Annotated in this window: 52 protein-coding genes (2 of these 52 cut by a window edge); 39 read left to right on the forward strand and 13 right to left on the reverse strand. The window is 72.2% G+C overall.

Features of this window, described 5'->3' with window-relative positions; genetic code table 11:
* On the reverse strand, positions 1-66 hold the start of the coding sequence (locus tag ACIQOE_RS36780) for an alpha/beta hydrolase-fold protein (RefSeq protein ID WP_351323443.1). Its footprint begins 1,164 nt before the window's first position; only the first 66 of its 1,230 coding nucleotides appear in the window; it begins with the start codon at positions 64-66; its stop codon lies beyond the left edge, outside the window.
* Positions 67-232: 166 nt separating this feature from the next.
* Between ACIQOE_RS36780 and ACIQOE_RS36785 the strand changes: the two genes are divergently transcribed.
* Positions 233-1,084 carry a thioesterase family protein gene (locus ACIQOE_RS36785; RefSeq protein ID WP_401416310.1) on the forward strand — a complete coding sequence of 284 codons (852 nt, stop codon included), beginning with the start codon at positions 233-235 and terminating at the stop codon, positions 1,082-1,084.
* Between the two features lie 205 nt (positions 1,085-1,289).
* Positions 1,290-1,625: a hypothetical protein gene (locus ACIQOE_RS36790; protein WP_401416313.1), complete on the forward strand. Its 336-nt coding sequence runs from the start codon at positions 1,290-1,292 to the stop codon at positions 1,623-1,625.
* Positions 1,626-1,702: 77 nt separating this feature from the next.
* On the opposite strand, the gene ACIQOE_RS36795 is transcribed toward ACIQOE_RS36790, so the two are convergent.
* The gene (locus ACIQOE_RS36795) at positions 1,703-2,332 is read right to left on the reverse strand and encodes a TetR family transcriptional regulator (protein ID WP_351323446.1); all 630 of its coding nucleotides are present in this window, start codon (positions 2,330-2,332) and stop codon (positions 1,703-1,705) included.
* A gap of 122 nt (positions 2,333-2,454) precedes the next feature.
* Here ACIQOE_RS36795 and ACIQOE_RS36800 point away from each other — a divergent pair, with 122 nt between their 5' ends.
* The 3 genes from ACIQOE_RS36800 (at position 2,455) to ACIQOE_RS36810 (ending at position 4,236) form a co-directional block, all read left to right on the forward strand.
* Entirely contained in the window at positions 2,455-2,622 is a 168-nt protein-coding gene (locus tag ACIQOE_RS36800) for a hypothetical protein (protein WP_351323447.1), read from the forward strand.
* A 32-nt stretch (positions 2,623-2,654) separates the two neighbouring features.
* Positions 2,655-2,930 (forward strand): DUF4190 domain-containing protein, encoded by a 276-nt coding sequence (locus ACIQOE_RS36805; protein ID WP_399012862.1) that lies wholly within the window; start codon positions 2,655-2,657, stop codon positions 2,928-2,930.
* A gap of 142 nt (positions 2,931-3,072) precedes the next feature.
* Positions 3,073-4,236: a cysteine desulfurase family protein gene (locus ACIQOE_RS36810; protein ID WP_365558862.1), complete on the forward strand. Its 1,164-nt coding sequence runs from the start codon at positions 3,073-3,075 to the stop codon at positions 4,234-4,236.
* Between the two features lie 63 nt (positions 4,237-4,299).
* Here the strand turns inward: ACIQOE_RS36810 and ACIQOE_RS36815 are convergent, their stop codons facing one another.
* Positions 4,300-4,953 (reverse strand): N-acetylmuramoyl-L-alanine amidase, encoded by a 654-nt coding sequence (locus tag ACIQOE_RS36815; RefSeq protein WP_351932226.1) that lies wholly within the window; start codon positions 4,951-4,953, stop codon positions 4,300-4,302.
* A gap of 60 nt (positions 4,954-5,013) precedes the next feature.
* Between ACIQOE_RS36815 and mnmA the strand changes: the two genes are divergently transcribed.
* A complete protein-coding gene (mnmA, locus tag ACIQOE_RS36820) occupies positions 5,014-6,147 on the forward strand; it encodes a tRNA 2-thiouridine(34) synthase MnmA (protein ID WP_362642312.1) in 1,134 nt (377 codons plus the stop codon).
* 3 nt (positions 6,148-6,150) lie between these two features.
* Here mnmA and ACIQOE_RS36825 read toward each other — a convergent pair whose 3' ends face one another.
* Entirely contained in the window at positions 6,151-6,477 is a 327-nt protein-coding gene (locus ACIQOE_RS36825; RefSeq protein ID WP_365558866.1) for a DUF427 domain-containing protein, read from the reverse strand.
* Positions 6,478-6,527: 50 nt separating this feature from the next.
* Here ACIQOE_RS36825 and ACIQOE_RS36830 point away from each other — a divergent pair, with 50 nt between their 5' ends.
* The 5 genes from ACIQOE_RS36830 to ACIQOE_RS36850 all read left to right on the forward strand — a co-directional run bounded on the left by ACIQOE_RS36830 (position 6,528) and on the right by ACIQOE_RS36850 (position 13,576).
* Complete coding sequence (locus ACIQOE_RS36830) at positions 6,528-7,067, forward strand: TIGR00730 family Rossman fold protein (protein ID WP_351323453.1); 540 nt, start codon at positions 6,528-6,530, stop codon at positions 7,065-7,067.
* A gap of 16 nt (positions 7,068-7,083) precedes the next feature.
* Positions 7,084-7,773 (forward strand): SDR family oxidoreductase, encoded by a 690-nt coding sequence (locus tag ACIQOE_RS36835; RefSeq protein ID WP_362642308.1) that lies wholly within the window; start codon positions 7,084-7,086, stop codon positions 7,771-7,773.
* Positions 7,774-7,920: 147 nt separating this feature from the next.
* Complete coding sequence (locus ACIQOE_RS36840) at positions 7,921-8,922, forward strand: methionine synthase (RefSeq protein ID WP_351323455.1); 1,002 nt, start codon at positions 7,921-7,923, stop codon at positions 8,920-8,922.
* 13 nt (positions 8,923-8,935) lie between these two features.
* Positions 8,936-11,131: an NAD-dependent DNA ligase LigA gene (gene ligA, locus ACIQOE_RS36845; protein ID WP_365558868.1), complete on the forward strand. Its 2,196-nt coding sequence runs from the start codon at positions 8,936-8,938 to the stop codon at positions 11,129-11,131.
* 213 nt (positions 11,132-11,344) lie between these two features.
* Positions 11,345-13,576 (forward strand): bifunctional diguanylate cyclase/phosphodiesterase, encoded by a 2,232-nt coding sequence (locus ACIQOE_RS36850; RefSeq protein WP_362642302.1) that lies wholly within the window; start codon positions 11,345-11,347, stop codon positions 13,574-13,576.
* A gap of 51 nt (positions 13,577-13,627) precedes the next feature.
* Here ACIQOE_RS36850 and ACIQOE_RS36855 read toward each other — a convergent pair whose 3' ends face one another.
* Positions 13,628-14,206, reverse strand: coding sequence for a TetR/AcrR family transcriptional regulator (locus tag ACIQOE_RS36855; RefSeq protein WP_401416320.1), 579 nt, complete (start codon positions 14,204-14,206; stop codon positions 13,628-13,630).
* Between the two features lie 96 nt (positions 14,207-14,302).
* Between ACIQOE_RS36855 and ACIQOE_RS36860 the strand changes: the two genes are divergently transcribed.
* The 5 genes from ACIQOE_RS36860 (at position 14,303) to gatB (ending at position 18,367) form a co-directional block, all read left to right on the forward strand.
* A complete protein-coding gene (locus tag ACIQOE_RS36860) occupies positions 14,303-14,674 on the forward strand; it encodes a DUF4267 domain-containing protein (protein WP_351323458.1) in 372 nt (123 codons plus the stop codon).
* A 128-nt stretch (positions 14,675-14,802) separates the two neighbouring features.
* Complete coding sequence (gene gatC / locus ACIQOE_RS36865; RefSeq protein WP_042167914.1) at positions 14,803-15,099, forward strand: Asp-tRNA(Asn)/Glu-tRNA(Gln) amidotransferase subunit GatC; 297 nt, start codon at positions 14,803-14,805, stop codon at positions 15,097-15,099.
* A gap of 5 nt (positions 15,100-15,104) precedes the next feature.
* Positions 15,105-16,598: an Asp-tRNA(Asn)/Glu-tRNA(Gln) amidotransferase subunit GatA gene (gene gatA, locus ACIQOE_RS36870; RefSeq protein ID WP_351323459.1), complete on the forward strand. Its 1,494-nt coding sequence runs from the start codon at positions 15,105-15,107 to the stop codon at positions 16,596-16,598.
* Positions 16,595-16,837 carry a hypothetical protein gene (locus ACIQOE_RS36875; protein WP_351323461.1) on the forward strand — a complete coding sequence of 81 codons (243 nt, stop codon included), beginning with the start codon at positions 16,595-16,597 and terminating at the stop codon, positions 16,835-16,837. Before gatA ends, ACIQOE_RS36875 begins: the two co-directional genes overlap by 4 nt.
* Positions 16,838-16,852: 15 nt before the next feature.
* Positions 16,853-18,367 (forward strand): Asp-tRNA(Asn)/Glu-tRNA(Gln) amidotransferase subunit GatB, encoded by a 1,515-nt coding sequence (gene gatB / locus ACIQOE_RS36880; protein WP_365558869.1) that lies wholly within the window; start codon positions 16,853-16,855, stop codon positions 18,365-18,367.
* 51 nt (positions 18,368-18,418) lie between these two features.
* Here the strand turns inward: gatB and ACIQOE_RS36885 are convergent, their stop codons facing one another.
* A complete protein-coding gene (locus ACIQOE_RS36885; protein WP_365574923.1) occupies positions 18,419-19,216 on the reverse strand; it encodes a methyltransferase domain-containing protein in 798 nt (265 codons plus the stop codon).
* A 39-nt stretch (positions 19,217-19,255) separates the two neighbouring features.
* On the opposite strand from ACIQOE_RS36885, the gene ACIQOE_RS36890 reads away from it, so the two are divergent.
* The 5 genes from ACIQOE_RS36890 to ACIQOE_RS36910 all read left to right on the forward strand — a co-directional run bounded on the left by ACIQOE_RS36890 (position 19,256) and on the right by ACIQOE_RS36910 (position 24,627).
* A complete protein-coding gene (locus ACIQOE_RS36890; RefSeq protein WP_401416325.1) occupies positions 19,256-19,672 on the forward strand; it encodes a hypothetical protein in 417 nt (138 codons plus the stop codon).
* A 100-nt stretch (positions 19,673-19,772) separates the two neighbouring features.
* A complete protein-coding gene (locus tag ACIQOE_RS36895; RefSeq protein ID WP_351932200.1) occupies positions 19,773-20,348 on the forward strand; it encodes a GNAT family protein in 576 nt (191 codons plus the stop codon).
* A gap of 35 nt (positions 20,349-20,383) precedes the next feature.
* Positions 20,384-20,998 (forward strand): hypothetical protein, encoded by a 615-nt coding sequence (locus ACIQOE_RS36900; protein WP_401416327.1) that lies wholly within the window; start codon positions 20,384-20,386, stop codon positions 20,996-20,998.
* Between the two features lie 198 nt (positions 20,999-21,196).
* Positions 21,197-21,388 (forward strand): hypothetical protein, encoded by a 192-nt coding sequence (locus ACIQOE_RS36905; protein ID WP_351323467.1) that lies wholly within the window; start codon positions 21,197-21,199, stop codon positions 21,386-21,388.
* A 188-nt stretch (positions 21,389-21,576) separates the two neighbouring features.
* Complete coding sequence (locus tag ACIQOE_RS36910; RefSeq protein ID WP_365574917.1) at positions 21,577-24,627, forward strand: AAA family ATPase; 3,051 nt, start codon at positions 21,577-21,579, stop codon at positions 24,625-24,627.
* Here the strand turns inward: ACIQOE_RS36910 and ACIQOE_RS36915 are convergent.
* Both ACIQOE_RS36915 and ACIQOE_RS36920 read right to left on the reverse strand, forming a co-directional pair.
* Positions 24,615-25,769, reverse strand: coding sequence for a PQQ-dependent sugar dehydrogenase (locus tag ACIQOE_RS36915; protein ID WP_365558875.1), 1,155 nt, complete (start codon positions 25,767-25,769; stop codon positions 24,615-24,617). The two genes, ACIQOE_RS36910 and ACIQOE_RS36915, sit on opposite strands and share 13 nt — an antisense overlap.
* A 146-nt stretch (positions 25,770-25,915) precedes the next feature.
* Positions 25,916-26,914, reverse strand: a complete 999-nt coding sequence (locus ACIQOE_RS36920; RefSeq protein WP_401416330.1) for an aldo/keto reductase — start codon at positions 26,912-26,914, stop codon at positions 25,916-25,918.
* A gap of 73 nt (positions 26,915-26,987) precedes the next feature.
* On the opposite strand from ACIQOE_RS36920, the gene ACIQOE_RS36925 reads away from it, so the two are divergent.
* From ACIQOE_RS36925 to serA, 6 genes are all read left to right on the forward strand, one after another.
* Positions 26,988-27,938 carry a 2-hydroxyacid dehydrogenase gene (locus ACIQOE_RS36925; RefSeq protein ID WP_365574914.1) on the forward strand — a complete coding sequence of 317 codons (951 nt, stop codon included), beginning with the start codon at positions 26,988-26,990 and terminating at the stop codon, positions 27,936-27,938.
* Between the two features lie 402 nt (positions 27,939-28,340).
* Positions 28,341-31,379: an EAL domain-containing protein gene (locus tag ACIQOE_RS36930; RefSeq protein WP_365558879.1), complete on the forward strand. Its 3,039-nt coding sequence runs from the start codon at positions 28,341-28,343 to the stop codon at positions 31,377-31,379.
* A 243-nt stretch (positions 31,380-31,622) separates the two neighbouring features.
* Entirely contained in the window at positions 31,623-33,488 is a 1,866-nt protein-coding gene (locus ACIQOE_RS36935) for an acetolactate synthase large subunit (RefSeq protein WP_351323473.1), read from the forward strand.
* 21 nt (positions 33,489-33,509) lie between these two features.
* Positions 33,510-34,034, forward strand: coding sequence for an acetolactate synthase small subunit (gene ilvN, locus ACIQOE_RS36940; RefSeq protein ID WP_123973946.1), 525 nt, complete (start codon positions 33,510-33,512; stop codon positions 34,032-34,034).
* 116 nt (positions 34,035-34,150) lie between these two features.
* Positions 34,151-35,149, forward strand: coding sequence for a ketol-acid reductoisomerase (gene ilvC / locus ACIQOE_RS36945; protein ID WP_351323474.1), 999 nt, complete (start codon positions 34,151-34,153; stop codon positions 35,147-35,149).
* 226 nt (positions 35,150-35,375) lie between these two features.
* Positions 35,376-36,965 carry a phosphoglycerate dehydrogenase gene (serA, locus tag ACIQOE_RS36950; RefSeq protein WP_351323475.1) on the forward strand — a complete coding sequence of 530 codons (1,590 nt, stop codon included), beginning with the start codon at positions 35,376-35,378 and terminating at the stop codon, positions 36,963-36,965.
* Positions 36,966-37,076: 111 nt separating this feature from the next.
* Here the strand turns inward: serA and ACIQOE_RS36955 are convergent, their stop codons facing one another.
* Positions 37,077-38,594, reverse strand: coding sequence for an MFS transporter (locus tag ACIQOE_RS36955; protein WP_399012773.1), 1,518 nt, complete (start codon positions 38,592-38,594; stop codon positions 37,077-37,079).
* A 97-nt stretch (positions 38,595-38,691) separates the two neighbouring features.
* Here ACIQOE_RS36955 and ACIQOE_RS36960 point away from each other — a divergent pair, with 97 nt between their 5' ends.
* A complete protein-coding gene (locus tag ACIQOE_RS36960; protein ID WP_351323477.1) occupies positions 38,692-39,267 on the forward strand; it encodes a TetR/AcrR family transcriptional regulator in 576 nt (191 codons plus the stop codon).
* A 24-nt stretch (positions 39,268-39,291) separates the two neighbouring features.
* Here the strand turns inward: ACIQOE_RS36960 and ACIQOE_RS36965 are convergent, their stop codons facing one another.
* Positions 39,292-40,557, reverse strand: coding sequence for a PucR family transcriptional regulator (locus ACIQOE_RS36965; RefSeq protein WP_401416335.1), 1,266 nt, complete (start codon positions 40,555-40,557; stop codon positions 39,292-39,294).
* A gap of 142 nt (positions 40,558-40,699) precedes the next feature.
* On the opposite strand from ACIQOE_RS36965, the gene ACIQOE_RS36970 reads away from it, so the two are divergent.
* From ACIQOE_RS36970 to ACIQOE_RS36985, 4 genes are all read left to right on the forward strand, one after another.
* The gene (locus ACIQOE_RS36970) at positions 40,700-41,626 is read left to right on the forward strand and encodes a proline dehydrogenase family protein (protein ID WP_351323479.1); all 927 of its coding nucleotides are present in this window, start codon (positions 40,700-40,702) and stop codon (positions 41,624-41,626) included.
* A gap of 61 nt (positions 41,627-41,687) precedes the next feature.
* Entirely contained in the window at positions 41,688-43,319 is a 1,632-nt protein-coding gene (gene pruA, locus ACIQOE_RS36975) for an L-glutamate gamma-semialdehyde dehydrogenase (protein WP_365558883.1), read from the forward strand.
* A 110-nt stretch (positions 43,320-43,429) separates the two neighbouring features.
* Entirely contained in the window at positions 43,430-43,966 is a 537-nt protein-coding gene (locus tag ACIQOE_RS36980) for a GNAT family N-acetyltransferase (RefSeq protein WP_365558884.1), read from the forward strand.
* Between the two features lie 301 nt (positions 43,967-44,267).
* Positions 44,268-44,399: a hypothetical protein gene (locus tag ACIQOE_RS36985; protein ID WP_089098576.1), complete on the forward strand. Its 132-nt coding sequence runs from the start codon at positions 44,268-44,270 to the stop codon at positions 44,397-44,399.
* An 82-nt stretch (positions 44,400-44,481) separates the two neighbouring features.
* Here ACIQOE_RS36985 and ACIQOE_RS36990 read toward each other — a convergent pair whose 3' ends face one another.
* Positions 44,482-46,029 (reverse strand): purple acid phosphatase family protein, encoded by a 1,548-nt coding sequence (locus ACIQOE_RS36990; RefSeq protein WP_399012769.1) that lies wholly within the window; start codon positions 46,027-46,029, stop codon positions 44,482-44,484.
* Positions 46,030-46,160: 131 nt separating this feature from the next.
* On the opposite strand from ACIQOE_RS36990, the gene ACIQOE_RS36995 reads away from it, so the two are divergent.
* Both ACIQOE_RS36995 and ACIQOE_RS37000 read left to right on the forward strand, forming a co-directional pair.
* Positions 46,161-47,204 (forward strand): 3-isopropylmalate dehydrogenase, encoded by a 1,044-nt coding sequence (locus ACIQOE_RS36995; RefSeq protein ID WP_362642269.1) that lies wholly within the window; start codon positions 46,161-46,163, stop codon positions 47,202-47,204.
* A 250-nt stretch (positions 47,205-47,454) separates the two neighbouring features.
* On the forward strand, positions 47,455-48,543 hold the full coding sequence (locus ACIQOE_RS37000) for a branched-chain amino acid aminotransferase (protein WP_362642267.1): 1,089 nt from the start codon (positions 47,455-47,457) through the stop codon (positions 48,541-48,543).
* 82 nt (positions 48,544-48,625) lie between these two features.
* Here ACIQOE_RS37000 and ACIQOE_RS37005 read toward each other — a convergent pair whose 3' ends face one another.
* The gene (locus tag ACIQOE_RS37005) at positions 48,626-50,074 is read right to left on the reverse strand and encodes a cytosine permease (RefSeq protein ID WP_351323485.1); all 1,449 of its coding nucleotides are present in this window, start codon (positions 50,072-50,074) and stop codon (positions 48,626-48,628) included.
* Between the two features lie 155 nt (positions 50,075-50,229).
* Between ACIQOE_RS37005 and ureA the strand changes: the two genes are divergently transcribed.
* The 5 genes from ureA to cimA all read left to right on the forward strand — a co-directional run bounded on the left by ureA (position 50,230) and on the right by cimA (position 56,336).
* Positions 50,230-50,928 carry an urease subunit gamma gene (gene ureA / locus ACIQOE_RS37010; RefSeq protein WP_351323486.1) on the forward strand — a complete coding sequence of 233 codons (699 nt, stop codon included), beginning with the start codon at positions 50,230-50,232 and terminating at the stop codon, positions 50,926-50,928.
* Positions 50,925-52,637, forward strand: a complete 1,713-nt coding sequence (locus ACIQOE_RS37015; RefSeq protein ID WP_401416341.1) for an urease subunit alpha — start codon at positions 50,925-50,927, stop codon at positions 52,635-52,637. The genes ureA and ACIQOE_RS37015 overlap by 4 nt, the downstream gene beginning before the upstream one ends.
* A gap of 51 nt (positions 52,638-52,688) precedes the next feature.
* On the forward strand, positions 52,689-53,726 hold the full coding sequence (locus ACIQOE_RS37020) for an agmatine deiminase family protein (RefSeq protein ID WP_365559013.1): 1,038 nt from the start codon (positions 52,689-52,691) through the stop codon (positions 53,724-53,726).
* An 18-nt stretch (positions 53,727-53,744) separates the two neighbouring features.
* Positions 53,745-54,344 (forward strand): TetR/AcrR family transcriptional regulator, encoded by a 600-nt coding sequence (locus tag ACIQOE_RS37025; protein WP_401416344.1) that lies wholly within the window; start codon positions 53,745-53,747, stop codon positions 54,342-54,344.
* A 381-nt stretch (positions 54,345-54,725) separates the two neighbouring features.
* Positions 54,726-56,336 carry a citramalate synthase gene (gene cimA, locus ACIQOE_RS37030; RefSeq protein ID WP_351323489.1) on the forward strand — a complete coding sequence of 537 codons (1,611 nt, stop codon included), beginning with the start codon at positions 54,726-54,728 and terminating at the stop codon, positions 56,334-56,336.
* 59 nt (positions 56,337-56,395) lie between these two features.
* Here cimA and ACIQOE_RS37035 read toward each other — a convergent pair whose 3' ends face one another.
* Positions 56,396-56,438: the 3' end of a lectin gene (locus ACIQOE_RS37035; protein ID WP_401416347.1), read on the reverse strand. It continues 1,820 nt past the right edge of the window; 43 of the gene's 1,863 nt are visible here — the last part of the coding sequence; its start codon lies beyond the right edge, outside the window; its stop codon occupies positions 56,396-56,398.

Consider the following 56,438-nt stretch of genomic DNA (forward strand, 5'->3'; position numbering starts at 1 on the left):
GAGTATGAGGGCGACCACGGACAGGACGATGGTCGTGTAGAGGAACGGCGTCCCGGTGAGGCTCATGTCCCCATAGAGGGGAATGACGGGCTCCGGGTTACGGACGTGTCCGGACACTTACTCAGAAATTGCCGGAACCTCACCCGGCGGGTGGATCCCTTACCCGCGGAGCGGCTGGTGCGTGCATCACAAAAGCTACCGCTTAGTAATCACCTCTTGTTACTGTTCGGGCATGCCAGAAGCAGCTTCCACGCGGGCCGTGATCGGCGACAGCGAGTTCGACCGCGACACCGCGGTCACCCGGCGCGCGCCCGGGGTCTACGACATCGACCTCTCGGCCGGCTGGACCATCATCAGCGCCGTCAACGGCGGCTACCTGCTGGCCGTCCTCGGCCGGGCCCTCGCGGACACGCTGCCGCATCCGGACCCGTTCACCGTCTCCGCGCACTACCTGACCGCGTCCCAGCCGGGCCCGGCCGTGATCCGCACGGACACCGTCCGCACCGGCCGCACCCTCTCCACCGGCCAGGCCTCGCTCCTCCAGTACGACGCAGAGGGCAACGAGGTGGAACGCATCCGCGTCCTCGCCTCCTACGGCGACCTCGCCGCCCTCCCCGGCGACGTCCGCACCACGGCGACCCCGCCCGCCATCCCGCCCATGGACCAGTGCTTCGGCCCCGAGGACGGACCGGCCCCGGTCGACGGCAGCTCCGCCATCACCGAGCGCCTGATGCTCAAGCTGGACCCGTCGACCCTCGGCTGGGCCCTCGGCGCGCCCTCCGGCAAGGGTGAGATGCGCTCCTGGTTCGGACTCGCGGACGGCCGGGACGCCGACCCCCTCGCCCTGCTCCTGGCGGTCGACGCGCTGCCGCCCACCGCCTTCGAGATCGGCCTCAAGGGCTGGGTCCCCACGGTCGAACTCACCGTCCACGTCCGCCACCGCCCCGCCCCCGGCCCGCTGCGCGTCTCCGTCACCACCCGGAACCTGGCCGGCGGCTTCCTGGAGGAGGACGCCGAGGTCTGGGACAGCGCCGACCGGCTGGTCGCCCAGTCCCGGCAGCTGGCCCGGGTCCGCCTCGGCTGACGGCGGTACCGCAACCCCGTTCCGTCACGGACGCGCACCGGCGGCCGGATCGAGAACCCCGGGAGGGCGCGACCCCGCGGTGTTCCTCGGGCCGCCCTCCGCCCGAGTCACAGCGCCGGGACAGCGCGACCCCAACTGGGGCCCAGGTGCCGCTGGTCGAGTGTCATGCCTCATGACTTCCCGATCCGTCACGGAGCTGTCCGCCATGAAGCGTGCCCCTCTCGTCCCCGCCGTCGCCCTGCTCGCCCTCTCCCTGCTGCTGACCGCGTGCGGCTCGGGCGACTCGTCGTCCGACGGCAGCGGCTCCGGCGGTTCGCGGTCCTGCGCGGCCCCGTCGGGCATGCCGGGCGGCGGCCCCTCCGGCGCCCCCACGGGCGACTCCACCGCCCGGCCCGCCGGCGCCCCCACCGGCCTCCCGAGCGGCACTCCCACCGGCCTGCCGAGCGGGGGACCCGGCGGCGGTCGGGGCGGCGGCTGCGCCGGCGGCCAGGGCGCACCCGGCGCCGGCGGGGCGCCGGCCACGCAGGCGGCGAAGGGCTGACACCCGTACGAGGGCGGCCCGTCCGGCGACCGTCGCGGGCCGCCCGTTCCGCCTGTTCCGCTCGTGCCGGACGGGTGCTAGTCCAGCCAGTGCTGCCGGCCGAGGCTGATCAGGCGCATCCGGCGGGCGGCGGTCTGGGCGACGCGTTCCCGCTCCGCCTCCGAGGGCTCCGGTGACTCCAGGGTCTCCAGGAACAGGGACGCGGTGATGAGCATCTGGTCCACGTAGAGATGGGCCAGCATCAACAGGTCCTCGTCGTTCCACCCGGCGGCCTCCGGGTCCTTGGCCAGCTCGGACTTGACCTCCTCGGCGAACCGGGCCAGCTGGTCCCGGATGGCCTCGCGCACCGGCTGCACGCCGCCGTGCCGCTCCCTGGCGATGAACCGGACGTGCGCCGGGTGCGCGGCCACATGGCCGGCGATGAGCCGCACGGCACGCGTGATGCGCTCCGGGCCGGGCGCGGAGACGGTCGTGCGCACCATGGGGTGCAGGCTGCCGAGCGCCTCGTCGACCAGGGCCACGCCGAGGTCGGCGGTGGAGCGGAAGTGCCGGTAGAAGGCGGTCGGGGCGACGCCGACGGCCCGGGTGACCTCCCGCAATCCCAGGCTGCTCAGGCTCTGTTCCTCCAGCAGCCCCAGCGCCGCATCCAGGAAGGCCTGGCGGGTCTTCTGCTTCTGGGCCTGCCGGATGCCGAGGGTGTGACTCATGTCATCCAGTTAACAACTGTTCTCCGGAATTGAAAAGCCGTCGGAGTTGCTAGACTCAAAGTCAGTGAACAACTGTTACTACAACCGTTCACCCAAATGTAACGGAGGGGGGATCTCATCCCATGCTGTTCCTCGTCGCCGCACTCATGCTGCTCGGCGTGGTGCTGGGCACCGTGGCCCACGCGCCGCTCGACGTCACCGCGGGACTCGCCGCCGTGATCGCCGTCTGGCTGGCCGTCTTCGCGCTCCGCGAGCGCATCGCCCGCCGGCGCCGCACCTCGGCCAACTGACCGTCCACCACGACTTCCAGGAGCTGAGCATGCTGCACCTCACCGCCCCGGCCGCCACCACCGGGCCGCAACCCCGCACCCGCGACGCCGACGGCATGGCCGTGGCGTCCTTCATCCTCGGCCTCCTCGGCCTGCTGGTCCTGAACCTGTTCCTGGGCCCGATCGCGATCGTCCTGTCCCTGGTCTCCCTGTGGCGCGGCACGGCGCGCAAGGGCCGCGCCTACCTGGGCCTGGCCCTCGGAGTGGCGGACCTCGGGGTCCTGGCGATCGCGATGGCGGCGTCGAACACGATCTCCTGGAGCCTGTAGGGACACCGTTCGCGCAAGCGTCCCTCCAGGGGTGCGGGGGACCGCGCGACAGGCCGCGAACCACCGGCACCCGCACACCGGCACAGGCCACCTACGGCGGCTGGGCGACCCTTGTCCCGCCCCCCGTAGAATCGAGCCCACCATGGCCTACCTCGACCACGCCGCCACCACCCCGATGCTCCCGGAAGCGGTGGAAGCGTTCACCGCCGCCCTCCGCGTCACCGGCAACGCGTCCTCCCTGCACGCCTCGGGCCGCCAGGCACGCCGCACGGTCGAGGAATCCAGGGAGACCCTCGCGGCGGCGCTCGGCGCCCGCCCCAGCGAGGTCGTCCTCACCTCCGGCGGCACCGAGGCCGACAACCTCGCGGTCAAGGGCCTGTACTGGTCCCGCCGCGACGCCGACCCGGCCCGCACCCGCGTCCTGTCCAGCCCCGTCGAGCACCACGCCGTCCTCGACGCGGTCGACTGGCTGGGCGAGCACGAGGGCGCGACGGTGGAGTACCTCCCCGTCGACCGCCACGGCCGGGTCCACCCCGAGGCGCTGCACGAGGCGATCGCCCGCAACCCCGACGACGTGGCCCTCGCCACCGTCATGTGGGCCAACAACGAGATCGGCACCGTCCTGCCGGTCCGCGAACTCGCCGACGTGGCGGGTGAGTTCGGCATCCCGCTGCACGCCGACGCGGTCCAGGCCGTCGGCCAGACACCCGTCGACTTCGCCGCCTCCGGCCTCGCCGCGATGACCGTCTCCGGCCACAAGGTCGGCGGCCCCTACGGCATCGGCGCCCTGCTCCTGGGCCGCGAGTACACCCCCGTACCGGTCCTGCACGGCGGCGGCCAGGAGCGGCACGTCCGCTCCGGCACCCTGGACGTCCCCGCGGTCGCCTCCTTCGCGGTCGCCGCCCACCTCGCCGTCGAGCGCCGCGAGTGGTTCGCCCGCGAGATAGGCGCCCTGCGCGACCGGCTGATCGACGCCGTGCGCACCGCCGTGCCCGACGCCGTACTCGGCGGCGACCCGGTGCACCGGCTGCCGGCCAACGCCCACTTCACCTTCCCCGGCTGCGAGGGCGACTCGCTGCTCCTGCTGCTCGACGCCCAGGGCATCGAATGCTCGACGGGCTCCGCGTGCACGGCCGGGGTGGCGCAGCCCAGCCATGTGCTGCTGGCCACCGGGACCGACCCGGACCTGGCCCGCGGCACCCTGCGCTTCTCGCTCGGCCACACCTCCACCGAGGCCGACGTGGAGGCGGTCGCCAAGGCGATCGGCCCGGCGGTGGAACGCGCCCGGCTCGCCGGACTGAGCTGACGGAAGCGGGCTGCCCGGACGGAGCCGACCGCACCGAGCCGGGCCGCGGGCCGGGCAGGCCGGTCAGGACCGTCCGGCGCGCCGTACGAGGCCCATGTAGCGGTCCCAGTCCCAGTGCGTGCCCGGATCGGTGTGGTCCGTCCCCGGCACCTCTACGTGGCCGATCACGTGCTCCCGGTCCATCGCCATGCCGTACCGCCGGCATATCGCCGCCGTCAGCCGCGCCGACGCCGCGTACATCGCGGCGGTGAAGTCCTGCGGGCGGTCCACGAAACCCTCGTGCTCGATGCCGACACTGCGCTCGTTGTACGACCGGTTGCCCGCGTGGAAGGCCACGTCCAGCTCGCGCACCAGCTGGGTGATCCGCCCGTCCTTGCGCACGATGTAGTGCGCCGCCGCCTCGTGCGCCGGATCCTGGAAGACCTTCACCGCGCTCGCGTAGCCGCCCTGGGTGACGTGGATGACCACCCGGTCCACCGGATAGTCGTCCGGCCGGTTCGCCGTCCGGTAGTTCGCGGGTGACGCGGCCACCCAGCGCGCGCCCCTGAAGTCCACCGCGCCCGCCACCCGCGCCTTGCGCACTCCGGGCAGCCGCCAGTACAGCCGCGTCAGTTCGTCCCTGGTCAGCACCGCCGTGCCCGCGGCCGCCGCCGCCCCGCCGATCAGCAGCGCCCGCCGCCCGATCCGCCGGTCCCGATCACCCGTCGTCGCCCCCATGTGATCCCCAACGGATACCCGCGGGCCCCGGTTCCCGCGCCCCCGTACCCTGGAGGGGCTATGACTGAGACCCCGCAGCGCACCCGTCCCCTCCGCGTCCTCGCCGCCATGTCGGGCGGCGTGGACTCCGCCGTCGCCGCCGCCCGCGCCGCGGAAGCCGGCCACGACGTCACCGGCGTCCACCTCGCGCTCTCCGCGAACCCGCAATCCTTCCGCACCGGCGCGCGGGGCTGTTGCACCATCGAGGACTCCCGGGACGCCCGCCGCGCCGCCGACGTCATCGGCATCCCGTTCTACGTCTGGGACCTCGCCGACCGCTTCCGCGAGGACGTCGTGGAGGACTTCGTCGCCGAGTACGAGGCGGGCCGCACCCCCAACCCGTGCCTGCGCTGCAACGAGAAGATCAAGTTCGCGGCCCTGCTCGACAAGGCCCTCGCCCTCGGCTTCGACGCGGTCTGCACCGGGCACTACGCGAAGGTCGTGACGCTCGCCGACGGCTCCCGTGAGCTGCACCGCGCCTCCGACATGGCCAAGGACCAGTCCTACGTCCTCGGCGTCCTGGACGAGCGGCAGCTCGCGCACGCGCTCTTCCCGCTCGGTGACACCCTGACCACCAAGGACGAGATCCGTGCCGAGGCCGAGCGCCGCGGCCTCGCGGTCGCCAAGAAGCCCGACTCCCACGACATCTGCTTCATCGCCGACGGCGACACCCAGGGCTTCCTGGCCCGGCGCCTCGGCAAGGCCGAGGGCGACATCCTCGACGAGTCCGGCACCAAGGTCGGCACCCACGAGGGCGCGTTCGGCTTCACCGTCGGCCAGCGCAAGGGGCTGCGGATCGGCACCCCGGCGCCGGACGGCAAGCCGCGCTACGTCCTGGACATCTCGCCGGTGAACAACACGGTGACGGTCGGCCCCGCCGCCGCCCTGGACGTCAGCGCCCTGACGGCGATCAGGCCGCGCTGGTGCGGCACCGCACCCGCCGGACCGGCCCGCTACACCGCCCAGCTGCGCGCGCACGGCGGCGAGACCGAGGTCGCCGCCGAACTCGTGGACGGCGAGCTGCGCGTCACGTTCACCGAGCCGGTCCGCGGCGTGGCACCGGGCCAGGCGATCGTCCTGTACGACGACTCGCGTGTCGTCGGATCGGCGACGATCGCCTCGACGGTGCGTACCGCCGACGTGGCCCGCGCCTGAGGCTCAGCCGGCGACCTCGACCTCGTAGAAGCAGAGGTGGTCCTTGATCTCGGCGACGTCGGACTTGGGGTCGGGGTAGGCCCACACCAGGTCCGGCGCGTCCGGCAGGGACCAGTAGGACGCGGTGCCCTTGAAGGGGCACACGGTGTGCGTCTCGGACGGCGTGAGGAGGTCCAGGCGGACGTCCTCCGCGGGGATGTAGTACCGCACGGGGCTGCCGGTCTCGCGCAGCACCAGGGGCCGGTCGCTCTCGGCCAGCACGAGGTCGCCGTGCACCACGCGCACGGACCGGTCGCTCTTCTCGATGGTGATCGTGTGTCCAGATGCCATACAGGGATGACAGCGCAAGGAGCCGTGTTGTTCCCGCCTACCCTGGCCCCATGCGAATCTGTGTCTTCCTCTCCGCCGCCGACCTGGACGAGCGCTACACCCGGCCCGCCCGTGACTTCGGGGAACTGATCGGCAAGGGCGGCCACACCCTCGTCTGGGGCGGCTCCGACACCGGGCTGATGAAGGTCGTCGCGGACGGTGTCCACGAGGCCGGCGGCAGGCTGCTGGGCGTCTCCGTGGAGTTCCTGGCGAACAAGGCCCGGCCGGGAGCCGACGAGATGGTGATCGCCGCCGATCTCGCCGAGCGCAAGCGGCTCCTGCTGGAGAAGTCCGACGCCGTGGTGATCATGGTCGGCGGCACCGGCACCCTGGACGAGGCCACCGAGATCCTGGAGCTGAAGAAGCACGGCCGCACGGACAAGCCGGTCGTCCTGCTGAACACCGCCGGCTTCTACGACGGCCTGGAGCAGCAGTTCCGCCGCATGGAGGCCGAGGGATTCCTGCCCCGCCCGCTGGCGGAGCTGATGCACTTCGCCGCCGAACCCGCCGACGCGCTCGCCCACCTCGAGGCGAACCGGCCCGCCGGCTGATGCGAGCATGGCCCTCATGGCAACTCATGTGATCACCGGGGCCGGTTCCGGCATCGGCGCCGCCGTGGCCCGCCGCCTGCACGCGCGCGGGGACGACCTGGTCCTGCACGCGCGCGACGCGGGCCGGGCGAAGGAACTGGCCGCCGAGTTCCCCGGCGCCCGCACCCTGGTGGGCGACCTGGCGGACCCGGACAAGCTCTCCTGGGCCTTCTCCCACCAGACCCTTCCCGACCGCGTCGACACCCTCCTGCACGTCGCCGGCGTGGTCGACCTCGGCCAGATCGGCGAGCTGACCCCGAAGTCCTGGCGCCACCAGCTGAACGTCAACCTGGTGGCACCCGCCGAGCTGACCCGGCACTTCCTGCCCCAGCTGCGCGCCGCCCGCGGCCAGGTGCTGTTCGTCAACTCCGGCGCCGGCCTGAACGCCAACGCGGGCTGGTCGGCGTACGCGGCCTCCAAGCACGGCCTCAAGGCCCTCGCCGACGCCCTGCGCCACGAGGAGCACGGCAACGGCGTCCGGGTCACCTCCGTCTACCCGGGCCGCACGGCGAGCCCGATGCAGGCCAAGGTCCACCAGCAGGAGGGCAAGGAGTACGACCCGGCGCAGTGGATCGACCCGGAGTCGGTGGCGACCGCGATCCTGACGGCCCTGGACCTGCCGAGGGACGCGGAGATCAACGACCTGACCGTCCGCCCCGGCGCCTGACCGGAACACCGCGAGGCCGAGCGCGCCCCGCAAGGGGCGCGGGGCCGTGCTCCTGTGCGGCTGCCGCCGCGCGGGCGCGCCCCCACGGCCCGCACCTGACGACTGACCGCCGCCCCCCCGTCGGCCCACCGAACCTAGGCTTCCCACGTGAACGCAACCCCCTCCTTCGGCCCCGCGACCGGCATCGGCTCGCTCCCCGGCACCGACGCCCGGGAGGCCGCCAAGGCATCGACCGGCAGCTTCGAGGACTTTCCCTTCCTCCCCGAACTGCCCGCCCGCGGCCCCGGCGCCGACATGATCGGACGCACCGCCGGCCTCCTGGTCGAGCTGTACGCGCGCGTGGAGCCCAGCGGCTGGCGGCTCGGCGACCGGCCGGGCCGCGACACCCGGCGGGCCGTCTCCTGGCTCGGCGAGGACCTGGACGCCCTGGAGGAGTTCACCCAGGGCTACGAGGGCCCGCTCAAGGTCCAGGCGGTCGGCCCCTGGACCCTCGCCGCCGCGCTGGAACTGCGCAACGGCGAGGCGGCGCTCTCCGACCCCGGCGCCTGCCGCGACCTGGCCGCCTCCCTCGCCGAGGGACTGCGCCTGCACCTCGCCGAGGTCCGCCGCCGCGTCCCCGGCGCCCGGCTCGTCCTGCAGCTCGACGAACCGTCCCTCACCGCCGTGCTGAGCGGCCGGGTGCGGACCGCGAGCGGCTACCGCACCCACCGGGCCGTGGACCGCCAGGTCGTCGAGTCCACGCTGCGGGACGTCTTCGGCGTCCAGGCGGGCGGCCCGGTGGCCGTCCACTCCTGTGCCCCCGACGTGCCGTTCGCGCTGCTGCGCCGGGCCGGGGCCGCAGCCGTCTCCTTCGACTTCTCGCTCCTCACCGAACGTGACGAGGACGCCATCGGCGAGGCCGTTGAGGGCGGCACCCGGCTGTTCGTCGGTGTCGTACCGGGCACGGACACGGCATTGTCGGACCCTGCCGGTAGCGTCATGGGTGTCAGGACGCTGTGGCGCAGGCTGGGGCTGCAACCGGGACTTCTCGCGGAGGCGGTGACGGTCACCCCGTCGTGCGGGCTCGCGGGCGCTTCCCCCGCGTACGCCCGGCAGGCGCTCGCCCACTGCGTCCGGGCGGCGAGATCACTCGCGGACAACCCAGAGTAACGGGAGGAAAACGGTGGCCGGCGACAAGCAGCAGGCGGAGACGGCAGTGCCCGCCGAGGCACGGGAGAAGCACGCGCGGCTCGCCGAGCAGATCGAGGAGCACCGCTTCCGGTACTACGTGAAGGACGCCCCGGTCGTCAGCGACGCGGAGTTCGACAAGCTCCTCAAGACGCTGGAGGCGCTGGAGGACGAGCACCCCGGGCTGCGCACGCCCGACTCGCCGACCCAGAAGGTCGCGGGCGCGTACGCGACGGAGTTCACGGCGGTCGAGCACCGCGAGCGGATGCTGTCGCTGGACAACACGTTCAACGACGACGACCTCGCCGCCTGGGCCGAGCGGATCCACAAGGAGCTGGGCGACCAGGAGTTCCACTTCCTGTGCGAGCTGAAGGTCGACGGCCTCGCCGTCAACCTCACCTACGAACACGGCCGGCTCACCCGCGCGGCCACCCGCGGCGACGGCCGCACCGGCGAGGACATCACTCCCAACGTCCGTACGATCGCCGAGATCCCGGACCGCCTGCACGGCGACACGGTCCCGGACCTGGTGGAGATCCGCGGCGAGGTCTACTTCCCGATGGAGAAGTTCGCCGAGCTGAACGAACGCCTGGTGGCGGCCGGTGACAAGCCGTTCGCCAACCCGCGCAACGCGGCCGCGGGTTCGCTGCGGCAGAAGGACCCGCGCGTCACCGCCTCCCGCCCGCTGCACATGGTCGTCCACGGCATCGGCGCCCTCGCCGGCTTCGAGGGCATGACCCGGCTCTCCCAGGCCTACGAACTGCTGGGGAACTGGGGCCTGCCCACCTCCCCGCACAACCGGGTCGTCGACGGCCTCGACGGAGTCAGGGAGTTCATCGCCTACTACGGCGAGAACCGGCACTCCGTGGCGCACGAGATCGACGGTGTCGTGGTCAAGCTGGACGAGATCCGGCTCCAGGGACGCCTCGGCTCTACGGCCCGCGCTCCCCGGTGGGCGATCGCCTACAAGTACGCGCCGGAGGAGGTCAACACCAAACTGATCGACATCAAGGTGGGCGTCGGCCGTACCGGGCGGGTCACGCCGTACGCCCAGGTCGAGCCGGTGACCGTGGCCGGCAGCGAGGTGGAGTTCGCCACCCTGCACAACCAGGAGGTCGTCAAGGCCAAGGGCGTGCTCATCGGCGACACCGTGGTGCTGCGCAAGGCCGGTGACGTCATCCCGGAGATCCTCGGCCCGGTCGTGGACCTGCGGGACGGCAGCGAGCGGGAGTTCGTGATGCCGGCCGAGTGCCCCGAGTGCGGCACACCGCTGCGGGCCATGAAGGAGGGCGACATCGACCTCCGCTGCCCCAACGCCCGCGCCTGCCCGGCCCAGTTGAGAGAGCGGGTGTCCTACCTCGCGGGCCGCGAGTGCCTGGACATCGAGCACTTCGGCGGGGTCGCCGCGGCCGCCCTCACCCGGCCGCTGGAGCCCGTCGAACCGCCGCTGGTCGACGAGGGCGACCTCTTCGACCTCACCGTCGAGAAACTGCTGCCCATCAAGGCGTACGTCCTCGACCAGGACAGCGGGCTGCCCAAGCGCGACCCGAAGACGGGCGAGGAGAAGGTCGTCACGGTCTTCGCCAACCAGAAGGGCGAGCCCAAGAAGAACACCCTCGCGCTGCTCCAGAAGATCGAGGAGGCGAAGACCCGCCCGCTCGCCCGCTTCCTCAACGGCTTGTCCATCCGCCACGTCGGACCCGTCGCCGCGCAGGCTCTGGCGCGCGAGTTCCGCTCCATCGACCGTATCGAGCAGGCCACCGAGGAGGAGCTGTCGAACATCGACGGCGTCGGCGGCATCATCGCGACGGCGCTCAAGGAGTGGTTCGCCGAGGAGTGGCACCGCGAGATCATCCGAAAGTGGAAGGCCGCTGGAGTCCCGCTGGAGGACGAGTCCACCGGCGAGGACGAGGGGCCGCGGCCGCTGGAGGGTCTCACCGTCGTCGTGACCGGAACCCTGGAGCAGTTCACCCGGGACGGCGCCAAGGACGCCCTGCAGAGCCGCGGAGCCAAGGTGACCGGCTCGGTGTCGAAGAAGACCTCGTTCGTGGTCGTGGGCGACAACCCCGGCTCGAAGTACGACAAGGCGATGCAGCTGAAGGTTCCCGTCCTGGACGAGGACGGATTTGTCGTACTTTTGGAGCAGGGACCGGACGCCGCGGCCGAAGTCGCCCTTCCGGTCGAGGAGTAGCGGTTGAAGGTCACCCGTTCGGCGCATACCAGATGCATACGGGTGGCCAGGGCGCAATCGGGCAACCGTAGACGACCGCTGCCCGTGGAAGCCTTCTGCGGCCTACTGTTGAGGCGTGCACCTGCCGTGCCCAGCTGCGGTTGGGGCATTGCCGTGCTCCGGCAGGGCACGGACCGCATGGCGTGGGCACCGCCGGCTGTGAGAGGGACGGGAATGGAACCGACCGAGAGCGCCGCCCCGAAGGCGCGGCTGCCGCTGCGCCGCCGGGCGGGCGTGTGGCGGGGGACTCGGCGGACGGTACGGACCGACCGGCGCGTCGGCATGCCGGGGGTGAGCGCCGCTCAGGACGCGCGCGACCCGCTGCCGCTGGCCGCCGTCGAACCGCCGCCCCACCTGCCCGGCCACGAGCACGAACGCCACCTGTCCTGGCCGGCACTGCCCGCCGCGGTCGTCGCGGCCGCCGCGTTCGTCCTGGGCGCCGGCTTCTACCGCGCCTTCACCGACAACCACGCCCTCTTCCCGTCCGGCACGGTCGGCTGGTCGCTGGCCGTGCTCACCGGCATCATCGTCGGCCACCTGGTGCTGCTCGGCCGCGCCCGCTGGTGGGGCGGCACCGGCTCCGGCGCCGCCCTCACCCTCGCCGTCCTCCTGCTCTACGGCTGGGTGCCGGCCGGCATGGTCAGCCTGACCGTCGTCGTCCTGGTCGGCATCGCCCGCCGCCACCGCTGGCGGCAGGGCGTCCTGCACGGCGCCGTGGACATCCTCGGCATCGGCACCGGAGCGCTGGTGCTCGGCATGTGCGGGCGGGTGCCCACCGTCGAGTCGCCCTGGAACCCCGCCGGCTGGAGTGTCGCCACCGCCCCCGAGGTCGTCCTCGTCGCGGTCGCCTACCTCGCGGTCACCCGTGCCCTGCTCTGGTACCTGCACACACCGCGCGGCGGCGGCCTGCCCACCGTCGCCCGCACCGCCCTGATGCGCCAGGGCCTGGTCGCCGTCGCCCTGCTCGGCATCGCCCCGCTGGTCTGCGTGGTCGCCGTCGCCCAGCCGCTGCTGCTGCCGCTGTTCTCCATTCCGCTGGTCGCCCTCGACTCCACCCTGTGGATGGCCCGCGCCCGCGCGGAGGAGCAGCTGCGCGATCCGCTGACCGGACTGCCCAACCGGCAGTGGCTCCTGGAGCGCATCTGGACCGCCCTCGACGACGCCGAACGCATCGGCGCCCGCTCCGCCCTCATGCTGATCGACCTCGACCGGTTCCGTTCGGTCAATGACACGCTCGGTCATCTCGCCGGTGACCGGCTGCTGTTGCAGATAGCCGACCGGCTGCGGGCCGCGCTGCCGCGCGGTGCGGAGGCCGCCCGGCTCGGCGGTGACGAGTTCGCCGTGTTACTGCCGGTCGCCGACTCCACGACGTCCGCGACCCGGGTCGCCCGTGGCCTGGTCTCGGCCCTCTCCTCCCCGCTCGACCTCGACGGACTCACCCTCGTGCTGGAGGCCAGCGCGGGCGTCGCCGTCTTCCCCGACCACGCGCTGGACGCCGAGGGCCTGCTGCGCCGCGCGGACGTGGCGATGTACCAGGCGAAGCGGGACCGTACCGGCGTCGAGGTGTACGAGTCCAAGCGGGACTCCAACACCCCGGACCGGCTGGGGCTGCTGGGCGATCTGCGCCGCGCCCTGGACGCCCACGAGGTACAGCTGCACTACCAGCCGAAGGTGCGCTTCGACGGCCAGGTGGCGGGCCTGGAGGCGCTGGTGCGCTGGGTGCATCCCGAGCGCGGCAAGGTGCCGCCGGACGAGTTCATAGCGATCGCCGAGTCCTCGGGCCTGATGCCCCATCTCACGGAGTACGTCCTGGAGACTGCGCTCGCCCAGGTCGCCCGGTGGCGGGCGCAGGGCCTGCGGGTGCCGGTGGCGGTCAACGTCTCGCCGCGCGACGTCCACACGCCGGGCTTCGCGGGCTCGGTGGCGGCGCGGCTGGCCCGGCACGGGGTGCCGGCGGGCGCGCTGCAACTGGAGATAACCGAGCACGTGCTGCTGGAGGACCCGCAGCGGGCCGCGGACACCCTGGCGGGACTGACCGGGCACGGCGTGAAGATGTCGCTGGACGACTTCGGCACGGGGTACTCCTCGCTGGTGCACCTGCGGCGGCTGCCGGTGAGCGAGCTGAAGATCGACCGCTCCTTCGTGGCCCGGCTGGCCGTGGACAACGAGGACGCGGAGATCGTGCGCTGCACGGTCGACCTCGCGCATTCGCTGGGGCTGCTGGTGGTCGCGGAGGGCGTGGAGGACGACGAGACGTGGGAGCGGCTGCGGGACCTCGGGTGCGACGCGGTCCAGGGCTGGCTGGTCGCCGCGGCGATGCCGCCCGAGGAGACGACGGCGTGGCTGCGGGCCCGCGGGTCCCGGGGCTGGCAGCGGCCGCGGGCCGCGCTGCCGGCGGCCGAATGACGGCGGCGGCCGGCGTCCGGCCGCGGTCCGGCGCAGGCCGATCCGCCGTTCCTACCGCGCGGTGACGTGCCCGATCAGCAGGGCCAGTCTCTTCTCGTGGGCGCCCGCCGGGAGCCGCCCGTCGCGTGTCAGGGTCACCAGGCCGTGCAGGGCCGCCCAGAACGTCTCGGTCAGGAGCCCGGGGTCCTCGCCCGGCCCCGTGACCGGCTCGACGGCCAGCAGGATCTCCGTGAACGCGGCGCGCAGCGCCTCCGGTGCCTCCGGTGCGGCGAACGGCAGGTCCACCCGGTGGGTGAACATCGCGTCGTACAGCGCGGGGCGCCGCCGGGCGAACGACGTGTACGCGGACGCGACCGCAGCCAGTGACCCCGCGCCGTCCCTCGCCGCGGTGCGCGCGGCCCGCAGCTCCGCCGTCAGGTCCGCGCAGCCCTGGACCGCCACCGCCGCCGTGATCGCGTCCTTGCCCCGGAAGTGGCTGTAGAGGACCGGCTGGCTGTACCCGATCTCGGCGGCCAGGCGGCGCGTCGTCACCGCCTCCCACCCTTCCGTCTCGGCGAGTTCCCGGGCGGCCGTGACGATCCGCAGTTCCCGTTCCGCCCGCTCGCGCTTCCGGCGGTCCCGCATCGGCATCTCCATGATGCTAGCAATGCTAGCCAATCTGCCGACGCTCTGATAGCTTCGCTCTCGGACCTAGCAGTGCTAGACAATCTTCCGCAGGGGGCCCGCATGACCGTCACCGCCTACACGCTCGCCGTCGCGCTCGACCTGTTCTGCCTGTTCCTCGGCTACCGGTTCCTGCTCCGGCCGGGACCCGCCGCGGCCGGCTACGGCGTCCCCGCCGACCCGAAGGGCGACGCCTCCGCCTTCCTCGCGGTCAAGGGCCTCAGGGACGGCACCTTCGGCGTCCTCGGCCTCGCGCTGCTCGCCTTCGCCGGGGCCCGCGCGGAGGCCTGGTTCATGCTCTGCGTGGCCCTCGTCCCGCTCTTCGACACGCTGATAGTGCTGCGCCACGGCGGGGCGAAGGCCGTCGCGTACGGGATCCACCTCGCCACCGCGATCGTCGTCCTGATCACCGCGGCGCTGCTGTTCCTCGTGTGAACGACGCGTCCGTCGACAGAGGGTGGGGGCCGCGGTCCGGGGCGCGGGGGGAAACCGTTTCACGGGCACCGGGCCCGGCCCCATAGGATTGCCTCCAAACACACACACTCACCCCAGAGGATCGCTGCATGCCTGGCATCACGCGCGAGGAGGTCGCCCACCTCGCCCGGCTGGCGCGTCTGGAGCTGAAGCCCGAAGAACTCGACCACTTCGCGGGACAGCTCGACGACATCATCGGCGCGGTCGCCCGCGTCAGCGAGGTCGCCGACCAAGACGTACCGCCGACCTCGCACCCGCTGCCGCTGACGAACGTCATGCGCCCGGACGAGGTCCGTCCCTCGCTCACCCCCGCCCAGGCGCTCTCCGGCGCACCGGCCCAGGAGCAGCAGCGTTTCAAGGTGCCGCAGATCCTGGGGGAGGACTGATCCCGATGACCGACATCATCAAGCTCACCGCCGCCGAGACCGCCGCGAGGATCGCCTCCGGCGAGCTCACGGCCGTCGAGGTCACCGAGGCCCACCTCGCCCGGATCGACGCCGTCGACGAGAAGGTGCACGCCTTCCTGCACGTCGACCGTGAGGGCGCGCTCGCCCAGGCGCGTGCTGTCGACGAGAAGAAGGCGAGGGGCGAGAAGCTCGGCCCGCTGGCCGGCGTCCCGCTCGCGCTCAAGGACATCTTCACCACCGAGGGCGTGCCGACCACCGTCGGCTCGAAGATCCTCGAAGGCTGGATCCCGCCGTACGACGCCACCCTCACCAAGCGGCTGAAGGCCGCCGACGTGGTCATCCTCGGCAAGACCAACATGGACGAGTTCGCCATGGGGTCCTCCACCGAGAACAGCGCCTACGGCCCGACGGGCAACCCGTGGGACCTCACCAAGATCCCCGGCGGCTCCGGCGGCGGCTCCTCCGCCGCGCTGGCCGCGCACATGGCACCGCTGGCCATCGGCACCGACACCGGCGGCTCCATCCGCCAGCCGGCCGCCGTCACCGGCACGGTCGGCGTCAAGCCGACGTACGGCGCCGTCTCGCGGTACGGCATGGTCGCGTTCTCCAGCTCGCTGGACCAGGGCGGCCCGTGCGCCCGCACGGTCCTGGACGCCGCCCTCCTGCACGAGGTCATCGCCGGGCACGACCCGATGGACTCCACGTCCATCGACGCGCCCGTCCCGCCGGTCGTGGAGGCCGCCCGCAACGGCAGCGTCCAGGGCATGCGCGTCGGCGTCGTCAAGCAGTTCCGCGGCGAGGGCTACCAGCCCGGCGTCATCCAGCGCTTCGACGAGTCCGTCGAGATGCTCAAGGAGCTGGGCGCCGAGATCGTCGAGCTGGACTGCCCGTCCTTCGACCTGGCGCTCTCCGCGTACTACCTGATCGCGCCCTCCGAGTGCTCGTCCAACCTGGCCCGCTTCGACGGCCTGCGCTACGGCCTGCGGACCGGCGACGACGGCACCCACTCCGCCGAGGAGGTCACCTCCCTCACCCGTGAGGCGGGCTTCGGCGCCGAGGTCAAGCGCCGCATCATGCTCGGCACCTACGCGCTGAGCAGCGGCTACTACGACGCCTACTACGGCTCCGCGCAGAAGGTCCGCACGCTCATCACGCGGGACTTCGAGAAGGCCTTCGAGCAGGTCGACGTGATCGTGTCGCCCACGACGCCGACCACCGCCTTCGCGATCGGCGAGCGCGCCGACGACCCGATGGCGATGTACCTGGCCGACCTGTGCACCATCCCCACCAACCTGGCGGGCAACGCGGCCATGTCGCTGCCCTGCGGTCTCGCCCCGGAGGACAACCTCCCGGTGGGCCTGCAGATCATCGCGCCGGCGCTCCAGGACGACCGCCTTTACAAGGTCGGAGCCGCTGTCGAGGCCGCCTTCGTGGAAAGGTGGGGGCACCCGCTCCTTGAGGAGGCACCGTCGCTGTGAGCAACGCACTGTCCAAGGCCAAGGGCTTCAAGAAGTCGAAGTCCGGTACGTACCTGTCGATGGCCACCACCGTGTTCGGCGCGGTCGGTGTCGCCAAGCAGATCAAGAAGGCCCGCGCCGAGCACGACACGCTCCGGCTCGTCGACGCCACCGTGTCCGCCGTCGCGATCGTCACCGGATTCGCCCTGCTGTACCGCGAGCTGAAGCGGCTGGGCGACGACGACGTCCTGCTGGGCTGAGAGGGAAGTTTCACCGTGACCACCACGACCGACCTGGTGTCGTACGAGGACGCGCTGGCGTCGTACGACCCCGTCATGGGCCTTGAGGTCCATGTCGAACTCGGCACCAAGACCAAGATGTTCTGCGGCTGTTCGACCGAGCTGGGCGCCGAGCCCAACTCGCAGACCTGCCCGACCTGCCTCGGCATGCCCGGCGCGCTCCCGGTCGTCAACGCGATCGGCATCGAGTCGGCCATCAAGATCGGTCTCGCGCTCAACTGCGGGATCGCCGAGTGGTGCCGCTTCGCCCGGAAGAACTACTTCTATCCGGACATGCCGAAGAACTTCCAGACCTCCCAGTACGACGAGCCGATCGCCTTCGACGGCTACCTCGACGTGCAGCTGGAGGACGGCGAGACCTTCCGGGTGCAGATCGAGCGCGCCCACATGGAGGAGGACACCGGCAAGTCCACCCACGTGGGCGGCGCGACCGGCCGTATCCACGGCGCCTCGCACTCGCTCCTGGACTACAACCGGGCCGGCATCCCGCTCATCGAGATCGTCACCAAGCCGATCGAGGGCGCCGGCGAGCGTGCCCCCGAGGTCGCGCGGGCCTACGTCCGTGAGCTGCGCGAGGTCATCAAGGCGCTCGGCGTCTCGGAGGCCCGCATGGAGATGGGCCAGATGCGCTGCGACGTGAACCTGTCGCTGCGCCCGAACGGCACCGAGAAGTTCGGCACCCGCTCCGAGACGAAGAACGTGAACTCGCTGCGGTCCGTGGAGCGCGCGGCCCGCTTCGAGATCATGCGGCACGCGGCCGTGCTGTCCTCGGGCGGCACGATCATCCAGGAGACCCGGCACTTCCACGAGGACACCGGGTCCACGACCTCGGGCCGTGTGAAGGAGGAGGCCGAGGACTACCGGTACTTCCCGGAGCCGGACCTGGTCCCCGTCGCCCCGTCCCGCGCGTGGGTCGAGGAGATCCGCGCCGCGCTGCCGGAGATGCCGCTGGCCCGCCGCAACCGGCTGCTCGCCGAGTGGGGCGTCTCCGCGGTCGAGATGCAGGCCATCATCAACGCCGCCGCGCTGGACCCGATCGTCGCCACCATCGACGCCGGTTCCGACGCGGCCTCCGCCCGCAAGTGGTGGATGGGCGAACTGGCGCGCAGCGCCAACGAGTCGGGCAGGGCGCTGGACGAACTGGCGATCACCCCGGAGCAGGTCGCCCGGGTCACCGCGCTGGTCACCTCCGGCGACCTGAACGACAAGCTGGCCCGCCAGGTCATCGAGGGCGTCCTCGCGGGTGAGGGCACCCCGGACGAGGTCGTCGACAAGCGCGGCCTGAAGGTCGTCTCCGACGACTCGGCGCTCGGCACGGCGGTCGACGAGGCCATCGCCGGCAACCCGGGCATCGCCGACAAGATCCGCGGCGGCAAGGTGGCCGCGGCCGGCGCGCTGGTCGGCGCGGTCATGAAGGCGACCCGCGGCCAGGCCGACGCGGCCCGCGTCAAGGAACTGATCCTGGAGCGGCTCGGCGTCAGCGAGGGCTGAGCGACCGCACGACCGTACGGCCCCGGAGGCGACGCCTCCGGGGCCGTACGGCTATCGGCGGCGGGCGACCACGCGGACGAAGCCGAGGGCCCGGCCCGCGTCGGCGCGCACCATCTCCGCGACCCGGCGGGCCATCGTGCGATGGAACTCCTCCGGGCTCTCCTCGGCGACGATCTCGCACCACAGCAGCCAGTCCCGCCAGCCGTCCGGCTGCCAGTCGGCGGCCTCGACCTCGACGGCGCCGCTGCGCGTCCAGTGCCGGCGCCACCAGCCGGCCGAGTGGAAGCACCAGTAGTCGGGCTCCCACCAGGGCCTCAGGTGCTCCGGCGGCTCGGTCCCGGCGAGTTCCTCGCGGAGCGCCGGCACGACCACGCCGATCCGGCCGCCGGGCCGCAGCAGGCGGGCCAGGGACGGGAGGTAGAGGTCGTCGGTGCCGAAGTACTGGTAGGCGTCGATGCTCACGATCGCGTCGAAGCCGCCCTCGGCGAAGGGCAGGTCGTGGGCCTCGGCGTGCACGGGCTGCACCCGGTCGGCGAATCCGGCCGCGGCGATCCGCCGGGCGTTGTCGTCGGCCTTGATCCACAGGTCGGCGGCGGTGACCTGGGCGTGGAACTCACGGGCCAGGAAGACCGACGTCATGGCCCGGCCGCAGCCGAGGTCGAGCACGCGCGCGCAGGGGCGCAGCGCGTCCAGACCGAGGGCGGGGGCCAGCCATTCCAGCAGCCACAGGGCGTGCGGGCCCATCTGGTTGTCGACCACCCAGCGGGGGTCGTAGGCGTTGCTGAGCGGGTAACGGGGGTGGGTCAGGCGGTCAGCGAGGCGGTCGCCCCCGGTCCTGGTGTCGGACATGGGTGAACGGGCTCCTTGTGATCTTCGTAGTGGAAGGCGATGCGTAGGAGCTCATTCGGACCGTCACACAATGCGCCCGCTTCGGTCGTCGGCGAGGAGCCGGTCGATGCTGACCAGCGGAAGCTAGCAGGTGCCGACGCCGTCCGCAGCGGGTTTGCCGGGGCGCCGGCCGCGGACGGCGAGGACCACCGCGACGACGAGGATGTCCACGAGGACGCCCGCCGGGCCCGCTGGACCGCCCTCGTGACCGGGTTCCTGCTGGCCCTGTCGGGGCTGGCCGCCGCCGCGGCCCGGCTGGGCGGCGGGCTGCCCGCACGGGTGCCGGCCGCCTACGCGCTGGGCTCCGCCGTCTGCGCGGCCGCCGGGGTGCTGGGCGCCCGGGGCCGTACCCGCCGGGCCCTGTGGCTGATGATCCTCGGGGTCATGGTCATGGCCCTCGGTGACCAGTTCGACTGATGGACCGGCGGTCGCTCAGTTGCCGCCGCCGTCCGGACGCCGGGCAGCCCGTGAGAGGCTGGCGTGCCGGCCGAGGACGCGGTGGAAGTGGAGAAGCACGATGTACGCGATACCCCTGGGTGACGACGGCGCCGAACTGCGCCCGCTCGAACCCTGGCACGCCGAGGAGTTCCTGGCCCACCTGGACCGCGGGCGGGAGTTCATCGGACGGTTCATCTCCTTCGGCGGCAAGGAGAAGGACGTGCCCGCCGCACGGGCGATGCTCCAGCGGTACGCCGACATGCGCGCCGCCGACACCGGCTCCCTGCACGGCCTGTGGCTGGACGGCACACTCGTCGGCGGGGTGCTCTTCCTGAACTTCGACGCCGAGCACGGGAACGCCGAGGTCGGCTGCTGGCTGGAGCCCGCCGCCACCGGACGCGGACTCGTCACGCGCGCGATGCGGGTCCTGCTCGACTTCGCGGTCGAGCAGCGCGGCATCCACCGGATCGAGTGGGTCGCCGCCTCGGGCAACGGGCCGAGCCTGAACGTGGCCCGGCGGCTGGGGATGACCCGCGACGGCGTACGCCGGCAGGCACACCCCTATGGTGGCCTGAGGCACGACCTGGAGGTGTGGTCGATCCTCGCCCCGGAATGGCGCGAAGCACGCGCGCGTGCCGCAGAGAACGATCATTAAGACGCCTCTCAGACAGGATCCGTACGGTGCCGGACATGGGAACCAAGACAGCTGACGAGACCGGTGCCACGACGGGTGCCGAAGCCACGACCGACGAGGAGAAGGTGAGCGTCACCAAGAGCGCCGACGACGCGACGGAGGCCGGCACCGAGAGCGCCGGGGACGCGCGGGCCGAGGGCCAGGACGCCGCCCTCGACGCGGAGGACGCGGAGGACGGCGCCGACCTCGCCGAGGACCCGGCCGGGGCCGAGGGACCGTCCGGGGTCGGCCTGGGCGCCGCCGCCGTCGTCTCCGCGGTGCTCGGCCTGGTCTCCCTGACCGGTGGCTGGATCGGTACCGTGGCCGCCGCCCGCGAGACCCTCATCGGCCAGCTCCAGACCTCCTCGAACGCGAGCGTCGCCACCCAGGTCAAGGAGGTCTACGGCGATGCCTGGCAGACCACCGCGCTGTGGGCCGGCGGATTCGCGCTGGTGGCGCTGATCACCGGCGTCGTGGTGATCGCCCGGCCCGCCTTCGGTGCCCCCGGCAGGGTCCAGGCGCCGTGGATCAAGTCCGTCGCGTGGGCGGGTGTCGCGCTCGGCGTGATCGGCCTGCTGCTGGCCGTCCTCAAGTACTCCGACGCGCTCCTCGGCCTGCCCTCCACCGGCTGAGACGCCTCAGGCCCGCAGGGGCCTCAGACCGACCGTGAGCACCTTACGGACGATCTGAGGCCCCTTACGCGTGTCCGGGGTCCTGCGGCCCCCGGAAGATGAGGCACTCTCCCGATGTGCCGCACCCCCCTGGGAGAAGAAGGTGGATCCATCGCCGAAGCGATACCCGATCACCGACTCTCACCAGGGGACACCATCATGTTCGCGTTCGAACTCCACGAGATCCACGCCGCCGAACTGCACCGCAGGGCCGCCGACGCCCGCCTGGCCCGCGAGGCCCTGAGCGCCCGCCGGGCCACCCGCCGCGCGCGGGCTCAGCGCCGGGACGCCGTGCCGGAGGAGATCCATAGCACCGGCCGTGGCCGGCGCGGGATCCCGGGCACGGTGTGACCGGGAGGCCGGGCGGCGCCCGCCGCCCGGCGGCCCAGGACGCGCGGACCGGCGGCCGTACGGGGGTCGGCCGCCGGTCCGCGGGAGTGCCGTCGGGAAGAGAGCTGCCCGACAGCCTGCCGTCGGTTCGTAGGACGAACACACCGGCGCTGTGGAAAACCGCTGCCGTCCCCTCCGAGCCGCGTGCGATGCTCTGGCCCGTGGAAACCAGGTCCGTGAGTCCCGTGTTCGTCGGCCGCAACGACGAACTGAGGACGCTGAACGAAGCGCTGGCCCGTGCCGAGGCCGCCGAGCCGCAGGCGCTGCTGCTCGGCGGCGAGGCCGGCGTCGGCAAGACCCGGCTGGTCGAGGAGTTCGCCGCGGCCGCCTGCCGCCGGGGCGCGGTCGTCGCGCTCGGCGGCTGCGTGGAGATCGGCGGCGACGGACTGCCCTTCGCCCCCTTCTCCACCGCGCTGCGCGCCCTGCGGGCCGCGCTCCCCGACGAACTGGCCGCGGCCGCCGCCGGCCAGGAGGACGAACTGGCCCGGCTGCTCCCGGAGTTCGGCGAGGCCCCGGCCGGCCGCCACGACGAACAGGGCATGGCCCGCCTCTTCGAGCTCACCGCACGGCTGCTGGAACGGGTGGCCGCCGACCGCACGGTGGTCGTCGCCCTGGAGGACCTGCACTGGGCCGACGCCTCCACCCGCCACCTCCTCTCCTATCTGCTGCGCACCCTGCGCACCGGCCGGCTCGTCGTCCTCGCCACCTACCGCGCCGACGACATCCACCGCCGCCACCCGCTGCGCCCGCTGCTCGCCGAACTGGACCGGCTGCGCACCGTCCGCCGCATCGAACTGGCCCGCTTCACCCGCGAGGAGGTCGGCCGGCAGATGGCCGGCATCCTCGCCGCCGAACCCGACCCCGCCCAGGTCGACGAGATCTTCGAGCGCTCCGACGGCAACGCCTTCTTCGTCGAGGAACTCGCCGTCGCCTGGGCCGAGGGCTGCTGCACCGGGCTCACCGACTCCCTGCGCGACCTGCTGCTGGTGCGGGTGGAGGCACTGTCCGAGAGCGCCCAGCGGGTCGCCCGGACCGTCGCCGAGGGCGGCTCGACCGTCGAGTACCCGCTCCTCGCCGCCGTCGCCCGGCTCGCCGAGGACGACCTGATCGAAGCACTGCGGGCCGCCGTCGGCGCCAACATCCTCACCGCCGCGCCCGGCGGCGACGGCTACCGTTTCCGGCACTCCCTGGTCCGCGAGGCCGTCGCCGACGACCTCCTCCCCGGCGAACGCTCCCGGCTCAACCGGCGCTACGCCGAGGCCCTGGAGTCCGATCCGGCCCTGGTGGCGGCCGACGCGCGCGTGACCCGGCTGGCCAACTACTGGTACCAGGCCCACGACCCCGCCAAGGCCCTGCCCGCCGTCCTCGCCGCCTCCGTCGTGGCTCGCCGCCGGCACGCCTACAGCGAGCAACTGGGGCTCCTGGAGCGCGCGATGGAACTGTGGGACTCCGCACCCGAGGAGACCCGTGCCGCACTGCGCCCCGTCGACTGCACCGACGTCTACCCTCTGTGCGGCTGCGATCCGGCCACCGCACCGCTGCGGTATCTCGACCTGATGGCCGAGGCGGCGGTCGCGGGCCGCTTCTGCGGGGAACGCGAACGCGCCCTGAAGATCACCAAGAGGGCGCTGCGGATCATCGAGGAGGAAGGCGATCCGCTGCGCGCCGCCTGGTTCTGGGTGCAGCGGTCCCGGCTGGTCCAGGACCTGGCCAGAGGAGACGGCCGGCAGGAACTCGGCACCGCCCAGGACCTGGTGCGCGGCCTGCCGCCCTCCGAGGTGCACGCCGACGTGCTGGCCAACGTCGCCAACTGGTGCATGCTCCACGAACCCGGCCCCGAGGCCTTCGCCGCCGCCGAACGGGCCGTGGAGTACGCGCGGATGGTCGGCGCCCGGGAGATCGAGCTGAACGCCCGCGTGACCCTGGGCTCCCTCATGGTCGACGCGGGCGACGTCGAGAACGGGCTGGCGGAACTGCGCCGGGTCAAGGAGAACGCCATCGGGGAGGGCGCGGCCGGCGTCGCGGGCCGCGCCTACGTGAACCTGCCCTCCGAACTGGACTCGGTCGGCCGCAGCGCGGAGGCGGTGCCGCTCCTGCGCGAGGGCCTCGCCTTCGCCCGCAGGCACGGCCTGCTGGACTCCGAGGTGTGGATCTGGGGCAACCTCTCCGACTCGCTGTACGCGCTCGGCCGGTGGGACGAGGCCGCCGAGGCGGCGGCCGGCGCCCTCGGCTCCGCGGCCAGCGCCAAGCCCCGCGGCGCCGGCGCCCTGCGCCTCGCCCACATCGCCCTCGCCCGCGGGGAGGCCGCCGAGGCCGCCCGCCAGCTGGCCATCGCCCACGAGCACTACGGCACCCACGACCCGATGCCGCAGGCGCTGCTGCCCGTCGCCCGGATCGCCGTCGGCGTCGCCGCCGCCGAAGGCCGCTACCTCGACGCCCGCGCCGAGCTGGACCGCGCCCTGGAAGCCGGCTTCCCGCCGGGCACCCAGCGCTACGGCTGGCCCCTGCTGCTGGCCGCCGCCGCTGCCGAGGCCGACGCTCGGACGCTGCCCGCGGTGGCCGACGGCCGCACCGCGTTCCTCGACCGGCTCGCCGAGGCCGTCCGCAAGCTCACCACCGGGGCACCCCTGTGGCTGGCGTACGAACGCTGGACCCGGGCCGAACTGCACCGCGCCCGGGGCACCGACACCGCCGCGCTCTGGTCCGACGTCGTCACCGACTTCGAACGCCTGGAGCGCCCCTACGACCTCGCGCGGGTCCGCCGCCGCCTCGCCCAGGTCCTGCTGGCGGAGGCGGCGGGCGACGACCAGCGCGACCGCGCCACGGAACTGCTCCGGCTGGCCGGTGCGGTCGCCGGTCACCTGGGCGCCCGCCCGCTCGCCGAGGACGTCGCCCTGCTCGCCCAGCGGGCCCGCCTCACCCTCACCGCCGGCGCCCCGCGCCCGGCCCTGGACCCCGCCGAGAGCCTCGGCCTGACCAACCGGGAGCGGGACGTGCTGCGGCTGGTCTCCGCGGGCCGCACCAACCGCCAGATAGCCGAGGAGCTGTTCATCTCCCCGAAGACGGCCAGCGTCCACGTCTCCAACATCCTGGGCAAGCTCGGCGTCTCGGGCCGCGGCGAGGCCGCCGCGGTGGCCCACCGCCTGGAGCTGTTCCCGCCCGAGCGCGCCGACCGCACCGCCGCCGGTCAGCGCACCTGAACCTCCAGGATCCGGTCGTCACCCGGCTTCGGCGTGCCCCGCCCGTCGGTGTTGCTGGTCACCAGCCACACCTTGTCGCCGCCCGCCGCCACGACCGTGCGCAGCCGGCCGTAGGTGCCCTGGAGGAAGGCCTGCGGCTCGGCGCCCGCGACGGTCCCCTTCAGCGGGATCCGCCACAGCCGCTGCCCCTTGAGGCCGGCCATCCAGATCACGCCGTCGACATAGGCGATGCCGCTGGGGGAGGCGTCGTCGGTGTGCCACTGGGCGATCGGGTTCACGTACGCGGCGTCGGAGGAGCGGCCCTCCGCCTTCGGCCAGCCGTAGTCGCCGCCGGGCTTGACGGCGTTCAGTTCGTCCCAGGTGTCCTGGCCGAACTCCGAGGCGAACAGCCGCTCGTGGTCGTCCCAGGCCAGGCCCTGCACGTTGCGGTGGCCGTAGGTGTAGACGGGGGAGCCGGGGAAGGGGTTGCCGGGGGCCGGGTCGCCCTCCGGGGTGAGCCGCAGGATCTTGCCGCCCAGGGAGTCCTTGTCCTGGGCGAGGCCGCGCTGCCCGCTCTCGCCGGTGCCTGCGTAGAGCATGCCGTCCGGGCCGAAGGCGATCCGCCCGCCGTTGTGGATGAACCCCTTGGGGATGCCCTTGAAGATCGTGTCCGGGGCGCCGAGCTGCTCCCCGGCCGGCCTGCCGCGGTCCCAGAGCAGGCGCACGATCCGGTTGTCGGAGGCCGAGGTGAAGTAGGCGTAGATCATGTGGTCCGAGGCGAAACCGGGGGAGAGGGCGATGCCCAGCAGACCGCCCTCGCCGGCCGCGGACACCCCGGAGACGGCGCCCAGTTCGGTCTTCTTCCCGGTCTTCTCGTCGACCTTGCTGATCGTCCCGTCGTCACGGTCGGAGACCAGCAGCCCCGCCCCGTCCGGCAGCGGCGCCAGTCCCCAGGGCGACGTGAGGCCGCCGGCGACGGTCCGCAGCACCCTGGCCGACCCCTTGGCCGGCGCGGCCGGCCCGCTCGCCCCGGCGGACCCGGACCCGGACGCGGAGGCGCTCGCGGACGGGGACGGGGTCTTCACCCAGGGCGGCGGAGCGTCACCGCCGCCACCGGAGGAACACCCGGCCACCAGCAGGAACCCTGCCAACACGGCGGGCACAGCACGACGTTGCACGATCACAGTCCCTTCACCATGCCCGACCCCCGCACGACCGACGGTAGTGCAGCGCCCCCTCAGCGGCGCGGGAACCGCGCGATCAGCCACGACGCCGCGGCACGGACCACCGGCCGGCCACAGCACGGGTGCTAGTCCCAGGACCCTTGTGCCGCGGGCAGCGCGCCCAGCTCGGCGACGTCCTCGGCGGTCAGCCGCAGGCCGGCCGACCCGGCGTTCTCCGTCACCCACCGGCACTGCTTGGTCCCGGGAACCGGTATGACGTGCCGCCCCCGGTCCCGGACCCACGCCAGCGCCACCTGAGCCGCGGTGACCTCGGGACCGTGCCGCCGGGCGACCCGCCGCAGCCCGGCCACGATGGGCTGGTTGGCGGCCATCATCTCCGCCGTGAAGCGCGGGTGCCGGGCCCGTACGTCGTCGGGTTCGAAGCCCCCGCCGGGGGTGAGCGTGCCGGTGAGGAAGCCGTTGCCCAGCGGCATCGCCGCCAGGAACCCCACCCCCCGCGCCTCGCACCACGGCAGCAGGGCCTCCAGCGCCTCCGGCGACCACACCGACAGCTCCGCCTGCACCGCGCTCACCGGGAACACCTGCTGCACCCGCTGCAACTGGCGCAGGGTCGCGTCATGCAGCCGCGCGCCGGACCTGCGCCCTCCGCGCGCCCCCAGGGCGCACAGCCCCAGCGCGCGCACCTTTCCCGCCCGCACCAGTTCCGCCATCGCGCCCCAGGTCTCCTCGACGGGGATCTCGGGATCGGCGCGGTGCAGCTGATAGAGGTCGATGACGTCGGTCTGGAGCCGCCGCAGCGACGCGTCACAGGCGCGTCTGACGTACCCGGGCCTGCCGTTCGCCACGATGTGCTGGTCGCCGACCAGCAGACCCACCTTGGTCGACACGAAGGCCTCGGCGCGCCGCTGCCTGAGTATCCGCCCGAGCAGCAGCTCATTGGTGAACGGCCCGTACATGTCGGCGGTGTCAAGGAGCGTGACGCCCAGGTCAAGGGCCCGGTGCACCGCCCGCGCCGATTCGTCACCGCGCTGCCGTGACCCGTTGTAGGCCCAGCTCATCGGCATGCACCCGAGTCCGACGGTCCCCACAGCCAGCGCCCCCGCACCGATCGTCCTGCGCTCCACCAGCCCGTGAACCTCCTTCTAGTGCCCCCAACCTAACCTCTGGGTCCTGGCGGTCCTGACATAGCCTCCTGGCATGACCCAAGACGCATGGCTCCCCATCCCGCTGAAGGAGTTCCAGCACCTCCCCGACGGGCTCAATTACCTGTTCTGGGACGGGGAGCAGGACTTTCCCGGTGATCCCGCCGACTGCGCCGTCTACGTCGTCCCCTATATGAAGCCGCAGGCGGTGCGCGCCCGCCCGCTGGACGAGATGCGCGGCCTGCGTCTCGTCCAGACCCTCACCGCCGGCGTCGACGACATGATCGCGGCCCTCGACCTGATCGTCCCCGGCGTGGCGCTGTGCAACGCGCGCGGCGTGCACGACGCGAGCACCGCCGAACTCGCGCTGACGCTCACCCTCGCGTCCCTGCGCGGGGTGCCGGGGTTCGTCCGCGCCCAGCAGCAGGAGCGCTGGGAGGGCGGCTTCCACCCCGCGCTCGCCGACAAGAGCGTCCTGATCGTCGGCTACGGCGCCATCGGCGCGGCCGTCGAAGACCGGCTCGTGCCCTTCGAAGTCGCGCGGGTGGCGCGCGTCGCGCGCTCCGGGCGCGCTTCGGCGCGCGGTCCCGTGCATCCGCTCACCGAACTGCCACGTCTGCTTCCGGAAGCCGACGTCGTCATCCTCTCCACACCCCTCACGGACACCACCCGTGGCCTGGTCGACGCCGGGTTCCTGGCCCGGATGAAGGACGGCGCGCTGCTCGTGAACGTCGCGCGCGGGGCCGTCGTCGACACCGAGGCGCTCCTGCCCGAGCTGCGCAGCGGCCGCCTCACCGCCGCCCTGGACGTCACCGATCCCGAGCCGCTGCCGGCCGGACACCCCCTGTGGCAGGCGCCCGGCGTGCTGATCAGCCCACACGTCGGCGGCCCCACCTCGGCCTTCCTGCCGCGCGCGAAGCGGGTCGTCGTCGACCAGTTGACCCGCTTCGTGAACCGGGAGCCGCTGCGGAACGTGATCCTTACGACGGGATCCGCCGACAACTGACAATCGCAGCAAGACGCGTGTAATCCGCTTCCCGTACGGTACGCGACCTTCCGGGCGCGGTGCGTGCGCGCATAGCCGCTGGTCGTCACGGAGCGTAGAGAAGCTATGTCCCTGAGTGACGAGACTGGTGTATCGTCCCGACAGGGGCTGCGCCGCGCACCGTTCGGCGCCGGGGACGGACATTTCAGATTCGTGAGGGGGGCGACGGGCGATGCACGGCCTATGGACGAACGATCCGACGCGGCGGAGCCGCCGGCGGCGACCCTGGCGCACAGCTGCGCGCAGACGCGGCCACCACACCTGCCATCACCACCACCGAAGGCACAGCGCACGCCGGAGGAATGCCCACCCGGCGCACCGGGACCCGAGGGACCCGGGCTCGGCACGGACCGGGAGGGTCCGGTGACGGCGCCGACGCCCGTGCCGACCACTCTCCCCGGAGCGCTGCGGGCACAGCCTCCGACGGAGAAGCCGCGTTCCCGGCCGCCGGTCACCGGCAGCGGGACCGGCGTGGTCCGCCAACTCGTCCTGGCCCTGATCTGCGCGGGATACGCCGTCGGTTCCGCGTTCGACTGGGGCTCGAACCAGATCGCCCTGTTCATGGGCGACTTCGGTCTGACCGCGGCCGCCGGCACCGCCGCGGTGTCCTGCTTCTTCTACGCCCGCTCGTCACGGGTCCGCTTTCGACCCGCCTGGCTGCTGTTCGCCCTCTCCTCGGCGATGGCGGCCCTCGGCAACGCGGTCTGGGGATGGTACGAGGTCGTGCTCCAGCGGCCGGTGCCCAGCCCCAGTTACGCCGACCTGTTCTTCCTGTGCTTCGCGCCGCCCGCCATCGTCGGTCTGCTGGTGCTGGCCAAGCGGCCGATGACCAGGGCCGGCTGGATCTGCCTGGCGCTGGACGCCTGGCTGATCGGCGGCTCCCTGCTCACCCTGTCGTGGAGCCTCGCGCTCGCCCAGGCCGCCCGGCTCGACGGGCCCAGCGTCGCGCACACCGCGCTCTCGCTGGCTTACCCGCTGCTGGACATCGCCCTGGTCAGCATGGTGCTCGCACTGCACTTCCGGCGCTCGCCGGGCAACCGCACCGCGGTGAACACCGCGATCGGCGCGCTCGCCCTGACCGTGATGTGCGACGCCCTGTTCACCTCACCGCTGCTGCACAGCAGTTACCGCTCCGGCCAGCTGCTGGACGCGGGCTGGTTCGCCGGCTCGCTGCTGCTGGCGTACGCCCCCTGGGCCCCGCCCCGGCCGGCGCCGGAACCCGAGGCGCACGCGCGCGTGGTCCACGAACACGTGCCCGGCGGCCGGACCGCACCACCCCGGCCGGCCACCGCGCCGGGCGGCGAGCACGGCCGGTACTCCTCGGGCCGCCCGCTGACCGGTTCGCTGGCCGCGCTCACGCCCTACCTGGCCGCGGCCGTGTGCACACTGGGCATCCTCTACAACGTGCTCAACGGCCGCAGCCCGGACCATGTCGTCCTGATCACCGCCGGCTGCGTGGTCCTCGCGCTCGTCGTGCGCCAGGGCATCATGCTGCTCGACAACATCACCCTCACCCAGGAACTGGCCCATCAGGAGAACCACTTCCGCTCCCTGGTGCAGGGCTCCAGCGACGTCATCATGATCGCCGCGCCCAACGGCATCCTGCGGTACGTCTCCCCGGCCGCCGCCGGGGTCTACGGACGCCCGGCCGACGAACTGGTCGGCTCCGAACTGGGCAACCTCATCCACCCCGAGGACCTGGGCTGTGTGGTGCACGAGGTCCGCCGGTTCCTCGCCACCGGGCCCCACGAGGAGTCCACCACCCGTATCGAGTGCCGTTTCCGGTCCGGCGACGGCGGCTGGCTCAACGTCGAGTCCACCGTCAACCGGCACCACGGCGGCCTCATCTTCAACAGCCGTGACGTCACCGAACGGGTCCGCCTGCAGGCGCAGCTCCAGCACAACGCCGAGCACGACCCGCTCACCGACCTGCCCAACCGGGCCCTGTTCACCCGGCGGGTGCAGCAGGCCCTGTCCGGCCGCCGTTCCTCCGACCGGGGCCCCGCCCTGCGGAACACGGCGGTGCTCTTCATCGACCTGGACGGCTTCAAGGCCGTCAACGACACGATCGGTCACCAGGCCGGCGACGAACTGCTCGTCCAGGCCGCGCGACGGCTCCAGGACGCGGTCCGCCACGGCGACACCGCCTCCCGGCTGGGCGGCGACGAGTTCGCGGCGCTGATCGTCGGGGACGGCACCCGTGACCGCAGTGCCCGGGAGCGGCACATCCTGGAGCTCGCCGACCGCCTCAGGATGACCCTCTCGCAGCCGTACGTCATTGACGGCAACGATGTCCGTGTCAACGCGTCCATCGGCGTCGCCTTCGCCGAACCCGGCCTCGGCGCCGGCGAGCTGCTGCGCAACGCCGACCTGGCGATGTACCGCGCCAAGTCGGCGGGCAAGGGCCGCGTCGAGCTGTACAGGCCGCAGATGCAGCAGGACGTCGTACGCAAGGCGGAGCTGGCCACCCGGCTGCGGGCCGCTCTGCACGACGGCGAGTTCGCGCTGCTGCACCAGCCCGTGGTCTGCCTGGAGACCGGCCGGATCGACTCGGTCTCGGCCCAGGCGCGCTGGCGCTCCTCCCAGGGCGTGCTGTTCACGCCCGCCGAGTTCCTGCGGGTCGCCGAGGACAGCGACAAGACCTCGGAGCTGGACCGCTGGATCCTCCAGGAGGCGGTCGAGCAGGCCGCCGAGCGGGCGGCCAACGGCCTCGTGGTGCCGGTCGCCGTCCGGACCTCCGCCCGGCGGCTGCTCGACCGGTCCTCGCCGCTGGGTTCCGTGGAGGCCCTGCTGACCCGGTACGGGCTGCCGTCCGGAGCGCTGATCCTGGAGCTGTCCGACACCGACCCGAGGGTTCCGCTGGACGACCTGGAGCGGCGGCTGACGGTGCTCAGCCGGCACGGTGTCCGGATCGCCCTGGACGGCTTCGGCAGCGGGTACGCGGCGATCACCGCGCTCCGCAAGCTCCCCGTCGACCTGCTCAAACTCGACCGCAGTCTGGTCGAGGGGGTCGTCGAGTCGCCGCGGCTGCACAAGATCACCAGCGGGCTGCTGCGGATCGCCGGTGATCTCGGGCTCCAGTCGGTGGCCGAGGGCGTGGACCTGCCCGAGCAGGTCAGCGCGTTGCGGGCGATGGGATGCACGCACGGGACGGGCATGGCCTTCGCCGGGCCGGTGGACGAGTACCGGCTGCGCCGGGCGCTGGGTTCCGGCCACTATCCGGTGCCGCACGCGGCGGCCGAGCCGGCGTTCGCGGGCGCGGGCGGCGGCGAACGGACCATGGAGAGGGGCGCGGGGGTGTACACCGGTGGTGTGCCCGCGGTCGCCGGTGGGGTGGCCGCCGTGTTCGGAGGCGGCAGTGCCCTTCGCTCACATAATGAGACTCCCGTCCCACCCACTTGACACGTGGTGCGCGTCAGAGGGAGGGTCAGTTCCATGCGCACCCGAATTCTCGTACTTGGACAGCGCGTCGGCTGAGCTGGGACCCACCGGAGAAGGATCCGGAATCCCCAGCGACCACACCGGCGCGCTCCCCTCGCTTGCCTTACGGCACGAGGGGTTTTTTGTTGCACCAGCACCACACGTACGGCGGCAGAAATCCGTACGAAACTCGCAAAAACCCTCAGCATCGAGAAGAGAATGCCGATGACCGAGCAGAGCGCCGCGGCCCACCATCCGCAGCCGCGGCCCCGTTCCGGAGGACAGCAGGCCCCGACCGTCGAGCACGTCTCGGGTGCCAAGTCCCTCATCCGCTCGCTTGAGGAGGTCGGCGCTGACACGGTATTCGGCATCCCCGGCGGTGCGATCCTGCCGGCCTACGACCCGCTGATGGACTCCACCCGGGTGCGCCACGTCCTGTGCCGGCACGAGCAGGGCGCCGGTCACGCGGCCACCGGCTACGCGCAGGCCACCGGGAAGGTCGGCGTCTGCATGGCGACGAGCGGCCCGGGAGCGACGAACCTGGTCACCCCGATCGCGGACGCCCACATGGACTCGGTGCCGCTCGTGGCGATCACCGGGCAGGTCGCGTCGTCCTCGATCGGTACGGACGCCTTCCAGGAGGCGGACATCGTCGGCATCACCATGCCGATCACCAAGCACAACTTCCTGGTCACCAAGGCCGAGGACATCCCGCGGACCATCGCCCAGGCGTTCCACATCGCCTCCACCGGCCGGCCCGGCCCGGTGCTGGTGGACATCGCCAAGGACGCCCTCCAGGCGAAGACCACCTTCTCCTGGCCGCCGGTCATGGACCTGCCGGGCTACCGTCCGGTGACCAAGCCGCACGCCAAGCAGATCCGCGAGGCCGCCAAGCTGATCACCTCCGCGAAGCGGCCCGTCCTGTACGTCGGCGGCGGCGTCATCAAGGCCGGCGCCACCGCCGAGCTGAAGGTCCTCGCCGAACTCACCGGAGCGCCCGTCACCACCACCCTGATGGCGCTCGGCGCGTTCCCCGACAGCCACCCGCTGCACGTGGGAATGCCGGGCATGCACGGTGCGGTCACCGCCGTCACCGCGCTGCAGAAGGCCGACCTGATCGTCGCCCTCGGAGCCCGCTTCGACGACCGTGTCACCGGCAAGCTGGACAGCTTCGCCCCGCACGCGAAGATCGTCCACGCCGACATCGACCCCGCGGAGATCGGCAAGAACCGCGCCGCCGACGTGCCGATCGTCGGTGACGCCCGCGAGGTCATCGCCGACCTGATCCAGGCGGTGCAGAAGGAGCACGGCGAGGGCCAGCCGGGCGAGGCCGCCACGTCGCGGTACGCGGCCTGGTGGAAGGACCTCAACCGCTGGCGCGAGACCTACCCGCTGGGCTACGACCTGCCAGACAACGGCTCGCTCTCCCCGCAGCAGGTCATCGAGCGGGTCGGGCAGCTCGCCCCGGAAGGCACGATCTTCGCGGCGGGCGTCGGCCAGCACCAGATGTGGGCCGCGCACTACGTGCAGTACGAGCGGCCCGCCACCTGGCTGAACTCCGGCGGCGCGGGAACCATGGGCTACGCCGTCCCGGCCGCCATGGGCGCCAAGGCCGGACAGCCCGGGCAGACCGTCTGGGCGATCGACGGCGACGGCTGCTTCCAGATGACCAACCAGGAACTGACCACCTGCGCCCTGAACAACATCCCGATCAAGGTCGCCATCATCAACAACGGCGCGCTCGGGATGGTCCGCCAGTGGCAGACCCTCTTCTACAACCAGCGGTACTCCAACACCGTGCTGCACTCGGGGCCCGACGACGTCAACCCGGACGCCCGCGGCACCCGCGTCCCCGACTTCGTGAAGCTGTCGGAGGCCATGGGCTGCTACGCCATCCGCTGCGAGTCCCCGGACGACCTCGACAAGGTCATCGAAGAGGCCAACTCGGTCAACGACCGGCCGGTCGTCGTCGACTTCATCGTCCACGAGGACGCGATGGTGTGGCCGATGGTCGCCGCCGGCACCTCCAACGACGAGATCCTGGCCGCCCGGGACGTCCGCCCCGACTTCGGCGACAACGAAGACGACTGAACGAGAGAGACGTAAAAGACCATGTCCAAGCACACGCTCTCCGTTCTGGTGGAGAACAAGCCGGGCATCCTCGCCCGCATCGCCGCGCTGTTCTCCCGGCGGGGCTTCAACATCGACTCGCTGGCCGTGGGTGTCACCGAGCACCCCGACATCTCCCGCATCACGATCGTGGTGAGTGTCGAGGCCCTGCCGCTGGAGCAGGTGACCAAGCAGCTCAACAAGCTCGTCGAAGTCCTCAAGATCGTCGAGCTGGAACCGGGTTCCGCCGTTCAGCGGGAACTCGTTCTGGTGAAGGTGCGCGCCGACAACGAGACGCGCTCCCAGATCGTCGAGATCGTCCAGCTGTTCCGCGCCAAGACCGTCGACGTCTCCCCGGAGGCCGTCACCGTCGAGGCCACCGGCAGCAGCGAGAAGCTGACCGCCATGCTCAAGATGCTGGAGCCGTTCGGCATCAAGGAGCTGGTGCAGTCCGGCACCATCGCGATCGGCCGCGGGGCCCGCTCGATCACCGACCGGTCGCTGCGCGCGCTGGACCGATCTGCGTAAGTCTGGACACGGGCAGCCGGCCGCCGGCCGCCCGTATGCCGAGACCCCGCAACTTCCCTTCCACCCGCCGTCATACGGTGGGACGCACCATCCGCACACCAAGGAGAGAACCCAAAGTGGCCGAGCTGTTCTACGACGCCGACGCCGACCTGTCCATCATCCAGGGCCGCAAGGTCGCGGTCATCGGCTACGGCAGCCAGGGCCACGCCCACGCCCTGTCGCTGCGCGACTCCGGTGTCGACGTGCGTGTCGGTCTGCACGAGGGCTCCAAGTCCAAGGCGAAGGCCGAGGAGCAGGGCCTGCGCGTGGTGACCCCGTCCGAGGCCGCCGCCGAGGCCGACGTCATCATGATCCTGGTCCCGGACCCGATCCAGGCCCAGGTCTACGAGGAGTCCATCGCCCCGAACCTGAAGGACGGCGACGCGCTGTTCTTCGGCCACGGCCTGAACATCCGCTACGGCTTCATCAAGCCCCCGGCCGGCGTCGACGTCTGCATGGTCGCCCCGAAGGGCCCGGGCCACCTGGTGCGCCGTCAGTACGAGGAGGGCCGCGGCGTGCCCTGCATCGTGGCCGTCGAGCAGGACGCCACGGGCAACGGCTTCGCGCTGGCCCTGTCGTACGCGAAGGGCATCGGCGGCACCCGCGCCGGCGTCATCAAGACGACCTTCACCGAGGAGACCGAGACCGACCTGTTCGGTGAGCAGGCCGTCCTGTGCGGTGGTACCTCCGCCCTGGTGAAGGCCGGTTTCGAGACCCTGGTCGAGGCCGGCTACCAGCCGGAGATCGCCTACTTCGAGTGCCTGCACGAGCTGAAGCTCATCGTCGACCTGATGTACGAGGGCGGCCTGGAGAAGATGCGCTGGTCGGTCTCCGAGACCGCCGAGTGGGGCGACTACGTCACCGGCCCGCGGATCATCACCGACGCCACCAAGGCCGAGATGAAGAAGGTCCTCGCGGAGATCCAGGACGGCACCTTCGCCCGCAACTGGATGGACGAGTACCACGGCGGTCTGAAGAAGTACAACGAGTACAAGAAGCAGGACTCCGAGCACCTGCTGGAGACCACCGGCAAGCAGCTGCGCAAGCTGATGTCCTGGGTCGACGAAGAGGCGTGAGCCGCAGGTGACGGGGCCGGAGCGGCAAGCTCCGGCCCCGTTGTCCAGCTCGTCGAATCTCGGACGGGTGATCCTTCCGCCAAGGCGCAGGACGACCGGCACCACGCCACTACACTGCCGTACTACATACGCGTCAGGCCCACAGCGTCGTGCGTCTCCGCGGTAGCCCCCTCCACCGCCAGCGGCCGTCGGGACGGCCGTCCGCATTGGACATGTGAGGACTCACGTGAGCTCGAAACCTGTCGTACTCATCGCTGAAGAGCTGTCGCCCGCCACCGTCGACGCGCTGGGCCCGGACTTCGAGATCCGGCACACGAACGGAGCAGACCGAGCCGAGCTGCTCCCGGCCATCGCCGACGTGGACGCGATCCTGATCCGCTCCGCCACCAAGGTCGACGCCGAGGCGATCGCCGCCGCCAAGAAGCTGAAGGTCGTCGCACGAGCCGGCGTCGGCCTGGACAACGTCGACGTCTCCGCCGCCACCAAGGCCGGCGTGATGGTCGTCAACGCGCCGACCTCCAACATCGTGACCGCCGCCGAGCTGGCCTGCGGTCTGCTGATCTCCACCGCCCGCAACATCTCGCAGGCCAACTCGGCGCTGAAGAACGGCGAGTGGAAGCGCAGCAAGTACACCGGCGTGGAGCTCGCCGAGAAGACCCTCGGTGTCGTCGGCCTCGGCCGCATCGGCGCCCTGGTCGCCCAGCGGATGTCCGCCTTCGGCATGAAGGTCGTGGCGTACGACCCCTACGTCCAGCCTGCGCGGGCCGCGCAGATGGGTGTCAAGGTGCTGTCGCTGGACGAGCTGCTCGAGGTCTCCGACTTCATCACCGTGCACCTGCCGAAGACCCCGGAGACGGTCGGTCTGATCGGCGACGAGGCGCTGCGCAAGGTCAAGCCGTCGGTGCGGATCGTCAACGCCGCGCGCGGCGGCATCGTCGACGAGGAGGCGCTGTACGCGGCGCTCAAGGAGGGCCGGGTCGCCGGCGCCGGCCTCGACGTGTACACGAAGGAACCGTGCACCGACTCCCCGCTCTTCGAGCTGGACCAGGTCGTCTGCACCCCGCACCTCGGCGCCTCCACCGACGAGGCCCAGGAGAAGGCCGGCATCGCGGTCGCCAGGTCGGTCCGGCTGGCCCTCGCGGGCGAGCTGGTCCCGGACGCGGTGAACGTGCAGGGCGGGGTCATCGCCGAGGACGTCAAGCCCGGTCTGCCGCTGGCCGAGCGGCTCGGCCGGATCTTCACCGCGCTCGCCGGCGAGGTCGCCGTCCGCCTGGACGTCGAGGTCTACGGCGAGATCACCCAGCACGACGTGAAGGTGCTGGAGCTGTCCGCGCTCAAGGGTGTCTTCGAGGACGTCGTCGCCGAGACCGTCTCCTACGTCAACGCCCCGCTGTTCGCGCAGGAGCGCGGTGTCGAGGTGCGCCTGACCACCAGCTCGGAGTCGGCCGACCACCGCAACGTCGTCACCGTGCGCGGCACCCTCGGCAGCGGCGAGGAGGTCTCGGTCTCCGGCACGCTGGCCGGCCCGAAGAACCTCCAGAAGATCGTCGCGGTCGGCGACTTCGACGTCGACCTCGCCATCGCGGACCACCTGCTGGTGCTGCGGTACGAGGACCGTCCGGGCGTCGTCGGCACCGTCGGCCGCATCCTCGGCGAGGCGGGCATCAACATCGCCGGCATGCAGGTCGCGCGGTCGATCGCGGGCGGCGAGGCGCTGGCCGTGCTGACCGTCGACGACACGGTGACCTCCGGTGTGCTGGCCGAGGTGGAGGCCGAGATCGGGGCGACCTCCGCGCGTTCGGTCAACCTGGTCTGACGCCTTTCCGGCCCGCCCGTCCGACCCGGTCGGCCGGGCGGGCCGGGTCCGTACGTCCTCGAACGCCGGACGGGCCGGGAAACCGGCCCGTCCGGCGTTTCGCGTGTCCGCCTACCGGCCGATCCTGCGCAGCGTCATGCCCGCCCCGGCCGCCGCCAGCACCAGCAGCACCGCCCCGGCGATCGCCGCCCCCTGCATCCCGCCGGTGAACGCCTCCCGCGCGGTGCGCAGCAGGGTCTCTCCCGCAGGCCCCGGCAGGCGGCCGGCCGCGGCCAGCGCGCCGCCCAGCGTCTCGCGGGCCTCGGCCGGGGCCGTGGCCGGCATCTCGTGGCGGTAGACCGCCGTGCCGATCGACCCCAGGAGCGCCATCCCGAGCGCCCCGCCGAACTCGGCGCTGGTCTCCAGCAGCGAGGAGGCCGTGCCCGCCCGTTCCACCGGCGCGCTGGTCATGGCGAGGTCGGTCAGCTGGGACATGATCGCGACCAGCCCGCAGGCGAGGACGCCGGCCCCGGTCAGCACCAGCCACAGCGAGTCGGTGCCGACGAGGGCGAGCAGGACGAACCCGGCCGCCATGGCCGCGAAGCCGCCGGCGACGACGGAACCGCGGTCGGCGCCCCGCTGGACCAGGTGTGCCGTGAGCGGACCGGCGACCCCGATGAAGACCGAGGGCAGCAGGCTCCACAGCGCCGCCTCCAGCGGGCTCTTGCCGAGCACCGCCTGCAGGTACTGCGTGGTGAAGACGGCCGAGCCCATCATGGCGAGCGAGGCGACCAGGTTCAGGACCAGCGCCGGGGTGAAGCCGCGGCCGCGCAGCAGGGCCGGCGGGATCAGCGGGGAGGTGCCGGTGCGCTGGCGGCGGGCGAAGAGCACGGCGAAGAGCAGGCCGGCGGCGACCGAGACGACGTACGCCGGGTGCCAGCCCTCGGAGGGGATCTCCTTCACGCCGTAGACCACCGGGAGCACGGCGGCCAGCGAGAGCGGGACGCTCAGCCAGTCGAAGCGGCCGGGGGAGGGGTTCTTGGACTCGGGGAGCAGGACCGGGCCGAGCACCAGCAGCAGCACCATCGCGGGCAGGTTGACCAGGAACACCGAGCCCCACCAGAAGTGCTCGACGAGGATCCCGCTCATCACCGAGCCGAGGGCGATGCCGCCGGTCATCACGCCGGACCACAGGCCGATCGCCTTCGCGCGCTGGCCGGGGTCGGTGAACATCGTGCGCAGCAGGGCCATCGTGGACGGCATCAGGGTGGCGCCGCCGATGCCGAGGACCGCGCGGGCGGCGATCAGGGTCGCGGCGCTGTCGGCGTAGGCGGCGAGGAGCGAGGCGCCGCCGAAGGCCGTCGCGCCGATCAGCAGCAGCCGGCGGCGGCCGATGCGGTCGCCCAGCGCGCCCATGGTCATCAGCAGACCGGCCAGCACGAAGCCGTAGACGTCCAGGATCCACAGCTGCTGGGTGCCGCTCGGGCGGAGGTCGGCGCTGATCGCCGGGAGAGCGAAGTACAGGACCGAGACGTCCATGGAGACAAGGAGCAGCGGCAGCATCAGGACGCCCAGTGCGGTCCATTCACGGCGCCCCGCAAGGGGGTTGGTCCCGGATGTGCTCGTGGTCGTGCTCGTCGGGTTCGTCATGCCAAGGAATGTACGGGCGTCTTAAACGCTTGTCTAGAACGAATGTATAAGTCACTCGTCTAGGACGGCTGTATGGATCCGGGGGTAGGGTGGCCGCATGGGACACCGTGAGGATCTGCTGGAAGGCGCCAAGCGCTGCCTGCTGGAGAAGGGGTTCGCGCGGACGACGGCGCGCGACATCGTCAAGGAGTCGGGGACCAACCTCGCCTCGATCGGCTACCACTACGGCTCCAAGGACGCGCTGCTCGCACAGGCCTACATCGCGCTGGTGGAGGAGATGTCCTTCGAGGGCGGCGACGGCGGACTCACCGGCGCGCCCGGCTCGCTGGAGCGGTTCCGCGAGGTGTGGTCGAACATCGCGGACAGCATGCGCGAACCCGGTTCGATGTGGCGGCTCGGCATGGAGATCATGCTGATGGGCGACCAGATGCCCGAGGTCCGCGACCAGTTGGCGCGGTCCCAGCGGGAGGGCGGCCGCGGGCTGACCGCGCTGCTGATGGGCGTCCCCGAGGAACAGGTCTCCGACGAGACCGCCGACACCCTCGGCCAGTTCTACATGACCCTGATGACCGGCCTCATCGCGCGCTGGACCTTCGACCCGAAGACCGCACCCGACGGCGACACCCTCAGCGCGGGCCTGCACCAGATCATCGAGGCCGCGCACCGGAACTGAGCCCGCGCCCCGGCGGAGGGCGCCTCAGCCGAGCCGTGCCCGCTTCAGTGCCATGTGCAGCAGCAGCCGGTCCTCGCCGTCGTCCAGGTCGAGGCCGGTGAGCTGCTCGACGCGGGACAGGCGGTAGTACAGGGTCTGGCGGTGGATGCCGAGGGCTCCTGCCGTGCGGCCCGCCTGGCCCGCGCAGTCCAGGTAGGCCTCGGCGGTGCGGGCGAGTTCGCGGTGGGCCGGGGAGAGCAGGACGGCCACCGCCGGGTCGTGCGAGGCCTCCGGCGGCAGCGCCGTCAGCAGCCGGTACGGGCCGACGTGCGCCCACTCGGCGACCGGCCCCAGCCGGGGTTCGGCCAGCGCCGCGCGGGTCGCGGCGGCGGCCTCCTGCCAGACCGTGCCCAGCTCGGCGAGGCCGGTTCGGGCCTCGCCCACCCCCGCGGCCAGGCCCGCGGCGGCGGCCGCCGTACGCGCACCGGCCCGGCGGGCCGCGGCCGGCCTGGCCTCCTCCGCCTCCTTGAGCAGGCGCGCGGCGGCCGTCAGGGCCGGGGTGGCCGCGTCCGTGCTGCGCAGCCGGACCAGGACGGCGAGGCTGTGGCCCGTCGCTCCCCACGGCAGCGTGCACAGCGCGGTGGCGTGCGGAACCGCGCGCGGGGACGGGGCGTTGTCCGGGTCGGCGGAGGGCCACGGGGCGACGCAGACCATCGTGTGCGGGCCGTCCGCGCGGACGCCGAGCGCGGTGCGGAACTCGGCCACCGCCATGTCCCGCTGCCAGCCGTGCTCCGCGACCAGCACCGCCCGCAGCTCCCGGCCCAGGCCCGCCCCCGCCTGTGCCTCGTCGGCGAGCAGCGCGCCGATCCGTCCCGCCACCTCCATGGCGGCCGCCAGCTGGGCGTCCGTCGGACCCGGGTCGTCGTCCAGCAGCCAGACGTAACCGAGCACCACACCCCGATGGCGTACCGGCAGGCAGATCCTTCCCCGGTACACGCCGGCCTCCGGCGTCGGCGGGATGCGGACCGGGCCGGTCGCCCGGGTGATGCCGAAGCCCTCGAACCAGGCACGGACCGCCGCCGTGGAGCGCCTGGTCAGGATCGAACGGGTCCTGACCGGGTCCAGCGCCGACGGATCGAGGTCGCCCTCGCTGTCGTACGCCCCGAAGGCGAGCAGCTCGAAGTCGCGGTTCTCCAGGGTCGCCGGGACGCCCAGCAGCTCGGAGATCTCGTCGACCGGCTCCTGGTAGTCACCCTTGAATTCCGACGTCACCCGGGCATTCTCCCGCAATTCCCGAGCGCCTTCATACATCTGTCTGAGATCCGCGGCACGGATGCGTGACAGCTGTCGATGGCTCACGATCGGAGAGATCCCTAACTTTCACGGTGGTTCTCCGTGCCGTATCCACCCCGTCGGATCGCGGCCGTTCTGGCATGTGTTGTGGAGGTGCCCCGTGCTGGGTCCCGTGATTCTCGCCGCGTCGCGCAGCGACCGGATGCGACGTCTGATCTCGGCCGCGCCGGTGACGAAGCAGGTCGTCGACCGCTTCATCCCCGGTGAGTCGGTCGACGACATCGTCCCGATCATCGAGCAGCTGACCGGCCGCGGTCTGGAGCTGACGATGGACGTCGTCGGCGAGGACATCACCACCCCGGAGCAGGCCACCGCCGCCCGGGACGCCTACCTGGCGCTGATCGACCGGCTGCGCGAGCTGGGTCTCGGCGAGCGCGTCGAGATGTCCGTGAAGCTCTCCATGTTCGGCCAGGCGCTGGACGGAGGCCACGAACTGGCCCTCGCCAACGTCCGCCCGGTCGTCGAGGCCGCCGCCGCCATCGGGACGACCGTCACCCTGGACGCCGAGGACCACACCACCCTCGACTCGATGTTCGCCATCCACGAGGAGCTGCGGAAGGACTTCCCGCAGACCGGCTGCGTCATCCAGGCCTACCTGTTCCGCACCGAGGCCGACGCCCGCCGCCTCGCCGCGGCCGGCAGCCGGGTCCGGCTCGTCAAGGGCGCCTACAAGGAGCCCGCCGAGGTCGCCTACCAGCAGAAGCACGAGATCGACAAGGCGTACGTGCGGATCCTCGGGACTCTCATGGAGGGCGAGGGGTACCCGATGGTCGGCTCCCACGACCCGCGCCTGATCTCCATAGCCCAGGAACTCGCCAGGCGCGCCGGGCGCAAGCCGGACGAGTACGAGTTCCAGATGCTCTACGGCATCCGCGGCGACGAGCACCTGCGGCTGGCCGCGGAGGGCCACCGGATGCGGGTCTACACCGCCTACGGCACCGACTGGTACGGCTACTTCATGCGCCGGCTCGCGGAGAAGCCGGCCAACCTCCGCTTCTTCCTCCGCTCCATGCTCAGCAAGGGCTGAGCCGGCCCCTCCCGCCCGCCACCTCGCAACACCCGCTCACGTACAAGGAGTTACGGATCTCATGGACGCTGTGACCCAGGTCCCCACCCCCGTCAACGAGCCGGTGCACGGCTACGCCCCCGGCTCTCCCGAGCGCGCCCGCCTGGAGGCGAAGCTCAAGGAGCTGGCCGAGAACCCGATCGAGCTGCCGATGACCATCGGCGGCGAGAAGCGGCTCGGCGGCGGCGAGCAGTTCCAGGTCGTCCAGCCGCACAACCACAAGGCCGTCATCGGCACCGGCCGGCACGCCACCCGGCAGGACGCGCAGGACGCCGTCGACGCGGCCCTCGCCGCCGCCCCGGCCTGGCGCGCGATGTCCTTCGACGACCGCGCCGCGATCATCCTGCGCGCCGCCGAACTGCTCTCCGGCCCGTGGCGCGAGACCATCGCCGCCTCCACGATGCTCGGCCAGTCCAAGACGGCCCAGCAGGCCGAGATCGACAGCCCCTGCGAGCTGGTCGACTTCTGGCGGTTCAACGTCCACTACGCCCGCCAGATCCTCGCCGAGCAGCCGCCGGCCAACTCCCCGGGCGTCTGGAACCGCATGGACCACCGCCCGCTGGAGGGCTTCGTCTACGCGATCACGCCGTTCAACTTCTCGGCGATCGCGGCCAACCTGCCGACCGCCCCCGCCCTCATGGGCAACGTGGTCGTCTGGAAGCCCTCGCCCACCCAGACCCACGCGGCCGTCCTGCTGATGCAGCTGCTGGAGGAGGCCGGACTGCCCAAGGGCGTCATCAACCTCGTCACCGGCGACGGCATCGAGGTCTCCGAGGTCGCCCTGGTCCACCGCGACCTGGCCGGCATCCACTTCACCGGCTCCACCAAGACCTTCCAGCACCTGTGGAAGACGGTCGGCAACAACATCGAGAACTACCGCACCTACCCGCGTCTGGTCGGCGAGACCGGCGGCAAGGACTTCGTGGTCGCCCACCCGTCGGCCGACCGCGCGGTCCTCAAGACCGCGCTGACCCGCGGCGCCTTCGAGTACCAGGGCCAGAAGTGCTCGGCGACCTCCCGCGCCTACATCCCGGCGTCCATCTGGAACTCCGGCTTCAAGGAGGAGTTCGCCGCCGAGGTCGAGTACCTCACCATGGGTGACGTCACCGACCTGTCGAACTTCATCGGCGCCGTGATCGACGACCGCGCGTTCGCCAAGAACAAGGCCGCGATCGACCGTGCCAAGGAGGACCCGACCTGCACGATCGTCGCGGGCGGCTCCTACGACGACTCGGTCGGCTACTTCGTCCGCCCGACCGTCGTCGAGTGCTCCGACCCGGAGAACGAGGTCTTCCGCACCGAGTACTTCGGCCCGTTCCTCGCCGTGCACGTCTACGAGGACGACAGCTACGACGAGATGCTGACCCAGATGGAGTCGGTGTCCGAGTACGCGCTGACCGGCTCGGTCGTCGCGGGCGACCGCGCGGCCGCCGCGTACACGATGGAGAAGCTGCGCTACGCGGCGGGCAACTTCTACATCAACGACAAGTCGACCGGCGCCGTCGTCGGCCAGCAGCCCTTCGGCGGCGGCCGCGCCTCCGGCACCAACGACAAGGCCGGCGCCCCGCAGAACCTGCTGCGCTGGACGCTGACCCGCGCGATCAAGGAGACGCTGGTCGCCCCGACCGACTACTCCTACCCGCACATGGGCTGACCCTCCGCCCGCCCCAGCGACGGGCCGGGAAGCCTGACCCACGAGCAGGCTTCCCGGCCCGTTCCCATGAGACCGCCTCCCGCCCGCCGGCCGGTGCCGATACTGGGCTCATGTCTCTCCGTCTCGCGCACACCGCAGACCTGGACCCCGCCGACCTCGACGCCGTGCACACCCTGCTGCACGGCGCGTTCGGCGACGACCTCACCGACGCCGACTGGGAGCACGGCCTCGGCGGCGTGCACGCCCTCGTGCACGACGAGACCGGACTCGCCGCGCACGGCTCGGTGGTCATGCGCCGGGCCCGGCACCGCGGCGCCTGGCTGCGGGTCGGCTACGTCGAGGCCGTCGCGGTACGGGCCGACGTCCGCCGCCGCGGCCTCGGCGGCCAGGTGATGGCGGCTCTGGAGCGGTACGTCGAGCGCGCCTACGACCTCGGTGCGCTCGGCGCGAGCGACGACGGCGCCCAGCTCTACAGCGCCCGCGGCTGGCAGTGCTGGCCCGGCAGGATCGCCGCCCTCTCGCCGGACCGGGGGATCGTGCGCCTGGCGGAGGAGGAGGGCTGCCTCTTCGTGCGGCCCGGTCTCGCCGGCGTCCTCGACCCCGCCCACGAGCTGGTCTTCGACTGGCGCGACGGGGACGTCCTCTAGCCCGTCTGCCACACCTGTCACGCCTGTCACACCCCTTGTTTCGGCTGGCGAAAGCCCAGTTCACAGCCGTGTGACGCGGTCCGCCGTCTCAGATAGTAGGAAGTCCGAGTAATTGTGCAGACAGAAGCGGGCCGCTCCCTTACTTTTGTAGGAGCCGAACGTCTCGCTCGATCAAGCGAATGGCGGTCGTGAGCCGGGCCCCGTGCAGGCAACCCCTGCGGCACCGCGCTCCCCGCCCCTTCCGGCGTCTCGCAACCCCCCATTGCCGTACTCCGTGTGATTGCCGAAGGAGTCGATTCCCATGGCCGAGACGACCGTCCGCCGCCGCGTCCGCCACGTGTCCCGCACCAGCGAGTCCGAGCGCAAGAACGCCGCCGCCGCCCTCCAGCGCGCCCTCGACCGCCGCGACAACGGCGGCGAGACCGGCCACTGAGCCCACCCGCACCGCCTCTTGAGCGGGAGCCGCGCCCGCACGGGGTGCGGCGCGGCCGGGACCGCCGCGCCGTACCCCTGGGTCAGCCGCCCCGCCGTATCTCGAAGTGGTCGATCCGCGCACCGCTGTGCGCCAGCGCCGACACCCTGAGCCTCGCAGCGGTGCCCGCCTCCGCCTCGACCTTGAGGAAGGAGAAGCCGGTGTACCGCACCCGCGACCACTCCACCGTCTCCGCCACGTTGTGCTGCCCCTTGGCCCAGTGGAAGCTGCTCACCGCGCCGTGCCGGGTGACGTGCCCCTCGTAGCTGTCCTCGACGCCGGAGGGGAACGCGTACAGGTCCCGCCCGCCGCCGCCCGCCGTGACGTACACGATCCCGTCCCGCGCCGGGTCGGTCGTACCGCCGACCGGGACCTCGCGGCCGACCGCGCCGTCCCGCACCGCGTCGGTGCGCTCGTAGACGTGGTTGTGCCCGTTGATCACCAGATCGACCTGGTACCTGGCGAACAGCGGCAGCCAGGCGTCCCGGATCCCGCCGTCGGAGGCGTGCGAGGACGTCGAGTACGCGCAGTGGTGGAAGAAGACGACCACGAAGTCCACGCCCGGCTCGGCCCGCAGCTCCTTCAGCCTCCGTTCCAGCCACGCCGTCTGCCGGCCGCCGCTGTAGCCGAGGTTGGCCGGGATCTCGTACGAGACGTCGTTGGCGTCCAGCGCGACGAAGCCGACGTTGCCGTAGGTGAAGGAGTACACGCCCGGCGCCCCGTGCGGGTCGAAGCCGTTGTCGGGCAGGGCGAAGCGGGCGTACTGGCCGCCGTAGCCGTCGGGGGAGTACCAGGCCTCCATGTCGTGGTTGCCGGTCGTCACCATCCACGGGACGGAGCGGGCCACCGGGTCGTTCTGCAGCAGGAACCGGTCCCACTCGCGGGCGTCGTAGCCGTCCGAGGTGCGGCCGGTCCCGTTGCCGTCCGCGTAGCAGATGTCCCCCGCGTGCAGATGGAAGGCCGGGTCCTGCTTCAGCAGCGCGTCGTCGGCGGACTTCCCGGCCCGGCTGACGCCCTGGTCGCCGAAGGCCGTGAACACGAACCGCTCCGGGCGCGCGGGCGCGGTGCGGAAGGAGGCGATCGTGGCGCGGTGCTCCGGGGCGGCCGGGTCCCAGCCGTCGTGGCCGACGCCGTAGTAGTAGGTCGTGCCCGGGGCGAGGCCGTCCAGGGCCGCGTGGACGTAGTACTGCTCGACCACCGGGCGCACGCCCTGCACCCCGGGCGTGCGCAGGTGCCGGACCTCGGCGGTGACGCGCCGGCCCAGGTCGTCCGGGCGCGTCCCGATCCGCACGAACGGCCCGCGCACCGCGGACGGCACCTGCCAGGAGATCCGCATCCGCGTCCGCGGGTCGGCGCCGAAGGCGAGATGACGGCCGAACGGCGCGACCGCCGAGCCGCGGACCGCCGAGGTGGCCGGCGCCGGGCTCGCCGACCTGCTCCGGCAGCCGGCGACCAGGCCGCCGCCGGCCAGCGCGCCCGCCGTCACCAGCGTGCGGCGGCTCACCAGCCGCCCGCGCAGGTACTCGTACTGCTCGGCCATGCTCATCCGGGCGGCGAGCCGTGGCGGAATGCCGAAGTCGGGGACGTCCATGGGAGGAAACATGCCCAGCAAAGGCCAACACCGGGTGCACGTACGGGTGAACGCCGGGCGACGGAACGACGCGGATGTCCGCATGGCGGACAACGTGTGTCATCCCATGGGACGCGGAGTAGGGTGCCGACATGTCTCGCAGCATCGATCTCGCAGTGATCCCCGGTGACGGCATCGGGCAGGAAGTCGTGGCCGAAGGCCTCAAGGTCCTCTCCGCCGTCCTCCCGGAGGACGTGAAGCTGGAGACCAAGGAGTACGACTTCGGTGCCAAGCGGTACCACGCCACCGGTGAGACCCTCACCGAAGCCGACCTCGACGCGCTGAAGAAGCACGACGTCATCCTGCTGGGTGCGATCGGCGACCCGAGCGTCCCCTCCGGCGTCCTGGAGCGCGGTTTCCTGCTGAAGCTCCGCTTCGCCTTCGACCACCACGTCAACCTGCGTCCGTCGAAGCTCCTGCCGGGTGTCGCCACCCCGCTGGCCGGCGAGCCGCAGATCGACTTCGTCGTGGTCCGCGAGGGCACCGAGGGGCCGTACACCGGCAACGGCGGCACCATCCGCAAGGGCACCGAGCACGAGGTCGCCACCGAGGTGTCGGTCAACACGGCCTACGGCGTGGAGCGTGTCGTGCGGGACGCCTTCGCCCGCGCCCAGGCCCGCCCGCGCAAGAAGCTCACGCTGGTCCACAAGAACAACGTCCTGACCTTCGCCGGGCACCTGTGGACGAACGTCTTCAACCAGGTGGCCGCGGAGTACCCCGAGGTCACCACGGACTACATCCACGTGGACGCGGCGACCATCTACCTGGTCACCGACCCGGCCCGCTTCGACGTGATCGTCACCGACAACCTCTTCGGCGACATCATCACCGACCTCGCCGCGGCCGTCTCCGGCGGCATCGGCGTCGCGGCGAGCGGCAACATCAACCCCTCCCGCGACTTCCCCTCGATGTTCGAGCCGGTGCACGGTTCCGCGCCGGACATCGCGGGCCAGGGCAAGGCAGACCCCACGGCCACCGTGCTCTCCGTCGCCCTGCTGCTGCGCCACCTCGGCTACGACGCGGAGGCCGCCCGCGTCGAGGAGGCGGTCACCGCCGACCTCACCGAGCGCCAGGGCAAGCCCGCCCGCTCCACCTCGGAGATCGGCGACGCCCTCGCCGTACGCGTAGCCGGCTGACCCGCCGCGCTGCCGAACCACTTCGAAGCCGCCGGGTCGCATCAGCGCCCGGCGGCTTCCCCATGCCTGCCGCCGGGTGCCACCATCGACCCCGGGTCCGCATTCACCCCGATTCCTTCCGCCCCGGCCCCCGCGCGATAATCGAACGCGGAGCCGCGGTGTGAGGGAATGCTCGGACGTCCTACCAGTGGACACCGGCGTACGGGCGTGAGCGCGGCCCATCACTACAACCGGTGAAGGATTACCACTCATGACGACGCCCACGATCGAGCTCAAGCCGTCCGCGCACCCGCTCGCCGCCGCCGAGCGCGAGGCGATCCTCGCCAGCCCCGGTTTCGGCCGCCACTTCACCGACCACATGGTGACGATCAAGTGGACCGAGGGCCGCGGCTGGCACGACGGGCAGCTCGTTCCGTACGCGCCGATCCCCCTCGACCCGGCGACCAACGTCCTGCACTACGCCCAGGAGATCTTCGAGGGCCTGAAGGCCTACCGCCGCCCCGACGGCTCGGTCGCCACCTTCCGCCCCGACCAGAACGCCAAGCGCTTCCAGCGCTCCGCCCGCCGGCTCGCCATGCCCGAGCTGCCGGTGGAGACCTTCGTCGAGGCCTGCGACCTGCTCGTCCAGCAGGACAAGGACTGGGTCCCGGCACACGGCGGCGAGGAGTCCCTCTACCTGCGCCCCTTCATGATCGCCACCGAGGTCGGCCTGGGCGTCAAGCCGGCCAACGAGTACCTCTTCCTGGTCATCGCCTCCCCGGCGGGCGCCTACTTCCCCGGCGGCGTCCGGCCGGTCTCCATCTGGGCCTCCGAGGACCGCGTCCGCGCCGTCCCCGGCGGCATGGGCGACGCCAAGACCGGCGGCAACTACGCGGCCTCCCTGCTCGCCCAGGCCGAGGCCGCCGCACAGGGCTGCGACCAGGTCTGCTACCTCGACGCGGTCGAGCACAAGTGGGTCGAGGAACTCGGCGGCATGAACCTGTACTTCGTGTACGGCGACAAGATCGTCACGCCGACCCTGAGCGGCTCCATCCTCGAAGGCGTCACCCGTGACTCCCTGCTCACCGTCGCGCGTGACCTCGGCTACGAGTCCGAGGAGGCCCGGGTCTCCATCGACCAGTGGCAGCGCGACGCGGAGAACGGCACCCTCACCGAGGTCTTCGCCTGCGGCACGGCGGCCGTCATCACCCCGGTCGGCACGGTCAAGCGCGACGGCGCCGAGTGGCTCCAGTCCGGCGGCGAGCCGGGCGAGGTGACCATGAGGCTCCGTGAGGCGCTGCTGGACATCCAGCGCGGCAAGGTCGCGGACAAGCACGGCTGGATGCACGAACTGGGCTGACCGCCGCCCCCTGGAACGCCTGTCGCCTCCCCCTGCGGACCGTAGGGGGAGGCGACAGGCGTTCCAGGGCGGGGGAGCGTCCTCACACGCCGGAGGGGCTGGGCTCCGGTGCGGTGCGGCCCTCGTCCTCGGGCGCCGGGAGGGACGGCTCTCCCGGGCGGGACGGCAGCAGCAGGTACAGCGCACCGCCCACCAGGCCCGACAGCAGGAAGCTGCAGTCCACGCCGCCGGTCAGCGACAGCAGCGGCCCCTCGTACGACGGCAGCGAGACCGCCAGCAGGCCCACTCCCGCGCCGACGGCCCAGGAGACCGTGGCCCGGACGTTCCAGCCGGCCCGGTACCAGTAGATCCCGCCGTGCGAGCGGCGGTTGAAGACCTGGAGCGCGTCCGCGTCGTAGATCCCGCGGCACCGGCGGAAGCCGATGAGGGTGATGACCGCCCAGGGGGTGCCGATCGCCGTCAGCAGGAGCACGAACGACGTCATCGCGGACTGCGCGTTCCAGGCGTAGTGGCCGACGAAGACGCAGGCCGTGGCCACGATCGCGACCGTGTAGGTGGCGCGGGCGCGGGACGCGCGGGGCAGGATCGCGTCCAGGTCCAGGCCCATCGAGTACAGCATCAGGCCCGCGTTGCCGACCGACCCCGCGGAGGCGGAGAGCAGCAGCGGGACCAGGTACCAGGTGGGCGAGGCGGAGACCAGCGGGCCCGCGTAGTCGGTCGCCGAGCGGGCCGCGTACGCGGTGAACGTGCCGAACAGCTGCGGCACCAGCAGGCCCAGGACCAGGCCCAGCCAGGTGCCGTGCAGGACCCGGCGGGCGGAGTGGCGGACCGGGGAGATGTAGCGCGTGTAGTCGCCGAGGAGGGTGATGAAGGCGACCGGCCCGGACAGTCCCGCCGCGACCGCCGCCAGACACCAGGTCGGCCAGAACCCGCCCAGCAGGTAGCCGCCCGCGTCCGGCAGCGGCGAGGTGGCGAAGTGCGGGGCGTACGCGAAGATCCCGAGGATCAGCAGGGCGGTCATGCCGACGGCGAGCACCCGTGACATGGCGAGCAGGACCCGGTAGCCGTAGACCGCGCCGGCCACCGTGGCCGCCGCGAGCACCCCGTAGACCACCGCGTAGGACACCCCGTCCGCGGGCAGCCCGAACAGCCGGTTCAGCACGCCCACCATCACGTCGCCGCCGATCCACACGGTCAGCGCGGTGTAGCCGAGGGCCAGCAGCAGGCCCACCACCGAGCCGACCAGCCGCCCGCGCACCCCGAACTGGGCGCCGGAGGAGGTGGAGAGGTTGGTGCCGGTGCGCAGGGAGACCAGCGCCAGCGGGGCCGTGAACAGCGTGCCGACCACCGTGCCCGCCACGATCGCGCTCACCGACGCCCACCAGCCGAGCCCGAAGGACGGCGGCAGCCAGCCGAAGATGATCACGCCGAGGCAGAGGTTGGAGCCGAGCAGGATCGAGACCAGGTCCTTGGGACCGCTGGTGCGTTCCGCGTCCGGGATGGTGTCGACTCCGCGCTGTTCTATCGGCATGGCTGGGTCTCCTTCGACGGCCGCCTGAAAGTTAGAGCGACGTTCAATGTGGGTGACCGGGCGGTTGATGTCAATGGTTCCCTTCTCGTAATACGGCATTTAGAGTGTTGTTCTAAGTCGAGCAAGCCAAGAGGAAGCGAAGGAGGTGCCGGGACGTGCGACTGACCCCCACGGAACGTGACCGGCTGCTGCTCTTCGGAGCCGCCGAGCTGGCCCGTGCCCGCCGTGCCCGGGGCCTCAGGCTCAACGTGCCGGAGGCCACCGCGCTGATCGCGGACACCGTCTGCGAGGCCGCCCGGGACGGCAGGAGGCTCGCCGAGGCCATCGAGGCGGCCCGATCCGTCCTCGGCCCGGCCGACGTGCTGCCCGGTGTCGCCGACGTCGTCACCGAGGTGCACGTCGAGGCCGTCTTCGACGACGGCTCGCGGCTCGCGGTGGTCACCGACCCGATCGGCGGCGGCCTGCTGGGCGAGGACGGGCCCGGCGCCCTGCTGCCGGGGCCAGAGCACGCCGACCCGGAGGCGGTTCTCCGGCTGAGCGTGACCAACACCGCGACCGTCCCGGTCTCCGTCACCTCCCACTTCCACTTCTTCGAGGCCAACCCGCGCCTCGACTTCGACCGCGCAGCCGCCTACGGCCTGCGGCTCGCCGTGCCCGCCGGGTCCTCCGTCCGCTTCGGACCGGGGGAGTCGCTGGAGGTCGGCCTGGTGCCGATCGGCGGCGCCCGCGTCGCCATCGGCTTCGCCGGCCTGGTCGACGGCCCGCTGGACGCGCCCGGCGCCCGCGAGGAGGCGCTGCGCCGCGCCGCCGCCTGCGGCTACCTGGGCATCCACGACGAGGAGGCAGGACGATGAGCCGTCCCGGAGGACACCCGGCCGAGGCCCGCCGCCTCACGCCCCACGAGTACGCGGCCACCCACGGCCCCCGGGCCGGCGACCGGATCCGCCTCGGCGACTCCGGTCTTGTGATCCGCGTCGAGGACGACTCCCAGCGCTACGGCGACGAGTTCCTGGCCGGCTTCGGCAAGACCGCCCGCGACGGACTGCACCTGAAGGCGGCCGCGGTCCGCGAGACCTGCGACGTCGTGATCAGCAACGTCGTCGTCATCGACGCCGTGCAGGGCGTCCGGAAGGTGTCGATCGGCATCCGCGAGGGGCGGATCTGCGCGATCGGCCGGGCCGGCAACCCCGACACCCTCGACGGCGTCGACGTCGTGGTCGGCACCGGCACCTCGATCGTCTCCGGCGAGGGGCTGATCGCCACCGCGGGCGCCGTCGACACCCACGTCCACCTGCTGTCGCCGCGGATCATGGAGGCCTCGCTGGCCTCCGGCGTCACCACGATCATCGGGCAGGAGTTCGGCCCGGTGTGGGGCGTCGGCGTCAACTCGCCCTGGGCGCTGAAGCACGCGTTCAACGCCTTCGACGCCTGGCCGGTCAACATCGGCTTCCTCGGCCGGGGTTCGTCCTCGCACGCGGCCCCGCTGATCGAGGCGCTCGCCGAGGGCGGTGCCTCCGGTTTCAAGGTCCACGAGGACATGGGCGCCCACACCCGCGCCCTGGACACGGCCCTGCGGGTCGCCGAGGAGCACGACGTCCAGGTCGCGCTGCACAGCGACGGACTGAACGAGTGCCTGTCGGTCGAGGACACCCTGAGGGTCCTCGAAGGCCGCACCATCCACGCCTTCCACATCGAGGGCTGCGGCGGCGGACACGTGCCGAACGTCCTGAAGATGGCCGGTGTCCCCAACGTCATCGGCTCCTCCACCAACCCCACCCTGCCCTTCGGCCGGGACGCGGTCGCCGAGCACTACGGGATGATCGTCTCCGTCCACGACCTGAAGACCGACCTGCCCGGCGACGCCGCCATGGCCCGCGACCGCATCCGCGCCGGGACCATGGGCGCCGAGGACGTGCTGCACGACCTGGGCGCGATCGGCATCACCTCGTCCGACGCGCAGGGCATGGGCCGGGCCGGGGAGACCGTCCGCCGCACCTTCGCGATGGCCGGCAAGATGAAGGCCGAACTCGGCGCCCCGGACGACGGCCACGACAACGAGCGCGTGCTGCGGTACATGGCCAAGCTGACCATCAACCCGGCGATCGCCCACGGCCTCGCCCACGAGGTCGGCTCCATCGAGGTCGGCAAGCTGGCCGACATCGTGCTGTGGTCGCCCGAGTACTTCGGGGCCAAGCCGCAGCTGGTCCTGAAGTCCGGCTTCCCGGCCTACGGCGTGACCGGCGACCCGAACGCGGCCACCGACACCTGCGAACCCCTCGTCCTGGGACCGCAGTTCGGAGCGCACGGGGCGACCCCCGCCGACATCTCGGTGGCCTTCGTGGCGCAGGCCGCCCTCGACCAGGGCAACGACACCATGCCCACCCGGCGCCGCCGGGTCGCGGTCCGCGGCACCCGCGGCATCGGACCGGCCGACCTGCGGCTCAACTCCCGTACCGGAGCGGTCGACGTGGACCAGCGCACGGGCCTGGTCACCCTCGACGGCGAGCCGCTGCGCTCGGAGCCCGCCGACTCCGTCGCCCTCAACCGCCTCTACTTCCTCTAGACGTCATCCCGGACGTCACGGCCTGTGAAGGACCCCCGCATGGACCCGCGCATGAACACGCCCGCCGCCGACGGCTTCCGGATGCCCGCCGAGTGGACCCCGCACGAGCGCACCTGGATGGCGTGGCCCGGCCCCAACCCCACCTTCGAGGACCCGGACGACCTCCGGGCCTCCCGGGCGGCGTGGGCCGCGGTGGCCCGCGCGATCCTGCGCTTCGAGCCGGTGACGGTGGTCTGCGGCCCCGGCCAGTCGGCGGACGCCCAGGCGGTGCTCGGTCCGGGCGTCGACACCGTCGAGCGCGAGCTGGACGACGCCTGGATGCGGGACATCGGACCCACGTTCCTCAGCAACGGCCGTGAACTGGCCGCCGTGGACTGGACGTTCAACGGCTGGGGCGCGCAGCACTGGGCCCGCTGGGAGCACGACGCGAAGATCGCCGCCTACGTCTCGGACCTCGCGGGCGCGAAGACCTACGCCTCGAAGCTGGTGAACGAGGGCGGTGCGATCCACGTCGACGGCGAGGGCACCGTCCTGCTGACCGAGACCGTGCAGCTCGGCCCGGAGCGGAACCCGGACTGGACCCGCGAGCAGGTCGAGGCCGAGATCCACGCGATGCTCGGCACCCGCAAGGCGATCTGGCTGCCCCGCGGTCTCACCGGCGACTACCCGCCCTACGGTTTCGGCACCCTCGGACACGTCGACATCGTCGCCGCCTTCGCCCGCCCCGGCGTGGTCGTCGCCCACCACCAGCCGGACCCGGCGCACCCCGACCACGAGGTGACCCGCGAGGTGATCGGCCTGCTCAGGTCCCAGACCGACGCGCGCGGCCGGGCGCTGGAGGTCGTCGAGGTCCCGGCGCCGACCGTGCTGGAGGCCGACGGCCACTGGGCCGACTACTCCTACATCAACCACTACCTCTGCAACCGCGGGGTCGTGCTCTGCGGCTTCGACGACCCGCGCGACGAGGTGGCGGCCGGGATCTTCCGCCGTCTCTTCCCCGAGCGGACGGTGACCCTGGTGGACGCCCGTACGATCTTCTCCGGCGGTGGCGGTATCCACTGCATCACCCAGCAGCAGCCGAAGATCTAGGACGACGAGGAGCAGCACATGGCCGGTGGGCGCAGACAGGCCCCGCCCCGCGAGGACGTGCTCGCCGCCGCCATGGACATGATCGCCGACCGCGGTCTGGAGAAACTCACCATGGCCGCGCTCGGCCACGAGGTCGGCATGAGCAGCGGCCACCTCCTCTACTACTTCCGCTCCAAGGACGAACTGCTGCTGCAGACCCTGGAGTGGAGCGAGGGCCGGCTGGGCGCCGAGCGGGGCCGGCTGCTCACCCGCCGGGGCACCGCCCGGGAGCGCCTGGACGCCTACGTCGACCTGTACGTCCCCACGGGCCACCGCGACCCGCACTGGACGCTCTGGCTGGAGGTCTGGAACCGCTCGCAGAACGCCGACGAGGCGGCCCGCGACCGGCAGGCCGCCATCGAGGGCGCCTGGCACCGCGACCTGGTGGCGCTGCTGGCCGAGGGCATCTCGCGGGGCGAGTTCCGGGCCGTCGACCCCGACCGCTTCGCCGCGCGCCTGCGCTCGCTGCTCGACGGCTTCTCCATCCACGTGGCGATCGGGCTGCGCGGCACGGACCGGGACCAGGTCCTCGCTCACGTGGGCGAGTTCCTCGCGGCGGATCTCCTCGCGAGCGCGTGAGCCCGTCCGGTGGCGCGGGTCACAGGGCGCGGGACGCGGAGCCCCGCGCGGGACGGGCGCGGTCTCATGAGGCGTCCGCCGTGACGACCGCATCCTGAGACGGTCGGTGAGCGGGCGGCGGGTTGTGCCAGACTTCCCCCGTGCTCTCGTTCGCCATGATTATGGGCAGCAGGCGCGCCGGTCCGCAGTGACCACCACGTACGACCAGGTACGGGTGGCCATCGTCGTCCTCGACCCGCGCGCAGACCTCTCGCACCCGCGAGGGGTTTTTTCGTTTTCCGGCCCACCTTCAGCCGGAGAGCGAGCGCGAGGGACCATGGAGGGACGGTGGAGCCGGTCATTCCGGTACGACCGAGATTCGACATCAGGAGCCTAGGGACCATGACCGAGACGGCAACCAACGAGCTGGACGACTCGTTCCACGTCTTCGACACCACGCTGCGCGACGGTGCGCAGCGCGAGGGCATCAACCTCACCGTCGCGGACAAACTGGCCATCGCACGGCACCTGGACGACTTCGGCGTGGGCTTCATCGAGGGCGGCTGGCCCGGCGCCAACCCCCGGGACACCGAGTTCTTCGCCCGTGCCCGGCAGGAGATCGACTTCAAGCACGCCCAGCTGGTCGCCTTCGGCGCCACCCGCAGGGCCGGTGCCAAGGCGGCCGACGACCCGCAGGTCAGGGCGCTGCTGGAGGCCGGGGCGCCGGTCATCACGCTGGTCGCCAAGTCGCACGACCGCCATGTCGAGCTGGCGCTGCGCACCACGCTCGACGAGAACCTGGAGATGGTCCGCGACACCGTGTCCTTCCTCAAGGACCAGGGCCGCCGCGTCTTCGTCGACTGCGAGCACTTCTTCGACGGCTACCGCGCCAACCCCGAGTACGCGAAGGCGGTCGTCCGCGCCGCCTCGGAGGCCGGCGCCGACGTCGTCATCCTCTGCGACACCAACGGCGGCATGCTCCCCGCCCAGGTCCACGCCGTGGTCGCCACCGTCCTGGCCGACACCGGTGCCCGGCTCGGCATCCACGCCCAGGACGACACCGGCTGCGCGGTCGCCAACACCCTGGCCGCCGTCGACGCCGGCGCCACGCACGTGCAGTGCACGGCCAACGGCTACGGCGAGCGCGTCGGCAACGCCAACCTCTTCCCGGTGGTCGCCGCCCTGGAGCTGAAGTACGGCCAGAAGGTCCTCCCGGACGGCAAGCTGCGCGAGATGACCCGGATCTCGCACGCCATCGCCGAGGTCGTCAACCTCACGCCCTCCACGCACCAGCCCTACGTCGGCGTCTCGGCCTTCGCCCACAAGGCCGGCCTGCACGCCTCCGCCATCAAGGTCGACCCGGACCTGTACCAGCACATCGACCCCGAGCTGGTCGGCAACACCATGCGGATGCTGGTCTCCGACATGGCCGGACGCGCCTCCGTCGAGCTCAAGGGCAAGGAACTCGGCATCGACCTCGGCGGCGACCGCGAACTGGTCGGCCGGGTGGTGGAGCGGGTCAAGGAGTACGAGCTCAAGGGCTACACCTTCGAGGCCGCCGACGCCTCCTTCGAGCTGCTGCTGCGCGCCGAGGTCGAGGGCAGGCGGCGCAGCTACTTCCGCGTCGAGTCCTGGCGGGCCATCGTCGAGGACCGCCCCGACGGCACCCACGCCAACGAGGCCACCGTCAAGCTCTGGGCCAAGAGCGAGCGGATCGTCGCCACGGCGGAGGGCAACGGCCCGGTCAACGCCCTCGACCGCGCCCTGCGCGTCGCCCTCGAGAAGATCTACCCCCAGCTGGCCAAGCTCGACCTGGTCGACTACAAGGTCCGCATCCTGGAGGGCAAGCACGGCACCCAGTCCACGACCAGGGTCCTGATCTCCACCTCCGACGGCACCGGCGAGTGGTCGACGGTCGGCGTGGCGGAGAACGTCATCGCCGCCTCCTGGCAGGCCCTGGAGGACGCGTACACGTACGGCCTGCTGCGGGCGGGCGTGGAGCCGGCCGAGTAGCCACGGAAAAGCCGGGGGCTGGGCTCACAGCCCCCGGCTCGCTCCGCCGCACCGCCTCGCTACTGCAGGTGCCACTTCTGGTTGGCGGCTCCGGTGCACGTC

It is taken from the genome of Streptomyces sp. NPDC091282 (assembly GCF_044757385.1).
Lineage (GTDB): Bacteria > Actinomycetota > Actinomycetes > Streptomycetales > Streptomycetaceae > Streptomyces > Streptomyces gramineus.

Bases quoted from the DNA above. Each gene is read 5' to 3' on its own strand.
- ACIQOE_RS36785 (WP_401416310.1), top strand. From the start codon at position 233: ATGCCAGAAGCAGCTTCCACGCGGGCCGTGATCGGCGACAGCGAGTTC.
- ACIQOE_RS36790 (WP_401416313.1), top strand. From the start codon at position 1,290: ATGAAGCGTGCCCCTCTCGTCCCCGCCGTCGCCCTGCTCGCCCTCTCC.
- ACIQOE_RS36795 (WP_351323446.1), bottom strand. From the start codon at position 2,332: ATGAGTCACACCCTCGGCATCCGGCAGGCCCAGAAGCAGAAGACCCGC.
- ACIQOE_RS36800 (WP_351323447.1), top strand. From the start codon at position 2,455: ATGCTGTTCCTCGTCGCCGCACTCATGCTGCTCGGCGTGGTGCTGGGC.
- ACIQOE_RS36810 (WP_365558862.1), top strand. From the start codon at position 3,073: ATGGCCTACCTCGACCACGCCGCCACCACCCCGATGCTCCCGGAAGCG.
- ACIQOE_RS36815 (WP_351932226.1), bottom strand. From the start codon at position 4,953: ATGGGGGCGACGACGGGTGATCGGGACCGGCGGATCGGGCGGCGGGCG.
- mnmA (WP_362642312.1), top strand. From the start codon at position 5,014: ATGACTGAGACCCCGCAGCGCACCCGTCCCCTCCGCGTCCTCGCCGCC.
- ACIQOE_RS36825 (WP_365558866.1), bottom strand. From the start codon at position 6,477: ATGGCATCTGGACACACGATCACCATCGAGAAGAGCGACCGGTCCGTG.
- ACIQOE_RS36830 (WP_351323453.1), top strand. From the start codon at position 6,528: ATGCGAATCTGTGTCTTCCTCTCCGCCGCCGACCTGGACGAGCGCTAC.
- ACIQOE_RS36835 (WP_362642308.1), top strand. From the start codon at position 7,084: ATGGCAACTCATGTGATCACCGGGGCCGGTTCCGGCATCGGCGCCGCC.
- ACIQOE_RS36850 (WP_362642302.1), top strand. From the start codon at position 11,345: ATGGAACCGACCGAGAGCGCCGCCCCGAAGGCGCGGCTGCCGCTGCGC.
- ACIQOE_RS36855 (WP_401416320.1), bottom strand. From the start codon at position 14,206: ATGCCGATGCGGGACCGCCGGAAGCGCGAGCGGGCGGAACGGGAACTG.
- ACIQOE_RS36860 (WP_351323458.1), top strand. From the start codon at position 14,303: ATGACCGTCACCGCCTACACGCTCGCCGTCGCGCTCGACCTGTTCTGC.
- gatC (WP_042167914.1), top strand. From the start codon at position 14,803: ATGCCTGGCATCACGCGCGAGGAGGTCGCCCACCTCGCCCGGCTGGCG.
- gatA (WP_351323459.1), top strand. From the start codon at position 15,105: ATGACCGACATCATCAAGCTCACCGCCGCCGAGACCGCCGCGAGGATC.
- ACIQOE_RS36885 (WP_365574923.1), bottom strand. From the start codon at position 19,216: ATGTCCGACACCAGGACCGGGGGCGACCGCCTCGCTGACCGCCTGACC.
- ACIQOE_RS36890 (WP_401416325.1), top strand. From the start codon at position 19,256: ATGCGTAGGAGCTCATTCGGACCGTCACACAATGCGCCCGCTTCGGTC.
- ACIQOE_RS36895 (WP_351932200.1), top strand. From the start codon at position 19,773: ATGTACGCGATACCCCTGGGTGACGACGGCGCCGAACTGCGCCCGCTC.
- ACIQOE_RS36900 (WP_401416327.1), top strand. From the start codon at position 20,384: ATGGGAACCAAGACAGCTGACGAGACCGGTGCCACGACGGGTGCCGAA.
- ACIQOE_RS36905 (WP_351323467.1), top strand. From the start codon at position 21,197: ATGTTCGCGTTCGAACTCCACGAGATCCACGCCGCCGAACTGCACCGC.
- ACIQOE_RS36910 (WP_365574917.1), top strand. From the start codon at position 21,577: ATGCTCTGGCCCGTGGAAACCAGGTCCGTGAGTCCCGTGTTCGTCGGC.
- ACIQOE_RS36925 (WP_365574914.1), top strand. From the start codon at position 26,988: ATGACCCAAGACGCATGGCTCCCCATCCCGCTGAAGGAGTTCCAGCAC.
- ACIQOE_RS36935 (WP_351323473.1), top strand. From the start codon at position 31,623: ATGACCGAGCAGAGCGCCGCGGCCCACCATCCGCAGCCGCGGCCCCGT.
- ilvN (WP_123973946.1), top strand. From the start codon at position 33,510: ATGTCCAAGCACACGCTCTCCGTTCTGGTGGAGAACAAGCCGGGCATC.
- ACIQOE_RS36955 (WP_399012773.1), bottom strand. From the start codon at position 38,594: ATGACGAACCCGACGAGCACGACCACGAGCACATCCGGGACCAACCCC.
- ACIQOE_RS36960 (WP_351323477.1), top strand. From the start codon at position 38,692: ATGGGACACCGTGAGGATCTGCTGGAAGGCGCCAAGCGCTGCCTGCTG.
- ACIQOE_RS36965 (WP_401416335.1), bottom strand. From the start codon at position 40,557: ATGTATGAAGGCGCTCGGGAATTGCGGGAGAATGCCCGGGTGACGTCG.
- pruA (WP_365558883.1), top strand. From the start codon at position 41,688: ATGGACGCTGTGACCCAGGTCCCCACCCCCGTCAACGAGCCGGTGCAC.
- ACIQOE_RS36980 (WP_365558884.1), top strand. From the start codon at position 43,430: ATGTCTCTCCGTCTCGCGCACACCGCAGACCTGGACCCCGCCGACCTC.
- ACIQOE_RS36985 (WP_089098576.1), top strand. From the start codon at position 44,268: ATGGCCGAGACGACCGTCCGCCGCCGCGTCCGCCACGTGTCCCGCACC.
- ACIQOE_RS36990 (WP_399012769.1), bottom strand. From the start codon at position 46,029: ATGGACGTCCCCGACTTCGGCATTCCGCCACGGCTCGCCGCCCGGATG.
- ACIQOE_RS36995 (WP_362642269.1), top strand. From the start codon at position 46,161: ATGTCTCGCAGCATCGATCTCGCAGTGATCCCCGGTGACGGCATCGGG.
- ACIQOE_RS37000 (WP_362642267.1), top strand. From the start codon at position 47,455: ATGACGACGCCCACGATCGAGCTCAAGCCGTCCGCGCACCCGCTCGCC.
- ACIQOE_RS37005 (WP_351323485.1), bottom strand. From the start codon at position 50,074: ATGCCGATAGAACAGCGCGGAGTCGACACCATCCCGGACGCGGAACGC.
- ACIQOE_RS37015 (WP_401416341.1), top strand. From the start codon at position 50,925: ATGAGCCGTCCCGGAGGACACCCGGCCGAGGCCCGCCGCCTCACGCCC.
- ACIQOE_RS37020 (WP_365559013.1), top strand. From the start codon at position 52,689: ATGAACACGCCCGCCGCCGACGGCTTCCGGATGCCCGCCGAGTGGACC.
- ACIQOE_RS37025 (WP_401416344.1), top strand. From the start codon at position 53,745: ATGGCCGGTGGGCGCAGACAGGCCCCGCCCCGCGAGGACGTGCTCGCC.
- cimA (WP_351323489.1), top strand. From the start codon at position 54,726: ATGACCGAGACGGCAACCAACGAGCTGGACGACTCGTTCCACGTCTTC.